Raw genomic sequence first — 55,883 nt, 5'->3', positions numbered from 1 at the left:
ACTCCAGGTCAGCGTCCAGCGCCATGGTGGCCTTCAGCGTGAGCTGGATGTCCAGGAACTGCGACAGTGCGATGTTGTGGGTGCGGATGTCGAGGTAGTCCACCTGGCCGGTGTAGCGCTCGCTCACGCGCTCCAGCGCATGCAGCACGTAGGGCTTGAGCTGGCGCGCCTGCGGCAGGCGCTCGGCGCCGCCGCTGCCGCTCTGGGCCAGCATGCGCGCCGAGAAGTCCTCGAAGGTGGCCACGTCCACGCGCGAGGCGGTGGCGTAGGGGATGCCGATGTCCAGCAGGCGCTGGCGCATCACGTCGCGCGCTTCGGGCGTGAACACCAGCGCCAGGACCTGCTCGGGCGGCAGCTTGCGCGCCAGCGCCTCGCCGATGCGCAGGGCCAGCGTGGTGGTCTTGGCCGCGCCGGCGTTGGCGTCGATCAACACCACCTTGTTCTGGGCCAGCTGGATGGCGGTCTGTTCCGGGGTGCGTATCAGGCCTTGCGGAGTGAAGCGGGGCGTATTGGATTCGGTCATCCTGCCAGTATACCTTGCGGCGCAGGCGGGCTCGCTAGCGCACCGTCTCGACCTCCGCCGTGAAGCGGTAGCCGGCGCCGCGTTCAGTGAGGATGAAGGCGTCGCCGTCCGGCTCGAGCTTCTTGCGCAGCCGGCCGACCTGCACGTCGATGGCGCGGTCGTACACCTCGTCATTGTGCAGGCGCGACATGTCCAGCAGCTGTTCGCGCGACAGAACGCGCTGCGGGGCGGCCAGGAAGGCGGCCAGCAGGTTGAACTCGTTGTTGGTCAGCGCCACCTCGGCGCCGGCGGGGGAGGTGAGGCGGCGCAGGCGCACGTTCAGCACCCAGCCGGCGAAACGGTAGGCGCGCAGCCGCGCCAGGCCGTCGGCCACCGACTGCTGGGCGCGCGCGCGGCGCAGCAGGGCGCGGATGCGGGCCAGCAGCTCGCGCGGCGAAAAAGGCTTGGTCAGGTAGTCGTCGGCGCCCAGTTCCAGGCCCATGACGCGGTCGGCCTCGTCGCGGCGCCCGGTGAGCATGATGATGGGCAGGTTGGAATGGTCGCGCAGGCGGCGCGCGATGTGCATGCCGTCCTCGCCGGGCAGTTTCAGGTCCAGGATCAGCAGGTCGATCAGCTCATCGGCCATCACGCGGTCCACTTCGCGGCCGTCGGGCAGGGCGGTGGCGCGGATGTCGTTATCGCCCAGATAGTCGACGATCATCTGGCGCACGCCTGCGTCGTCGTCCACCACCAGCACGTGCGTTTCGCCTGCCATCGAAGGTCCGCCCCGTTGGGATAGCGGCATGCCGCCGCCAGAAGATTGTAACAGGATAGTTACCGCTCCCATTGATGTCAATTGACACATTGCGGCCCCGGCGCAGCATACTGTTGCTTTCACCGCAGTGCATAACTGTGGCACGAACTGCGATCCAAACTGTGACACAATTAGCCACCCATTCCGCCCACGCCATGGACCGTCCGACCGCCACCGAGCCAGCCATGCAGTCCGCCGCCAGTCTTGTTGCCGCCGCAGCAGCGGCGGAGCAGGATGTGCCGGCGCGCCTGCTGGCAGGCGAAAAGCGGCTGCTTGAAATGATCGCGCGCGCCGAACCGCTGGACGGCATCCTGGCAGCCTGCTGCCGCCTGTTCGACGAGGTGGCCGAGGACGCGGTGAGCTCGGTGCTGCTGATGGACGAGGGCGGTACCCTGCTGCGTCCCGGCTCGGCGCCCAATATGCCGCCCGACTTCATGGTGGCGCTGGAAGGCTCGGCGCTGATCGGCCCCGGCGAAGGCTCCTGCGGCACCGCGGCCTGGCGCCGCGAGCCGGTGTTCGTATCCGACATCGCCAGCGACCCTTTATGGGACAAGTACCGCCGCCTGCCGCTGGAATACGGCTTGCGGGCCTGCTGGTCCATGCCCATCCTGTCCAGCGCCGGCAAGGTGCTGGGCACCTTCGGCGTGTATGCGCGCCACATTGCGCTGCCCACGGCCGTGCAGCGCAACGTCATGGCGCGCTTTTCGGACCTGGCCAGCATCGCCATTGAGCGCTGCACGTCGATGGCGGCCTTGCGCCGCTCCGAGGAACGCTATGAGCTGGCGGTGAACGCGGCAGGCGACGGCCACACCGACTGGGTGGTGGCCACCGATACCTTCTACGCCTCGCCGCGCTTTCTGGAATTGTGCGGCATGCCGCCGGACACCGTGTTCGCCGGCCGCGCCGATTTCACGGCGCGCTTTCCCTACCATCCGGAAGACCGCCAGCGCGTGATCGACCAGCTGGCCGAACATTTCGCCGGCAGCACCATCCGCCTGCAGCTGGAGCTGCGCATCATCGTGCGCGGCGAGGTGCGCTGGCTCAAGCTGACCGGATTGTGTTCGCGCGACGCGCAGGGCCGGCTGGTGCGCTGGAACGCCGCCACCACCGACGTCACCGACCGGGTGCGCAGCGAGACCGCGCTGCGCGCTTCCGAGCAGCGCTACGCGCTGGCCATGAGCGCGGCAGGCGAGGGGCACTGGGACTGGGACATCCAGAAGGACGAGTTCTACGGCTCGCCGCGCATGCTGGAACTGTACGGCTTCCCGCCCGACACGGTGTTTGCCGGGCGCGCCGATTTCCTGGCGCGGTTTCCCTTCCACCCGGAGGACAAGCCGAAGTGGGAGAAGGCGGCGGCCGAGCATTTCGCCGGCCGCAGCGCGCGCTTCGACCTGGAAATCCGCATGCTGCCGCGCGGCGAATTGCGCTGGATACACCTGACCGGCATGTGCCAGCGCGACGCCTCCGGCACGCCGGTGCGCTGGACCGGCGCCGTCAGCGACGTGACCGGGCGGCGCCGGCTGGAAGAGCAGCTGCGCCTGGCGCAGCGGCTGGAGGCCATGGGCACGCTGGCGGGCGGCATCGCGCACGATTTCAACAACATCCTGGCCTCGATACTCGGCTACGGCGAAATGGCGCTGCGCGACGCGCCCGAGGGCAGCCGCCTGCGGCGCGACGTGGGCCACATCGTGGCGGCCGGCGAGCGCGGGCGGGCGCTGGTGGACCGCATCCTGGCCTTCAGCCGCTGCGGCATGGGCGAGCGGGTGGCGGTGCAGGTGGAGGCGGTGATGCGCGAGGCGCTGGACCAGCTGGCGCCCAAGCTGCCGGACGGGGTGCAAGTGAGCGCCAGCCTGCAGGCCGGCAGCGCCGCCTTGCTGGGCGACTCCACCCAGGTGCACCAGGTGCTGAGCAACCTGATGCTGAACGGCGTCCAGGCGATGGAAGGCGGCGGCCTGCTGCGGGTGGCGCTGGAGACGCGCAGCGTCGGCGAGCATGCGCTGGCCACCATCGGCAGCATTGCGGCGGCGGACTACATCGTGCTCACCGTGAGCGACACCGGCGCCGGCATACCGCCCGCCATCCTGGGACGCATCTTCGATCCCTTTTTCACCACCAAGGAAGTCGGCGTGGGCACCGGGCTGGGACTGTCGATGGTGCACGCCATCGTCACGGAGCTGGGCGGTGCGGTCAGCGTGGCCAGCACCGTAGGCGAGGGCAGCACTTTCACGGTCTTCCTGCCGCGCTGCGGCGACGTGGCGGCCGGCGGCGGCGCCGCGCTGCCGGCCCCGCCGCGCGGCCAGGGCCAGCGCGTGCTGGTGGTGGACGACGAGGAAGCGCTGGCGCGCCTGGCCGGGACCATGCTGGACGACCTGGGCTACCGGCATGCCGCCTACACTTCGCCGGCGCAGGCGCTGGCCGCGTTCTCGGCGGCGCCGCAGCAGTACGACGCGGTGATCACTGACGAACGCATGCCCGGCATGACGGGGTCGGAGCTGATACGGGGGCTGCGCGCCATCCGCGCCGGCATCCCCATTGTGCTGGCCAGCGGCTATGCGGGCGCGGCGCTGGCCCGGCAGGGCGGCGCGGGCGGGGTGCTGCGCAAGCCGTATTCCATGACGGAGCTGGCGCAAGCGCTGGCGCAGATTTTCGGGCCGCATGTCAGTTGACACAATTGGCCGCTTCCGCGTCATGCCTGAGACACGCACAGCTGGCATACTGCAGGTTTGAACACGTACCGCGTCTAAGAGGACCGCATGTTTTACGACGCCACAGAGGCAAGCGAGCCGGTGCTGGCTTTCAATTCGTTCCGTTTTTTTCCGGCGCGCCGCCTGCTTTATGAAGATGACCGCCCGCTGCGCCTGGGCAGCCGCGCCATCGACATCCTGCACGTGCTGCTGGAGCGCGCGGGGGAAACCGTGACCAAGGACCAGCTGATTGCGCGCGCCTGGCCCAATACCGTGGTCGAGGAAGGCAACTTGCGCGTGCACGTTGCCGCGCTGCGCAGGACGCTGGGCGAGCGCCACATCGAAAACGTGGTGGGGCGCGGCTATTGCTTCATCACGCCGGTGGTGCGCAGCGAGGCCGGACAGGTGGCGCACACCGCGCACGCCGCGCAGGCGCTGCCGCTTTCTGGCGAGCAATCAACCATGGCGCAGGCCAAGACGGTCTATCTGCCGCAGAGCGACGGCCTGCCGCCCTGCGCCACGCGCATTTTCGGCCGCGAGCAAACGGTGGCGACGCTGCAGCAGCAATTGTCCGAGCGCCGTTTCGTCACCATCGTCGGCACCGGCGGCATGGGCAAGACCACGGCGGCGCTGGCGGCGGCCGAGCGCATGCAAACCCACTGGCGGCAAGGCACGGTGTTCGTCGACCTGGCTCCGCTGACGCGCGCCGAGCAGGTACCGCAGGCGCTGGCCGCCGCGCTGGTGATGGAACGCCCGGCGGCGATGGACACGGCAGCCATCGTGGCTGCGCTGCGCAGTCACCACTTGCTGCTGATCCTGGACAGCTGCGAGCATGTGCTGGAAGCGGTGTCGCTGCTGGCCGAGCAGATCCTGCACGGCGCGCCCGGCGTGCGCCTGCTGGCCACCAGCCGCGAGCCGCTGCGCGCCGAAGGCGAGTGGGTGCACCGCCTGCCGGCGCTGGAACTGCCGCCCGAGCCGGCGCCGGGCGCCGGCGCGCCGCCGCTGACGATGGCGCAAGCCATGGCGTATGCGGCGGTGCAGCTGTTCGCCGAGCGGGTGCAGGCCAGCGCGGCCGGACTGGCGCTGGGCGACCCGGAGGCGCCGCAGATCGCCGACATCTGCCGCCGCCTGGACGGCATACCGCTGGCCATCGAGCTGGCCGCCGCGCGGGTGGAACTGCTGGGCATACGCGGCCTGGTGGCGCGCCTGGACGACTGCTGCTACCTGCTCAAGGGCGGCCGGCGCACGGCCAAGGTGAGGCACCGCACCCTGGAGGCGACGCTGGACTGGAGCTATGACCTGCTGGGCGAAAGCGAGCGCAAACTGCTGCACCGGCTGTCGGTGTTCCGGCGCCGTTTTTCGCTGGAGGAGGCGCTGTCCATCGGCGCGGATAACCGGGAAGGGCTGGAACAGGCGATGGACGCGCTATCCAGCCTGGTCAGCAAGTCGATGCTGGCCACGGTGTCCGATACCGGCGCGGCGCGCTACCGCATGCTGGAAACCACGCGCAGCTACGCGGCGGCCAAGCTGGCTGAAAGCGGCGAGCATGACGTGATCCTGACGCATTACGTAGCGCTTGGCGGCGCGCCGCTCTGAGTTGCCGACGTTGCGCCGCTACTGCGCGCCACCGCGCCGCCTGCGCACGCTCTGTTCAGGCCCTGCGCATCTCCAGCAGGCGCGCCCAGGCCGGCACCGCGCCGCGCCAGAACTGCTCCACGCTGTCCGCCTGCACATCCAGCCCGAGAAAGCGCGCCGCCGGCAGTAGCGCCGACTCCAGCAGTTGCGCCACCGGCGCGCCGTTGTCGAAAGCCCGCGCGCCGGTCTGCTTGGACAGTTTCTCGCCGTCCGCGTTCGCCACCACCGGCACGTGCAGATACCTCGGCTGGGGCAGTCCCAGCAGCGCTTGCAGGTAAATCTGGCGCGGGGTGGAGTCCAGCAGGTCCGCGCCGCGCACGATGTCGGTGACGCCTTGCGCACCGTCGTCCACCACCACCGCCAGCTGATAGGCCCAGAAGCCGTCGGCGCGGCGTACCACAAAGTCGCCCACCTCGGCGGTCAGGTCCTGGCACACCCGGCCGTGCCAGCGGTCTTCGAAGCAGAGCACGCGGTGCGGCGCCTGCGGCGTGCGCAGGCGCACCGCGCGCGCGGTCTTGCCCGCGGCCAGCCCATTGCGGCAGGTGCCCGGATACACCAGCGCCGAGGACGCATGCCCCAGGCGGATTTGAGAGTCCTGGATCTCCTTGCGCGAGCAGGCGCAGGGATACACCGCGCCGGCCGCCTCCAGTTGCGCCAGCGCAGCCTGGTACAGATCCGTGCGCAAGGTCTGCCGCGTCACTTCGCCGTCCCACTGCATGCCGCAGCGCTGCAGCGACGCCAGGATGTGCTGGTCCACACCGGCCACGTTGCGGTCGCGGTCCAGGTCCTCGATGCGCACCAGCCACTGGCCGTGGTGCACTTTGGCGTCCAGATAGCTGGCCATGGCCGCCACCAGCGAACCGAGGTGCAGGGGGCCGGTGGGCGAGGGCGCGAAACGGCCGATGTAGGGAGGGCGGGCTGACGTCATGTGAAAAGTATCCCCGACCGGCGCGGTGCGCGTCAACCTGCGCTTGCTGCAGCGCGCAATGGACATGCGGGAAACTTCGCATACAATGCTCGCGCGGCGATGTGGCCGCTTTCATCGACTCCATATCAGACAAGATCAGACACTATGCAGAAACTGTTCCCATCCGCGCTGGCATGCGCCATTGCCGCCAGCCTGGCGCTGTCCTTCCCGGCGCACGCCGCCGCACCGAAGGCGGTCAAGGCCGCCGGGCAACAGCAGCCCAAGGTGCAGGAAGCGCCGCTGCGCGCCCACCTGGCTTTCCTGTCCAGCGACCTGCTGGAAGGACGAGGCACCGGCCAGCGCGGAGGCGACCTGACGGTGGCTTACCTGGAAACCCAGGCGCTGGCTGCCGGCCTCAAGCCGCTGTCCGGCAAGAGCTTCCGCCAGGCGGTGCAGATCGCGGGCGTGAAGTCGCTGCCGGCCGAAAGCTCGCTGCGCCTGGAAGCCAACGGCGCCGCGCTGCCGGCTTCCTTCGGCAAGGACTGGGTATGGGCGCCCGGCGATGCGCAAGCTGCGCACAGCCTGGATGCCGAACTGGTCTTCGTCGGCTACGGCACCAGCGCCTCCGAAGAAGGGTGGAACGATTTCAAGGGCCAGAACCTGAAAGGCAAAGTGCTGGTCATGATGGTGAACGACCCGCAGCCGACCGCCGAACAGCCGAACCGCTTCGGTGGCAAGGCGCTGACCTATTACGGCCGCTGGACTTATAAATTCGAGGAAGCCGCGCGCCAGGGCGCCGCCGGCGTGCTGCTGATCCACACCACGCCGAGCGCATCGTACGGCTGGAGCGTGATCCAGAACAGCTGGGACAACGTGGAACGCTTCCAGCTGGCGCAAGGCGACGTTGGCACCGGCCTGCAAGGCTGGATGACCGACGACACCGCGCGCGCCCTGTTCAGGGCCGCCGGCCAGGACCTGGACGCGCTGCGCGCCGCCGCTGAAAGCAAGGACTTCCAGCCGGTGCCGCTGAAAGCCAGAGTGTCCGGCGAGATGAAGGCCGCCGTGCGCCGCCTGGAGCAGTTCAACGTGGCCGGCGTGGTGCCGGGCACCGATCCCAAGCTGAAGGACGAAGTGGTGATCTACAGTGCGCATTGGGACCACCTGGGCAAGCAGGGCACCGAAGGCGACACAATTTTCAACGGCGCCGTCGACAACGCCTCCGGTACTGCCGCGCTGCTGGCCATGGCCAGGGCCGCGTCGCTCAATCCGGCCAAGCGCAGCCAGATGTTCCTGTGGGTGGCGGCCGAAGAGCAGGGCCTGCTGGGCAGCGAGGCCTACGCCACCGCGCCGCTGTGGCCACTGGCCAAGACGGCCGCCAACCTGAACCTGGACAGCCTGAACTTCATCGGCGTCACGCGCGATATCGGCGCGGCGGGCAGCGAGCGCACCGAGTTGGGCAAGATGGCCGAAGCGACCGCCAAGGCCATGAACATGGTCATCGCCGAAGCCAAGCCGGACCTGTCGGGCGGCTACTTCCGCAGCGACCACTTCAGCTTCGCCAAGGTGGGCGTGCCGGCCTTTTCGATTACCTCGGGCCGGGACTACCTGGGTGACAAGGCGGCTGCGAAAACCAAGACGGAGGCCTACAGCAAGCGCTATCACCAGGTGTCGGATGAATATGATCCGGCCTGGGACCTGGCGGGCATGACGCAGCACGCGCAGTTCGCGCTTAATCTGGGCCGCATGGTGGCCGACGCGCCCAAGATGCCCGAGTGGAAAGCCGGCGACGCCTTCGGCAAGGCCCGCGCCAAGTAACGGTTTGCAAACCCCAGCCGCCTCCGGGCGGTTTTTGTTTTTTAGACGACTGCCCCATGACAGCCACGCGCCTGACTTCCCTTGACGCCTTTCGCGGCTTCACCATCGCCAGCATGCTGCTGGTGAACAATCCCGGCGACTGGAGCCATCTGTACTCGCAGCTGGCGCACGCGCACTGGAACGGCTGGACCTTCACCGACTGGATCTTCCCTTTCTTCCTGTTCATCGGCGGCATCTCGATGGCGTTTTCGCTAGGGCGCGCGGCGGATGCCGGCGCGGACAAGGGCGCCTTGCTGCGCAAGCTGTTCAAGCGCGCGTTGCTGATTTTCCTGATCGGCTTCCTGCTCAACTACATCCCGCGCTTCGACCTGTCCAGTGTGCGCATCCCCGGCGTGCTGCAGCGCATTGCGCTGTGCACCGTGCTGGCGGCGCCGCTGGTGGTGTATTTCAACTGGCGCCAGGTCACCTGGTGGATTGCCGGCCTGCTGGCGTGCTACAGCGCGGTGATGCTGCTGGTGCCGGTGCCGGATGTGAACGGCGTGGTGGGCGCCGGCGTGCTGGAACCTGGCCGTGACTTCGGCGCCTGGCTGGACCGCCAGTTCCTCAGCGGCCATATGTGGGCGCAATCGAAGACGTGGGACCCGGAAGGCCTGTTCACCACCATTCCGGCGCTGTGCAGCCAGTTGATCGGCGTGCTGGCCGGGCGCTGGCTGATGGCGCAGCGCGCGCGGCCCGAACAAACCGTGTGGATGATGCTGGCCGGCCTGGCGCTGCTGCTTGCCGGCGCCATGCTGGACGTGGTGCTAATGCCGATCAACAAGAGCTTGTGGAGCACGTCCTACTGCCTGTTCATCAGCGGCTGGGCGCTGCTGATGTTCTCGGTCTTCTACTGGCTGCTGGACGCCAATCCGTCGCCATGGCTGCGCGCCAAGGCGCAAGGCGGGGCGAAGTTCTTCATCATCTACGGCATGAACGCGCTGTTCATTTTCGCCTTCTCCGGCCTGGTGGCCAAGATGCTGGGCTTCATCAGGTTCGCGCAGGAGGACGGCACGCAGCGCCCGCTCGGCGCCATGCTGTACGCGCCCATCAAGGCGCTGCCCCTGCAGCCGGAGGCCGCCTCGCTGCTGCACGCGCTGTTGTTCAACGCCGCCATGTTTGCGGTGGCCTGGTTCATGTGGCGCCGGCGCTGGTACGTTAAGGTGTAATGCGGGACGAACGGCGAGTGCTACCTGGACTCCAGATAAAGGGGCTCGGGCGCCATGTCGATGCCATTCCGCCATACGACCGTTCCGCCTTCGATACAGGCTTTGGCGGACCGTTGCGGGTCACGCAGCGGTCGCTACACCGGGTGGCCGGCACGGTGAAGCAGGCCAGGGCCGACGCTTAGCCTTTGCCCTTGGTTTCCCTTGCAGGCGCGTGGTTGACGAGGTCGGACGGCGTCATGCCGAACCAGCGCTTGCAGGCGCGGTAGAACGCGCTGGGCTCCGAGAAGCCGAGCTGGAAGCTGAGCACCTTCAGTGACAGCTCGCCGGCAGCCAGCGACTGGCGTGCCAGTTCGCGCCGCGTGTCGTCCACCAGCGCGGTGAAGCTGGTGCCTTCCTCCGCCAGCCGCCGCTGCAAGGTGCGTTCGCTCATCATCATGTGCGCGGCCATGTCTTCGCGCTGCGGCGGGCCTTTCGGCAGCATGGCCGCCACCATCGCTTGCACGCGCGCGCCGATGGTCGGCGGCTGCGCCTGCGCCAGGCTGGCCAGCACTCCGCTGCCGCCCCGGTAGCCGGGCAGCGCGGACACCAGGTCGGCGTCGGCAAATTCCATCACGTTGTGGGGACGGTTGAAATGGACCGGGCAGCCGAAAGTCTGCGCGTACATGTCCGCGTTGGCCGGTTCCGGGAAGGCGTACTCCACTTGCACCGGCCTGGCCTCGTCATTGCCGGCCGCGCTGCGCAGGCTGCGCAGCAGCACGCACCAGACGAAGTCATAGCGCTGTTGCGGCACCACGCGCTGCGCGCCGGGCAGCACCAGTCCCACGCGCGTGTGGCCGTGGCAGCGCTCGATGCTGCTTTGCACGGTGGGCGAGACCAGCATGATGTGACCCATCACGCCCAGCCAGCCGAGGCGGTGCGGCGTCGATATCTTCAGGCCGATCAGCGGGTCCCGCGAGTGCTCAACCAGCAGCGACCAGAGATGGCTCAGTTTATCGGACAGCGCGAGCGCGTCGCACGCGAGGCCGTCGCCTTCGTCCAGGCCGGCCTGCTGGAACAGCGCTTCGGCTTGCACGCCCGAATGCGCCAGGCGCGACTTGACGCCGCGCACCAGGTGCAGGGCGGACGAGTAGCCCGTGCCGGGTCCCAAGAGTGCTTCGTTCATGTCCCATGTCTCCATTGCGAACGACCGTGCTTATTTTTGACGGTTCGCGCTGCGTCTTTTTTGTAAATTATTAACGCATGAAATTTACCGGCGCCAGCAGCAAAAAATTAGACGCGGGACTCTATCGCGCAGGACGCGGTTTCGTGCTAAGGGGGGGGGCAGGATAGGAAGCAGGGCAGGGGCGGCGGGCGCCGCCCCTTGGGGAGATTACTTACCGCCTTCGTTGGCGTGTTCGCCCAGGATCTGCTTGGCGTAGCGGATGCCGATGCCATAGGCCGAGTGAGCCTTGAAGATGTCCATGCAGCCGTCGTAGGTCTCGCCGCGCGCCCAGTCGCGCTGCAGTTCGCACATCCACTGCAGCGAGTTGGTCGGCGTGGCGCCGGCCTGGATCATGCGCTGGATGGCGCGGTCGTGCGCCTCCATGGTGGTGTCGCCGCAGGCGTCGGTCGGCACGAAGATCTCGTAGCCTTCAGCCAGCATCTGCAGGGTCGGGAAGGTCACGCACACTTCGGTCCACAGGCCGGCGATGATCACGCGCTTGCGGCCGGTGGCCTTGATGGCGTCCTTGAAGTTCTGGTCCTCCCACGAGTTCATCGAGGTGCGGTCGATCGGCTTCTGGTCCGGGAACACGGACTGGATTTCCGGGATCAGGTGGCCGCTGAAGGTTTCCGACGCGATGGTGGTCAGGATGGTCGGCACGCCGAACAGCTTGGCGGTCTTGGCCAGGATTTGCGCGTTGTGCAGGATGGCGGTGCGCTCGTGAGACATGGTGCCGAACAGCATTTGCGGCTGGTGGTCGATCAGGGCCAGCACGCAGTCTTGCGGGTTGAGCAGGGTGTTGTAGGACATGGTTCTCTCCGTGAAAAGTAGGGGTGGCAAAGCACGTTCGCACTTTGCCAGCTTTGCCTGATTTGCACGTCTGCTATAAGGACTGCCCCTGCTCTTGCTTACGGGAGAGCGTTACTCCTTGCCGATAAATTCGCTGGCATATACCAGCGCGGCGATCAGCGGGAACGCGAGCCCGGTCAGCAGCACGCCGTGCCAGCCGTGGTGGGCGTACATCCACGCGCCCAGCGAGGAGCCGATGGCGCCGCCGCAGAAGAAGATCGCCATGTACAAGCCGTTCAGCCGGCTGCGCACGTCTTCGCCCAGCGCGAAGATGGCGCGCTGGCCGGTGACCAGGCTGGCCGACACGCCGGCGTCGAGCACGATGGAGGCGGCCACCAGCAAACCCAGGTCGAACATGCGCCCGCCCTGCAGCAGCAGCGGCGTGCCGAAGGCCAGCAGCGCGGCGGCCAGCGCCATGCCGGTGGTGGCGCGGCTCTTGCCTTGGTCGGCGCGCCGGCCGGCATACGGCGAGGCGATGGCGCCGGCCACGCCGGCCAGCGCGAAGATGGCGATGCCGGTTTGCGACAGGCCGAAATACGGCGCCGCCAGCACCAGCGGCACCGTGGTCCAGAACAGGCTGAAGGCGCCGAACATGCAGGCCTGGTAGGCGGCGCGGCGGCGCAGCACGGGTGTGCTCTTCAGCAACTGCCACAGCGAGGCCAGCAGTGCGCCGTAAGGCATGGTCGATACCGGCTGGCGCTTGGGCAACTTACGGTGCAGCAGCAAGGCCAGCAGCGCCGTGCCGATAGCCGACAGCACGAAGATGGCGTGCCAGTTGAGCGCGTCGGTGACCAGGCTGGACACCGGGCGCGCCAGCATGATGCCCATCAGCAGGCCCGACACCACTTTGCCGACGATCTGCCCGCGCATGTGGGGCGGCGCCAGGTGGGCGGCGAACGGCACCACCACCTGGGCCGCTACCGAGCCCAGGCCGATGCACAGCGCGGCGGCCAGGAACAGGCCGGCGTTGCTGGTGCTGGCGGCCACCAGCAGCGCGGCCGAGGTGGCCGCCAGGCAGGTGACGATGAGGCGGCGGTTTTCCTGCAGGTCGCCCAGCGGGACGATGAAAATCATGCCCAGGCAATAGCCGATCTGTGTCAGCGTGACGATCAGCCCCGCAGCGCCGGGCGACAGGCCGGTGGCCAGGCTGATGGGGCCGACCAGCGGCTGCGCGTAATACAGATTGGCGACGATAAGGCCGGTGGCGGTCGCCAGCAGCAGTACCATGCCGGAGGAAATCCCCGGCACGGCGATGGTTGGATTGGTGGTCAACGGAACTCCTGGATGCAGAACTACGAGTGCCAGGCCCTGCTTGGAAAATGGCGGGCTTAGCCGGACAAACATTGTAGTGGGGAATCCAGATCCCTGCTGGCGGCGGCCGGATATGACGGGTATATCCGGCCGGGCATGGCGGCGCCGCTACAGCGTGCGCAGGAAGGCGGTGAGGTCGGCTTTTTCTTTTTCGCTGAGCCTGGTTTCCAGGATCAGGTTGAAAAATTCCACCGTGTCTTCCAAGGTCAGCAGGCGGCCGTCGTGCAGATAGGGCGGGGATTCCTTGATGCCGCGCAGGGGAAAGGTCTTGATGGGGCCGTCTGACGCGGCCATCATGCCGTTGACGATGCGCGGCTTGTAGAAGCGTTCGGTTTTCAGGTTGTGCATCAGGTTGTCGGTGTAGTAGGGCGCGGCGTGGCAGGTGGAACATTGGGCCTTGCCGAAGAACAGTGCCTGGCCGCGCAGCTCGCTGTCATTGGCCTTGTTCGGGTCGAGCTTGCCGTTGATGCCCAGCTTGGGCGCGGGCGGGAAGTCCAGCAGCGCCTGGAACTCGGCCATGAAATGCACCTGGCTGCCGCGCTCGAGCGGGTTGATGCCTTTCTTGGTGGCGATCACCGGATCGCCGTCGAAGTAGGCGGCGCGCTGCTCGAACTCGGTGAAGTCCTCCACCGTCTTGAGCGCGCGCTGCGAGCCGAACAGGCGCTGGATGTTCAAGCCGCGCAAGGTTGGCGTGTCGATGCGGTGGCGGAAGATCTGCGGGCGGATGTCGCCCACCAGGTGCGTGGCGCCGTTGCTGTGGCCGTTGGCATGGCAGTCCAGGCAGGCCACGCCGCGGCTGGGACGCTCGGCGCGGCGGTCTTCGGTCTGGTTGAACTGCTGCTGCGGGAAGGGCGTGAGCAGCAGGCGCAGGCCTTCGAGCTGCTTGGGATTGAGCAGGCCATTGAACATGCCGTGAAAGTTGTCGATGGTGAGCAGCTTGCCGCCGGACACGTCGCCCAGGTCGGGCCGCGTGGTGAGGAAGATCGGCGCGGGGAACTCGGGCAGGAAGTGGTCGGGCAAGTCGAAGTCGAGGTCGAAGCGGGTCAGGTCGCGCTGCTCCTGGCGCTTCAGTTCGTCGATCTGGAATTGCGGGAACAGCATGCCGCCCTCGGCGTGATTGGGATGCGGCAGCGGCAGGAAGCCGGCCGGGAACAGGTCGCGCGCGCGGATGTCGTCGGCGCCCAGGTCGGCCAGGCGCTGCCAGCTCATGCCCGCTGGCAGCTTGACGCGCACCCCACCTTGCACAGGCTTGCCCCGGAACATGGTGGCGCCGCTGGGACGGTTGGCCAGGTCATAGCGCTGGGCCAGCAGCTCGCGCTGGCGCTGCATCAGGGCGGCGCGCGCGGCGCGCATGCGCGCCAGCGTTGCGCCGAAGTCTTCGGTGATGTCCACCTTCATGTAGCTGGTGGGACGCTCCGGCGGCGCAGGCGGATGGGACTGGACGGGCTGCGCGGCGAAAACGGCGGCCGCAATGGCAGCGGCGGCGGCAAGCGTGGCGATGCGGATGGCAAAGGCGGCGACGGCGCTGCCCGTGGCGGTCGGGGTTTTCATTGCACTCTCCTGCTGCGTGGCCGGGCAAGCTGCCCTGTTCCAGTTAAGCAGGCAGGAGAGGTATGGCTATGCTTAAGGCGTGCGCATTTGCGCTGGCTCAAGCCGCTCGCGGAGACCGGCCGTGATCTGGTAGGAATGCAGGCGCTTGCTGTGCTCGAAGATCTGCGAGGTGATCATCAGTTCGTCCGGCTGGGTGCTGTCGATAAAGCCTTGCAGCTGTTTTTTCACCGTCTGCGGCGAGCCGATCGCCGAGCAGGACAGCACCGAATCGAGCATGGCGTTTTCCTGCGGGCCCAGGCTCTGGCGGTAGTTGGCCAGCGGCGGCGGCAACTGCGACGGCCGGCCGGTGCGCAGGTTGACGAAGGCCTGCTGCATCGAGGTGGCCAGCAGTTGCGCTTCTTCGTCGGTGTCGGCCGCGAACACATTGAAGCCCAGCATCACATACGGCTTGTCCAGCTGCGCCGACGGCTTGAAGTTGGCACGGTACAGCGCCACCGCCTGCATCATCTGCGCCGGCGCGAAATGCGAGGCGAACGCATAGGGCAGGCCCAGGTGCGCGGCCAGCTGCGCACCGAACAGGCTGGAGCCGAGTATCCACAGCGGCACCTTGGCGCCTTTGCCGGGCACCGCCAGCACTTGCTGGCGCGGCGCGTCGGACAGGTAGTCCTGCAGCTCCAGCACGTCCTGCGGGAACTCGTCCGCGTCGGATGCCAGGCTGCGGCGCAGGGCGCGCGCGGTGGTCTGGTCCGAACCGGGTGCGCGGCCCAGGCCGAGGTCGATGCGGCCCGGGTGCAGCGCTTCCAGCGTGCCGAACTGCTCGGCGATCACCAGCGGCGAGTGGTTCGGCAGCATGATGCCGCCCGCACCGACCCGGATGGTCTTGGTGCCGGCCGCCACGTGCGCCATCACCACCGACGTGGCGGCACTGGCGATGCCCGGCATGCCGTGGTGTTCCGCCAGCCAGTAGCGCTGGTAGCCCCAGCGTTCACCGTGCTGGGCCAGATCGAGCGTGTTGCGCAGCGAGGCGGCGGCATCGCTGCCAAGCGCGATGGGGGAGAGGTCGAGTATGGAAAATGGCGTCATGGCTGTGATATGGCGGCGGCAAGCCGGGTTTCAATGAAGGCCCTGACGCGCTCATGGCCTTTCCGTTACACTTGTTTGGCTTTTTTGAAATTTTGTCCAGAACACTAACACTAACCCAAGAGACGAGACGTGAAGCTGAAAAAAATTGCATTGATAACCATGCTGGCGCAGGCCGTGCTCTACCCGGGCGCCCAGGCCGCCGCGCTGAGCGAGGCGGCCACCGCCACCGCCCGTTACGCAGTTGAAACCTATCCGCAACAGATGACCGCCGCGCTGGCCGCCATGGTCAGCTACAACACCGTGGCGGATCCGGCTTACACGGCCGACAAGAACCCGCAGCACATCGCCTTCAAGCAGATGCTGAAAGAGGAGGCCGCGCGCCTGGGCCTGGACTACAAAGACCATGGCTACGTCGTGGTAATCGGCCTGGGGGAGAGTGCTGACCGGGTCGGCATCATCACGCACGGCGACGTGCAGCCGGTGAATCCGGCCAAGTGGGCCAAGTCACCCTTCGAGCTGGACAGCACCAGCGAGCCGGGCCGCCTGATCGCGCGCGGCTCGGAAGACGACAAGGGTCCGATCGCCACTGCCATGTATGCGATGAAGGCCATCCAGGACCAGAAGGTGGCATTGAAAAAGCGCCTGGAACTGTACGTGTACATGGCCGAGGAATCGGACTGGGCGCCGCTCGAGGCTTTCCTGAAAGACCACACGCCGCCTCAGATGAACATCACGCTGGACGCCGAGTATCCGGTGGTGACGGCCGAGAAAGGCTGGGGCGCGGTGAAAGTGACCATGCCCGCCCAGCCTGTCCCGGCCGCGGCGGACAGCAAAGGCCCGCTGCTGAGCGAGTTTGCGGGCGGCTTCTTCGGCAGCCAGATTCCGGAAGACGCCAGCGCCGTGATCGCCAACGCGACGCCGGCGCTGGAAAAACGGATACGCGCGCGCGCCGCCGCGCAGAAGGGCATGCGCTACCAGTACGCCTGGCAGGGGCGCGCGCTGAAAATCACCGCGCTCGGGCTGTCGGCGCACTCGTCCAAGCCGGAAGACGGCGTCAACGCCATCAGCATGCTGGCCGACGCACTCAAGGTGCAGCCATGGAAAGCCACCGCCGCCGCCGGCATGGTGACCATGCTCAACGACCTGGTCGGCACCGGCATCCACGGCGAGCGCTTCGGCAAGGTGGCCTACCGCGACGACTTCATGGGACCGATGACGGTGGCGCCCACCGTGCTCAAGCAAAAGGATGGCGGTATCGAGCTGAACATCAATATCCGCCGCCCGAAAGGCAAGCCCGGCCCCCAGCTGCAAGCGGAGTTCCAGCAGGCCTTCGACCAGTGGAAGCGCACCCATGCGCCGCAGGCCGCCATCGCCATGCAGATCGGCGAGCCGTGGGTGCAGGCGGATGCGCCGCAGTTGCCGGTGCTGCTGGACGTGTTCTCGCACTACACCGGCATCCAGAACGCCAAGCCGATCTCGATCGGCGGCGGCACCAACTCGCGCCTGTTCCCGAAAGCCGTGGCCTTCGGTCCGGCCATGCCGGGCACGGCCTATACCGGCCACTCCGAGCATGAGTTCATTACCACCAAACAGTTGCTGTTGAACCTGCAGATGTACACCGCTGTGCTGGTCGAACTGGCACGTTGATGCAAGCTTGATATCGGCGCGGCGCACTTTTGTTGGTGCGCCGCGTTTTTTTTGCTCAGTCCGCCCCATTGTGTATTCCCACGCGGAAAAATAAGCCTTACTATCAATCGCAACAAGGCCTACTTTCACGCCGCTTCTTAGCTAAATCTCATCCTTTTCACTCACCATTTGGGATGCCGGATCGTCAACGATCCCGGCAGGGGACTCTGCATGCCACGTATATCATTGTCAGTTTGTGCATTGCTGTTTGCTGTTTGCCAGCTTGTTTGCCAGCCAGCCGTTAGCGCCGAGATGGAAATGAGCGCGCACGCGCAGCCGGCCGGCGCCATTGCCGCTGCCATGGAAGCGGCGGCGCCGCGCCGCGGCGCGCTGTTCAAGGTGCAGCACGACGGCCGCACCAGCTATCTGTTCGGCACGGTACACGCAGGCAAGCAGGCCTTCTTCCCGCTGGAACCGCAAGTGACGCGTGCGCTGGCCGATTCGAATGCGCTGGTGCTGGAACTGGACGTGCGTGCCAGCGAACCGTTCCAGGAGGCCCTGGCCGCGCACGGCCGCTATCCGAAGGGCGATTCCATCCGCAATCACCTGTCGCGTGAAACGCTGGCCCTGCTGCAGCAGGCGCTGGCCCGTGCCGGCATGTCGCTGGACAACCTGGAACAATACCGGCCGTGGCTGTTGGCGAACCTGCTGATCGGCGCCGAGATGGAACGGCACGGCTATATGCGTAGCCAGGGCGTGGAGCAGTTCCTGCTCAAGGAAGCCGCGCAGCACAGCAAGCCGCTGCGCGAACTGGAAAGTGCGGATTATCAATTGGGCCTGTTCGCCTCCATGAATGACGCGCAGCAGGAAACCTATCTGCGTGAGAACCTGGCTGAACTGGCCAGCGGCGTTGCGCTGAAAAAGACCGCCAGCCTGATCGATGCCTGGAGCAAGGCGGATGCGCCAGGCATGAACGAGGCCTTGCAATCCATGATACGCGGCGACAGCGTGTCCGCCGCCTTCATGGACCGTACGCTGCTGGGCAAGCGCAATCCCGAGATGGCGGCCTCGATCGAAAACATCATGAAGGCCGACCAGACGGCGTTCGTCGGTGTCGGCTTGCTGCACCTGCTGGGCGCGCAGGGCGTGCCCGAACTGCTGCGCCAGCGCGGCTACCAAGTGGAACAGATTTACTGATCCACTTACTGCGAGTCGCGCGAGATCATGCCGTTGGCATAGCGCACGCGGTCACCGCTCTTGTAGCTGGGCATGCTTTCTGCCAGCACGGTCTGGGTGGTGCCGTCGTCCATGCGCACGGTAACGCGGTAGATCTTGTCGCTGGGGGAGCCCATGCTGCCGCCGGCCGCCGCCGCACCGGCGGACAGTCCCATTGACGCGGCATCCTGCCGCGTGATCTGGTCTATGGTCTGGACCACGCCGCTGCCTGGAGTGCCGGCCTGCGCCATGCTGGCGGCGCTGCGCGCGTCGGGCGACGCCGTGGCAGGAGCCGCCTGGCCCACAGTGCTGGCGGTACTCCCGGTACCGGCGTCCATGCTGCTGGTGCTGCTGCCCCTGCTGGCTGTGCTGCCGCCATTGTCCATCGAGGTGCTGCGGTCCGAGGCGCAGCCGGCCAGCGCAAGCAGTGCGCAGGGCAGTAAAGTGTTTTTTATCTTCATGATGATCTCCGTTATGCGAGCATCCGCTCGAATAGTTTGGAGTTCCGATGATGCCATTCGTTTCCCCTGAAGCGTGCACCCTTGACGCATATCAAACGATTACCTGAAATGCTTGGCCATAATTGCGTGTCAGAAATCTATAGGGGGGGCTATGTTCCAGCGCAGGACCGACAAGGTAATTGAAGATTTGATCGCAGCTACCTGCGGGCTGCAGCCGGGGATGCGCCAGCGCCATGCGTATGCGCAGGCGCTGCTGGGACTGGTGCGCCTGGCGAAAGCCGAGCAGTTGCTGGAAATGCGGCTGGACGCGGAGCGGGCCAGCGGCAGCCTGGCCTGCGCCAGCCGCAAGCGGCAGACCCGCGCCATTCTGCGCAAGATAGGAATGGATGTGCGGCACCGCCAGCGCGAGCTGGAGTTCGGCCAGCACGGCCCGGAAGGCAAGAGCAGTCCGGGCTAGGCCGCCACCTTGTTGCGGTTCCACAGCAGCCACATGATGCTGGCCGTGACGAGGGCGGCGGCGGTGTCCACCGCCCAGTCCGCAACCGCGCCGTGACGGTAGGGCAGCAAGCTCTGTACCAGCTCATCGAGCGCGCCCATCGCCATGATGGTCAGCACCGATTTGATGGCGCGCCGCGCCGCGCTGCCGGTGCCGCCGGTAAACAGCAAAAAAGTCAGGCCGGCATAGGCGCAGGAATGCAGCACCACGCCGGGCGCGACCGAGCCGATGTCGCTGCGGGCGCCGGGAATGGAGCCGAGCACCAGTATCATCAGGTAGAGGACCAGTGCGGCGCGGTAGCGCAAGTTGGCGTGGGCGGATGTGAGGACGACTTGCTGAAGTAGGGAAAGCATGGTGCAAGGATAACATGCGGCAAAAAAAATGCCCGCTGGTTAAAGCGGGCCGTAAAACCCATATCCGGGTCAAGAGAGCAGAGAATTCGGGTGGTGCGCACTGGGCGCACCGTTCTGTTGCCACGCATATCGGTTGCATGTGCAGCAGATGAAACAAGTTTATACGCCCCATATGACGCCAGCGTGACATTTCTCAAGAGGGCGCAAACAAATTCCGGGCAAAAAAAAGCCCGCTGGTGAAAGCGGGCTTAAAACTATTATCTTGGAGGAGAATAGTGGAGACAGGTGCAATTATGCTGCGGCACAGCATATATGTCTAATTTTCGTTTTAGATATCAGGCATAAGTTTTTTATATAACTGTCCCGCTTATTCCTTGACCGGTACCGTGTAGTTCAGGGCCAGGCGGCCGCCGTCGACGAACAGCGTCTGGCCCGTCATGTAGGTGGCGTCGTCGCTGGCCAGGAAGGCGGCGATGGAAGCGACTTCCTCGGGTTCGCCGCAGCGGCCCATCGGCGTGCGCGACAGGATGGTGTGGCGCGCCTCCGGGCTGCCCAGTACGGCTTTCTTGGCCAGCTCGGTGAGGATGGTGCCGGGGCCGATGCCGTTTACGCGGATGCCGTGCTGGGCCAGGTTCAGCGCCATCACCTTGGTCAACTGGTTGATACCGCCCTTGGACACCACGTACGGCACCTGGTCCGGTATCGCCAGTTCGGAGTTGACGCTGGACATATTGATGATGCAGCCGCTGTGCTGCCTGACCATCTGGCGCGCCACGGCCTGGCTGCACAGGAACATGGATTTGAGGTTGATGCGCATCACCCGGTCGAAATCGTCCTCGGTCAGGTCGAGGAAGTCGGCCTTGTGGGTCACGCCGGCATTGTTGATCAGGATGTCGATGCGGCCGAACACGGCCATGGTTTCGGCCACCAGCGCATCGACGTCGGCTTTCTGGCTCACGTCGGCAGTGTAGAAACGGGCTTGGTCGCCCAGCGCCTCGGCCGCTTGCGCGCCTTCCGGCTTGATGTCCACCAGCATCACTTTGGCGCCCTCGGCGATCAGCCGCTGGGCGCAGGCGAGACCGATGCCTTGTGTGGCGCCGGTGACAATGGCTACTTTTTGGGATAGTTTCATGGTGTGGTTCCTGGGGTTGATCGATGGGGCGAATTTTACTTCACGCTATAATGCCGGGTTTGCATTTCAATCGGAGGGGTGGTCGTGAATTTCATTAACAAGCTCAATGCCGCATGGACGGCCAACGACTCCCTGCTGTGCGTCGGCCTCGATCCAGACATGGGCAAGCTGCCGGCCCAGTTCCAGCAAGACCCGAACGGCATCTTCAACTTCTGCAAAGAGATCATCGACGCGACGGCCGACCTGGCCTGCTCGTTCAAGCCGCAGATCGCCTATTTCGCCGCGCTGAGCGCCGAGCGCCAGTTGGAAGCCATCTGTGCCTACGCGCGCCAGCACTACCCGCACATCCCGCTGATCCTCGATTCCAAGCGCGGCGACATCGGCGCCACCGCGCGCCAGTATGCGCGCGAAGCCTACGACCGCTACGGTGCGGACGCGGTGACGGTCAGCCCCTACATGGGGTCGGATTCGGTGGAGCCGTACATGGAATGGGCCGACCGCGGCGTCATCGTCCTGTGCCGCACCTCGAACGCGGGCGGTTCGGACCTGCAGTTCTTGAACGTGGACGGCAAACCGCTGTACCAGCACGTGGCGCGCCTGGTGGCGGAGAAGTGGAACGCCAACGGCCAGTGCGCGCTGGTGGTGGGCGCCACCTTCCCAGAGGAGCTGGCGCAGGTGCGCGCCATCATCGGCGACATGCCGCTGCTGGTGCCGGGCGTTGGCGCGCAGGGCGGCGACGTGGCCGCGACCGTGACGGCCGGCCGCACCGCGAACGGCACCGGCATGATGATCAATTCCTCGCGCGCCATCCTGTACGCCGCGCAGCAGCCCGGCGAGGACTTCGCCATGGCCGCGCGCCGCGTGGCGCAGGAAACCCGCGACGCGATCAACGCCCACCGCGCGGGCTGAGCACCGGCGGCTTACGGCGCCAGCCGCCTGGCCCGCCGGCGCCGCCAGCGCCCCTAGTAGCGCTGCGGCGCCACCATCTCCGCGTAGTCGTACAGCGCGCCGAGAATCTGCTCGCCGCGCTCGTCGGCGGTTTCGGACAGCTGGTCGATCTCGCCGAACAACTGCTCCACCGTCCTGGCCCCGGCGGCGCCGTCGAACAGGCGCGCGGCGCGGTGCGCTTCCCAGTGCTCGGCTTCCTGCTCGCTCAAGGTCTGCGGGAAGTTGCGCGCGCGGTAGCGGAACACCAGTTCGCCCAGGCGTGCGTCGTCGAACGGCGGCGTCATCATGGCCAGCTTGGCCGGCGTTTCCTTGCGCATTGCATCGAGCAGGCGGCGGTCGTCCTTGCCGACGAAGCCACCGTACAAATCCTCGTCCACATCGGTTTCCTCGGCCGCGCCGGGACGGTGGTAGACCTGGGCCCACAGCGCAGCCAGGTCGGGCCCGGCCGCGGCCGTCTGCGCGTGGCGCCTGGCTTGTTCCACGTCGATGCCCCAGCGCGCCGCCATCGCCGGCGACAGCGTCTTCAGGTTGGACACCAGCATGGGCGACTTGTTCAGGTGCACGCTCTTGATCGGCAGCCGCGTCACGCCTTCCGGCAGTTCGCTGCTGCGCGTAAACATGCGCATGCGCACCGTGTCCGCGTCCAGGCCATACAGCTCGCTCGGGTCGTAAGCGCAGTCCCAGACGATGACTTCGTTCTTGTTGGTGGGATGCGTGCCCAGTGGCCATACCAGCCCGATACAGCCGCGCTCAGCCGGGAACATGCCGGACACATGCAGGAAAGGCTGGCGCAGGTGCGGCAGCAAATGCATGCCGATCTCGTCGGCCACGCGGTCCTTCTTGTGCAGGGCGAAACAGAAGTCCCACAGTTTGGGCTGCTTTTGCTTGATCAGGCGTGCCAGGCCGATGGTGGCGCGCACGTCGGACAGCGCGTCGTGCGCGGACTCGTGCAGCAGGCCGTTGGCTGCCGCCAGGTGCTCCAGGCGGAAGCTGGGCTTGCCGTCTTCGCGCAGCGGCCATTCTATGCCTTCCGGGCGCAGCGCGTACGTCATGCGCACCACGTCCAGCAAGTCCCAGCGGCCGCACTGGTTCTGCCATTCGCGGGCATAGGGATCGATCAGGTTGCGCCAGAACAGGAAGCGCGTCACCTCGTCATCGAAGCGGATGGTGTTGTAGCCCACGCCCACCGTGCCGGGCTGGGAAAACGCCTGCTCGACGGTGGCGGCGAACTTGTGCTCGGGCACACCCCATTCCAGGCATTGCTGCGGGGTAATGCCGGTGATCAGGCAGGACTGCGGATCGGGCAGGAAGTCGGGCGCCGGCTGGCAGTACAGCATGATAGGCTCGCCTATCTCGTTCAGGTCGGCATCGGTGCGGATCGCGGCAAACTGGGCCGGCCGGTCGCGGCGCGGCTGCGCGCCGAAGGTTTCATAGTCATGCCAAAGGAAAGTTTGCTGGCTCATGGATTCGTTCTATCGGTGGGAGGTATGGCTGCAGTTGGGCTACAGTTCGCCGTTTTCTGGCCGATATGATAAAGGGGAATGGCGTAAACAAGGAGAGCGATTATGGTAAATCCGACTTCACTGAAGCCCGGCGGGGCGGTTGCCGCGCCGCTGGCCAGGGCAGACGCCACCGATTCCGCGCCGCCGGCCCGGGTGCAGGCGCGGCAGCAGCTCAACACTTCCATCATGGAAGCGTCGATGTCGGTGGCCATCAAGTCCGGCAACGAACCGCTGGCGCTGCTCTACAAATCGGCGCTGACCGGCATCAACGAGGCGCTGGCGCCGGACTTCGGCCCGGACGCAATCCAGAAGGCGGCCGGACAGGACAATACGCCGGAAGGGACGGCGGGCCGCATCGTATCGCTCAGCACGGCGTTCTTCGACGCCTTCAAGGCGCAGAACAAGGGACTGGACGACGAAGCGGTCCTGCAGAAGTTCATGGACACCATCCAGGGCGGCGTCGACCAGGGTTTCAAGGAGGCGCGCGGGATACTGGAAGGGCTGCAGGTGCTGCAGGGCGATATCGCCGGCAATATCGACAAGACCTACGAGCTGGTGAAGCAGGGCTTGCAGCAGTTTGCCGACAGCAAGCGGGCGCCGGCCCCGGCGGACGACGGCGCGAACGCCTAGGAGAACAGCGTTTCCTGCACCGCCACCTGGTTGCGGCCGCCGTCCTTGGCGCGGTACAGCGCGGCGTCGGCGGTGGCGATCAGGCCATGGTCGTCCTGGCCCGGCAGCAGGCTGGCCACGCCCAGCGATGCGGTCAGGTGCGGCAGCGGCAAGCGCATGTCGCGGAACACCACAGCCTGGCGAATGCGCTCGCACAGGCGCTCGGCCACCACCACGGCCACCTTGTCGCTGGTGTCCGGCAGCAGCACCATCATTTCCTCACCGCCATAGCGCACCGCGCAATCGGACGGCCGCAAGGCGCCGCTCAGCACTTGCGCCGCCGCGCGCAGCGCCTGGTCGCCGGCCAGGTGGCCATGGCTGTCGTTGAACAGCTTGAAATGGTCCAGGTCGATCATGATCAGCGACAGCGGTTTGCCGGCGCCGTGCGCGCTGGCCACCATTTCCGGCAGCAGGTCATTCAGCCAGGCCCGGTTGTACAGGCCGGTGAGCCCGTCTATCATCGACATCTGGCGGTAGAACTCGCCCAGTTTCTGGCGCCGGCGCAACTGCGCGTTGGCGGCGCGGATGCGGAAGGACAGCAGGCGCAGCAGGTTGCGCGCCACGCCGTTCGATTCGTCGATCAGCCGCCACACGATTTCGGCCTCCACCACCAGCAGCTCGCTGGTCTCCAGCGCCGTCATGGCCGACAGGTTGGCTTCCTCGTCCAGCACCGACTGCTCACCCACGCTCTCGCCCGGCAGCACCTTGCTGACGGTGCCGTCGGCCATGCCGGTGCGGGTGTCGGCGCTTACGGACAGGGCGCCGCTGAGCACGATATACAGCCGCGCGCGGCTGCTGTCGGTGACCGATTCGCCTTGCTGCAGTTGCACCACGGGGCAGTGCGCCAGCGAGCGCGCCGCCAGCGCGGCGTCGGAATCGCGGAACAGCTGCAAGTCGTCGATCCGGTAGCCGGACTCGCTAAAGGTGGTGATCTGCTTCAAGATAAGTTCCGAAAAAAAGAATGAATACTGTGAGGCAATCATAGCGCAAACCGCGCGCGTGGCTACACTGCGCGGCCGCCTTGTGTTTCAATACTGCGACGAACCACAACACGATAAAGCAATGATGTATACCGACGCCCTGGGACAGCCGCATCCCGCCGATCCCGACGCCCGCATCGTTTCGCTGGTGCCCTCCATCACCGAACTGCTGTGCGAGCTGGGACTGGCCGGACAGCTGGTGGGCCGTACCGGATTCTGCATCCACCCGGCGGAAACGGTGCGCGCGATTGCCAAGGTGGGCGGCACCAAGGACGTCAACCTGGGCAAGATCCGCGCGCTGGCGCCGACCCATGTGATAGTCAATATTGACGAAAACGAAAAGCCCACCGCCGACGCGCTGGCCGAATTCGTGCCGCACGTGGTGGTGACCCATCCGCTGGCGCCGCGCGACAACCTGGCGCTGGCGCGCCTGATGGGCGGCATCTTCTGCGCGCAGGCAAAAGCGGAAGCCTGGTGCGCCGCCTTCGAGGCCGAGTATGCGGCGCTGCAGGCCATGCGGCAAGCCGGCCCGGCGCCCGCGCAGACCGTGCTGTACTGCATCTGGCAAGATCCCTGGATGAGTATTTCCAGCGACACCTATATCGCGCGCATGCTGGCAGAGATGGGCTGGCAGGTGCCGCAATTGGACAGCGGGCGCTATCCGCGTTTCGACTGGACGCCGCAGCTGCTGGCGCAGATCGACCAGGTGCTGCTGTCGTCCGAGCCCTACCGTTTCACGGAGGCGCACGTGGACGCGCTGGAACGCCAGATCGGCAAACCGGTGCAATTGGTGGATGGGGAAATGCTGTCCTGGTATGGCAGCCGCGCGTTGCAGGGGCTGGCCTACCTGCGCCGGCTGGCGCAGCGCTAGTGCCTGGTACAGGCGGCTAGCTGCTGGCGGGCCGGCGGCCTATGGTGGATTTATTCGGTGGTTTCTTCGTCGGCTGCTTCCGACACCGCTTTCGACAGCGGCACGTTGCGCTTGTCGTACAGGCGGCCCAGGGCGCTGTCGATGGCGCGCTTCAGCTTGTCGGCCGCGCCGTTGATGGCCTGGTGCAGGGTGGCGGCGTGGTCGCTGACGGCAATCGGCTGATAGCCGGTGATGCGCGCTTCCATAAGGCAACGATTGTCGCCGTCAGCCGATTTCTGGCTGTTGTTGTCGCTCAGGTGGACTTCGACTCGGGTGATGTGTTCGGCAAAGCGGCTGATGGCTGCGGTGACGACGGTTTGGACATGGTCATTCAGGCCAGCATGACGTTCGATGGTCTTATCGGTGTTGACATTGATTTGCATACACTGCTCCCGTTTGTTCATCAAAGCGTACCCGGTTCAGGGGGGACGCGATTCCATCTTACTCCTTTTGTTGCGGCTTGCCAGTTATTGAAGCTTAGCGTTTGCTTAAGCTGCCTTCGACCGCACTGCGCGCTCGGCGTGCGGAAAGCGGTCCATGCGCGACAGCACCGGGAACAGCACGCTCCACAGCCCGGTGACGGCCAGCGTGGCCATGCCGCCGAACACCACCGCGCGCGTCAGGCCGAACCAGCCGGCGGTGACGCCGGATTCGAACTCGCCCAGCTCGTTGGAGGCGCCGATGAACACCGAGTTGACGGCGCTGACGCGGCCGCGGATCTCGTCCGGCGTTTCGTACTGCACCAGCAGGTGCCGCACGTAGACGCTGATCATGTCGCCGGCGCCCATCAGGAGCAGCGCCAGCAGTGCCAGGATGAAACTGGTGGTCGAGCCCAGCAGCACGGTGCAGGCGCCGAACAGCGCCACGCCGCCGAACATCCACAGGCCGACGCGGCGCGTGATGGGGAAGAAGGCCAGCGCCACCGAGCACAGCGCGGCGCCCACGCCGGGCGCGGTGCGCAGCAAGCCCAGGCCGCTCGGCCCCACGTGCAGCACGTCCGCAGCCAGCGCCGGCAGCAGCGCGGTGGCGCCGCCGAACAGCACCGCGAACAGGTCCAGCGACATGGCGCCCAGCACGACCGGGCGCGACATCACGAAGCGCAAGCCCTCCAGCACGCTGTGCCAGCTGGCCGGTTCCTTGCTCACGGCCTGCGGCGCGGTCTTGGTCATGCACATCAGCGCCACCGACACCACCAGCAGCGCGGACGCGGCCAGGAAGACCGTCGTGGCGCCGTAGAAATACAGCAGGCCGCCCAGCGTGGGGCCGAGGATGACGGCGATGTGGAAGGTGGAGGAGCTGAGCGCCACTGCCTTGCTGAAATCCTCCGGCGGCACCATGTTGACCAGCACCGCCTGGGTGGCCGGCATCATGAAGGCGCGCGCGCTGCCGAACAGGGTCAGGATCAGGAACACCGGCCAGACGATGCCCAGGCCGGTCAAGGTAAAGCCCAGCAGCAGCAGGCCGCACAGCAGCTGTGCAGCCAGGCAGAAGGCAATGATGTTGCGGCGGTTGTAGCGGTCGGCCACGTGGCCGGCAGGCAGGATCAGCAGCAGGAAGGGGGCGAACTGCGCCAGGCCGATCAGGCCCAGGTCGTACAGGTTGCCGGTCAGGGCATAGACGTGCCAGCCGATGGCCACATGCTGCATCTGCACCGCCAGGGTGCCGAGCACGCGGGCCGACAGGTAAAAAGCGAAATTGCGGTGCTTGAGGACGGCGAAACCGTTGCTGGAAGAGGACATGGGGACAATGACAGGCTGGCTTAGCCCGTCATTGTGCCTGATGTCAGACAACTGCGCTTGCGGCGGGCCGGACCTTTACTTGGCCAGGTCGGCTTCGCTGGTGAAGGCGTCGGCGTAGAACTCGGTGTCCGGCAGGCCGCACTGCGCCACGAAGTCCCGCTTGGCGCTCTCGACCATGATGGGCGCGCCGCAGGAGTACACCTGGTAGCCGGACAGGTCGGGCAGGTCGGCCATCACGGCCTGGTGCACGAAGCCGGTGCGGCCGCTCCAGTTGTCCTGCGCTTCGGCGTTCGACACCACCGGCACGTAGCTGAAATTGGGCAGCTTGGCGGCCCACTCGCGGCACAGCGCGTCCATGTACAAGTCCTGCGGGCGGCGGCCGCCCCAGTACAAGGTCATGGCGCGCGTGGAGCCGGTGTGCACCAGGTGCTCGACGATGGCCTTGATCGGCGCGAAGCCGGTGCCCGAAGCCAGCAGCACCATTGGCTTGTCGCTGTCGTCGCGCACGAAGAAGGTGCCCAGCGGGCCTTCGAAGCGCAGGATGTCGCGTTCCTTCATGGTGGAGAACACCTGGTCGGTAAACAGGCCGCCCGGCATGTGGCGGATGTGCAGCGTGAGCGGGCCGTTGTCCGGCGCGGTGGCGATGCTGTAGCTGCGGCGCTTGCCGTCGCGCAGCAGGAATTCGATGTACTGGCCGGCGCGGTACTGCAGCGTTTCATTGGCCGGCAGCTGCAGCGAAATCACCACCACGTCCGGCGCCGCTTTCTCGATGGCGGACACGCGCGACGGCATTTTCTTGATCGGGAAGTCGCCGCTGCCGGCCACTTCGCGCGCCTCGATCACCAGATCGGCGTGCGGCATGGCGCAGCAGAACAGCGACATGCCGGCCGCTTCCTCTTCCGGCGTCAGCGCGCGGGCCTGGTGCGGCTTATGCGTTACGCTGCCGGAAACGACCTTGCCCTTGCACGAGCTGCAGGCGCCGTTCTTGCAGCCGTACGGCAGCCCGACGCCGGCGCGCATGGCCGCCGCCAGGACGGTTTCGTCCTCGTCGCAGGAGAATTGGTGGCCGCTGGGCTGAACAGTAATCTGGAAAGTCATACAATCCTTCAAATGAATATCTTGGAAACTAATATCTTGCACACTAAAAAACTCTCCCGCCCGCGCTTGCTGGTGCTGGGCTGCGGCGACGTCGGCATGCGGCTGCTGCCGCTGCTGCGCGCGCAATTCCGCGTGTTCGCCGTCACCAGCCAGCCGGAGCGCCGCGCCGAACTGCGCGCCGCCGGCGCCGTGCCGCTGGTGGCGAACCTGGACGATCCGGCCAGTTTGCGCCGCCTGAAGGGGCTGGCGCAGTATGTGGTGCACCTGGCGCCGCCGCCCGCCGAAGGCATGCTGGACCGGCGCACCCGCCATGTGGCCGCCATTTTACCCGACGCCGCGCGCGTGGTTTACATTAGCACCACCGGCGTTTACGGGGATTGCGGCGGCGCGTGGTTCGATGAAAGCCGGCCGGTGGCGCCGCACAATCCGCGCGCCCGGCGCCGCGTCGACGCGGAACAGGTGCTGCGGCGCTGGGCTGTGCGCGGCGGCGGCCGGCTGTCCATTCTGCGCGTGCCCGGCATCTATGCGTCCGACCGGCTGCCGCTCAAGCGGCTGGAGCTGGGCACGCCCGCGCTGCTGCAACAGGACGACGTCTACACCAACCATATCCACGCCGACGACCTGGCCCGCATCATTGCGCGCGCGCTGTTCAAGGGTAGGGCCAACCGGGTCTACCACGCTGTGGACGACAGCGACATGAAAATGGCCGAGTACTTCGATGCGGTGGCGGATGCGTTCAGGCTGCCGCGCCCGCCACGCCTGCCGCGCGCCGAACTGGCTGCGGCGGTCACGCCGGCTTTGCTGTCGTTCATGTCCGAATCGCGCCGCATGCGCAACACGCGCCTGAAAAGCGAGCTGGGCGTTCGTTTGCGCTATGCGCGCGTTGTGGATTGTCTACAACAGCTGCGCACAACTGGCGCAAGTGAAAGGCAAGCGTAAGAAAAAAGGGACATAATAAATAGATAAGTTTTTGGCAGGAGACGCCATGCATGCCATCCCGCAGCCCAGCAAGGAACAAGTTCGCGCTTATATGATGCAGCGTTGCCGGACGCAGTTGCCCCCGCCGGCGCCGGATGAAATCCGCCGGCAGCTGGGCTGGTGTTGGCAATGCGACAATGGCCGGCCTTGCCTTGTTTTCCCCTCTCCGCAGTTCACCTTCGTCCTCCCCGGCAACCTGGCCCAGCTCAGCGCCCTGTTGACCATGGAATGGCTGTTCCTGGCCGCCGGCTACAGCGTTGCACATTAACTATGTCTTTACCGGAAACGCGTTTTAACATTTCCTAGCACATCATGCAGCAGGGAAATCTATCTAATTCTCACTTTTTTCGTGTGAGATTGGCCTTTGGGCAATTAAAACGTGTATCATACGGCTTAGATGCTATAAAACATAGCAAATGCCCTATGTACGCTAGTGTCATTCTTGTACTTTTCCGGTAAATATTTTGTCAATGTGTCGTTTTTTTTCCAAGAAGACGACCCGAACCTGAACGAATCCGATGACGTCTCTTAAAGAAATTACTGCTTCGGCAACTTACAATCCGAACCGAGTCCTCGACGCAATTATTGAAAAATTGCAACTCAAGAACGATGCGGCCCTGTCGCGCGCGCTTGAGGTGGCTCCACCCGTGATCAGCAAGATCCGCCACAATACCCTGCCGATCGGCGCCACCATCCTGATCCGCATGCATGAGATCAGCGACTTCAGCATTCGCGAACTGCGCGAAATGATGGCAGCCTGATAACACGGCATGCAAAAAACAATGGCCCCCGCCTGTTGCCAGGAGGGGGCCATTTTTATTTGCGTTCCGGTTGTTACGCTTCAGGCGTGATGCGCGGGCGGACCGTGTACATTGCCGCGGGCTGCGGTGCCTGCTGCAGCTGCTGTTGGGTGGCGCCCGAGTAGGCTAGCGTGGCGCCGGAGTAGGCAGTCTTGCCGGTGGCCGCACCCGAATAGGCGGTTTTCGCCTGCACCGTGGCGCCCGAGTAGGCCACCGTGGCGCCGGAGTAGGCGGTCTTGCCGGCGGTGGCGCCCGAGTAGGCGGTTTTCGCCTGCACCGTGGCGCCGGAATCGGCCACCGTGGCGCCGGAATAGGCCACCGTGGCGCCGGAGTAGGCGGTCTTGCCGGTGGTGGCGCCGGAATAGGCAGTTTTCGCCTGTTGCGCGGTGGCGCCCGAATACGCTACCGTGGCGCCCGAGTAAGCGGTCTGGCCGGCGGTGGCGCCGGAGTAGGCCGTTTGCGCCTGCACGGTGGCGCCGGAGTAAGCGGTGTCTGCGCGCACATAATCTTCGCCGAACGTGGCTTCATACAGTTCCTTCATGCGCTCGCCCACCCGGTGGTGCGCTTCCACGTCATCCTCGCCGCGCAGGCCGATGTAGGGGAAATGGTGCAGGAAGTAGCCAAACACGGCCTGGCAATCCACCGCGTATTTCATGGTGTCGAGGATGTGGTAGTGCCAGAAGGTGTCCACGTCCATCAGCGGCGCGGTCTGCTCCTGCGGGAAGGTCTTCATCAAGTACAGGAAGCGGCGATATTCGAATTCCACGGCGTTGGCTTTTTGCAGCGACCAGCCCTCCCCGGATTCTTCGTGCATCAGCTTGACTTTGATGGGCTCCAGATCGAGGTCGGCAATGGCTTGGAAGCTTTCAGCAGAAATCATGAGTGACATCCTTTACTGAGTGGCATAGTTAGAGGTACGCGGTTTGTCTGGGCCGTGGCGGCGAGCGCATGGTCGTTCGGAGTTGGGAACGAGTGTTGATATGGGTCAACGAACCAAGTATATGCAAGTCAGTGCTGAATGCAAGTGCTGATTTTCTATCGTGCTCGGCAATTCCTATACAAGGAAGCGGAGGCCGGGCCGGCCCCCGCTTCACTAGCAAACTGCAAGTAAATCAAGTACTTGCGGCCAGGCGCGGCCGCTCGGTGTAGAACCTGGCGCTTGCCGCCGAGGCCACGCCGGAGTAGGCGGTTTGGGCGGCGACACCCGAGAAAGCGGCCTGCGCCGCCACACCGGAAAAGGCCGTTTCAGCGGCCACGCCGGAAAATGCCGCCTGGGCTGCGGCGCCCGAGAACGCCGTCTTTGCGGCCACGCCCGAGAATGCAGCCTGCGCGGCCACGCCCGAGAAGGCCGCCTGCTTGGCCGCGCCGCGTGCGTAGTCTTCGCCAAAAGTGGTTTCGTACAGTTCCTTCATGCGCTCGCCTACCCGGTGGTGCGCTTGCACGTCGTCCTCCCCGCGCAGGCCGATGTAGGGGAAGTGATGCAGGAAGTAGCCGAACACCGTGTCGCAGTCGGCCGCATATTTCATGGTGTCCAGGATGTGGTAGTGCCAGAAGGTATCGACGTCCACCAGCGGCGCGGTCTGTTCATGAGGAAACTTTTTCATCAGGATCAGGAAGCGGCGGTATTCAAACTCGATGGCGTTGGCACGGTCCAGCGTCCAGCCCTCGCCGGATTGCTCGTGCATCAGCTTGACCTTGATCGGTTCCAGGTCCAGGTCCGCAATAGCCTTGAAGTCGTCGTTCGAATTCATGTGGTCGTTCCTTTTCAAAGGTGGAGGGGTGTTGCAGGAACGATTCTGACCACTTGTGCCGGCTTGCTATTGAGAATTCTCAACCTTTTCTCGGGAAATTCCTATTCGCAACAGGAATGTCCTAGACGAATGTTCAGACGGTTCCGAGACGGTGCGGGAAGGCGGCGGCGCCATGGCTGACCGGCACGGTGACCAGCACGGTGGTGCCGGCGTTGGGCGCGCCGGTGATGGTGCAGGTGCCGCCCAGGATGCTGACGCGCTCCTCGATACCGACCAGGCCGAAGGAGCCGAACTTGTTGCGGCTGCGGTCGTGCAGTCCGACGCCATTGTCGCTGATGCTCATGCTGAGCACGCCGTCCTGGCGCCGCAGTTCCACCCGCACCAGGCTGGCGTGCGCGTGCTGCAGGATGTTGCTCAGGGATTCCTGCAGGATGCGGAAGTAGGCGATGGCGCACTTGTCGTCGATGCCCAGGTCGATGTCGGCGTTGTGTTCGATCAGCTCGCACACCAGGCCGCTGCGCTGGCGGAACTGGCCGATCTGCCATTCCACCGCCGCGCTCAGGCCCAGGTCCAGCACGTTCGGCCGCAAGTCATTGATGATCTGGCGCACGCTCTTGATGGTGTTGTCGATCTGCGCCAGCGTGCAGCGCGCGCGCTCGTGCAGGCGCGCGTGGCGGTGGCTGGTGCGGGTGGTCAGCACATCGGCCTCGATGCGCAGCGCCAGCAGATTTTGTCCCAGGTCGTCGTGGATTTCGCGCGCGATGCGCTTGCGCTCCTCTTCCTTGATTTGTTCGGCGTGCGCGGCCAGGCGGCGCAGCTTGTGGTGCGACAGCTGCAGCTTGGCCTGGCTCTCGCGCAGTTCGCGTGTCATGGCCTTGGCCATGCGGATGGCGCGCAGGCGCGACGAGGACAAGGTATGGAACAGCGCGTAGATCAGCATGGTGCCGGCAAAGCCGGTCAGCAGCGCCAGCCAGGGCAGGAATACGTCGACCCGCGAATACAGTGAGCTCATCGGCGCGGTGAATCGGGCCTGCCATTGGCGGCCGTTGAAGTCGATCGGCAGCACGCAGGTGATCAGGCGTTCGGTTGTGGCGCTGGCGCCGTCGGTGTCGGCACTGTCGTACAGCAGCGCGCCGCCGCTGGCCGGGCTGCCTTCGCTCACGTCCTGCAGTGTCAGGCGCGCGTTGCGCACCGGGATTTCGGCCAGCGCCTCGGACACCAGCCGGTGCACGCTGAAGCCTATGCCGACCGAGCCGACATAGGCGGCGCGCCGCTCGGATACGGTGTTGACCGGCATGTCCGGACGGTACACCGGCAGGCGCATGGCCAGCGCCTGGCGGTTGGGCAGGGTATCGAAGCCGATCGGCAGGCCGGAGGCGCTGAGCATGCCGGTGTCGCGCGACAGCGCCAGCGATTCCGCCACCGCTGGCCGTGCCGCGATATCGACGCCGAATTTCGCCTCCAGGCCGGCCATCGGTTCCATCAGCGACAGGATGGCCGCATCGCCCTGGCCGGCGTCGGGTTTCAGCACCAGTTCCGGGTAGCCGTCCACGCCGGGCCGTGCGCTGTCGCGCACGTGCTGCTCGAAGGCGGCGCGCTGGCCGGCCGGCACATGTTGAGCGAAATTAATACTGACGATGGCGGGAAAATTGCGGGGCAGGTCCAGCCCCCGCACGTAGCGGTGGAAATTTTCGCGCGTGATCGCGTCCGCCGACTGGAAGAAGCTGGCCGTGCCGCGCAGCACGTCGGTGTAGGCTTTGATGCCGGTGGCGATGTTGAATTGGCTGCTGCGTGCCTGAGTGCGGAAGCGTTCGCTCGCCTCGGCCTGCAGCGAGTTGGAGGTGAACGCATGCAGCGCCACGCCCACACCGAGCGAGAGCAGCAGTCCTGTCCACCACAATGGCTGGGTCGGGGAGAACAGTTTTTTTCTTGCGATCAAGGCGCGCATTTCCCCAGGCAGCTACATGAAAAAGTTGATTGAATATATAGACGGCCAATTGATTCCGTCAAGTACGTTCTATTGTATTTTCGGCCATCTGTTGCGCCGCCACGCAAAAAAGAACCGCCCGGAGGCGGTTCTCTAAACAGGTATGCAGTTGGTATTTATTTGGCGGACCAACCGTCTTTCAGGGTGACTATGCGGTTGAACACCGGCTTGCCCGGCTGGCTGTCGACCCGGTCGGCGACGAAATAACCGTGCCTTTCAAACTGGAAGCGCTGGTCGGGCGCGGTATCTTTCATGCCCGGCTCCAGGTAGGCGGTCACGGTTTCCAGGGCGTTCGGATTCAGCGCGGCCAGGAAATCCTTGCCGCCGGCGTCAGGCTGCGGGTCGGTGAACAGGCGGTCGTACAGGCGGACTTCGGCCTCCAGCGCGGTGGCCGCCGAGACCCAGTGGATGTTGCCCTTGACCTTGTAGGTGTCGGAACCCGGGGTGCCGGACTTGCTGTCCTCGAAGTACTTCACGCGCACGGCGGTGACCTTGCCGTTCTCGTCCTTGTCGTAGCCGGTGCATTCGGTCACGAAACCGTGGCGCAGGCGCACGCGGCTGCCGGGCTGGTCGCCGATCGGCGGGTAGTAGCGGAAATAGCCCTTGCTCGGCGCTTCCATGAAGTCCTCTTCCTCGATCCACAGCTCGCGCGTGAAGGGGAAGGTGCGCACGCCCATCTCCGGGTGGTGCGGATGGACCGGCGAAGTGCAGGCTTCGCTTTGGCCGTCAGGATAGTTTTCCACGATCAGCTTGAGCGGGCGCAGCACGGCGGTGGCGCGCGGCGCTTTCGGGTCCAGGTCTTCGCGCAGGCAGCCTTCCAGCGTGCTCATGTCGATCCAGCCGTCCGACTTGGTCACGCCGATGCGCTCGCAGAACAGCTGGATCGCTTCCGGCGTGTAGCCGCGGCGGCGCAGGCCGACGATGGTGGGCATGCGCGGATCGTCCCAGCCGGTCACCACTTTTTCGTCCACCAGCTGGCGCAGCTTGCGCTTGGAAGTGATCACGTAGGTCAGGTTCAGGCGCGAGAATTCATACTGCTTCGGCACCGGCAGCTTGAAGAAGCCGCCCGCCGACAGGGTTTCCAGCAGCCAGTCGTAGAACGGGCGGTGGTCCTGGAATTCCAGCGTGCAGACCGAATGGGTGATGTTTTCCAGCGCGTCCGAAATCGGGTGCGTGTAGTCGTACATCGGGTAGATGCACCAGGCGTCGCCGGTGCGCACGTGATGCTCGTGGCGGATGCGGTAGATCGCCGGATCGCGCATATTCATGTTCGGCGAGGACATCGCGTCTTCGCTGATCTTGGCGCGCAGGATGTGCTCGCCATTCGCGTACTTGCCGGCCTTCATGTCGCGGAACATCTGCAGCGATTCGGCGCGCGGGCGGTCGCGGAACGGCGAGTTCTTGCCGGGGGTGTTGAAATTGCCCCGGTTGGCCGCCATGTCGTCGGCGCTCTGGCTGTCCACGTAGGCGTAGCCTTGCTCGATCAGGTATTCGGCCATGGCATACAGCTGGTCGAAGTAGTCCGACGCGTGGTGCAAATGGTGCTCGACGCCGGACGGGCCTTGCCAGTCCCAGCTGAAGCCCAGCCATTGCACGCTGTCCTTGATGGTGTCGACGTATTCCTGTTCTTCTTTTTCCGGATTGGTGTCGTCGAAGCGCAGGTGGCAGCGGCCGTTGTAGTCGCGCGCCAGGCCGAAATTCAGGCAGATCGATTTGGCGTGGCCGACGTGCAGGTAGCCGTTCGGCTCCGGCGGGAAGCGCGTGATGACGCCCGGCAGGCCGTCACGGGCGTGCGCGCCGGAAGCCAGGTCGGCTTCGATGATGGCGCGCAGGAAGTTGGACGGCAATGCCGGTGCGGCAGGGGCGGTATTTTTTTTGTCGTTGCTCATGTAAGCGGCAGGGAAAAGGGGGCTAATTCCAGGCATTTTACCGTACCGAAGCGGCCCGGCGGGACGGCGGATGCTTTTCTATAGGATAATTCGTCTTTGCATCACGGCATACAACCCTACGGAGTTTCCCAAATGGAAAATTTATATAACGTGCTGGGTGTGGCGCCTAACGCCTCTGACGAGGAAATCAAGAAGGTTTACCGGTCGCTGGCCATGCGCTACCACCCGGACCGCAATCCCGCCCCCGGGGCCGAAGTGCGCTTCAAGGCCATCACCAAGGCCTACGAAATCCTGTCGGACCCGGTCAAGCGCGAGGAATACAACCAAAGCGTGAACCACCGCATCATTATCGACCCGGAAGCCGAAGCTTACCAGCTATGGCGTTCCGTGTTCGGCCTGCACGGCGTGAACCTGCCGGCAGCGTAGTCTAGAAAAGAGAACAACATGAGCAGAAGAGTACATCCCGAATTCGCCTACCAGTCGCGTGAGCTGGAAGGCCAGATCGAAGGCATCCTGGGCGACCCGCCCGACCACAAGAACTACAAGATGATGCTGAACGCGCTGATGTCGGAGTACGCCGGCGGCGGCGGCATCGAGGACGTCAACATGATGGCGTTCGCGCTGGTGGACGTGATCAAGTTCGACAACCCGAAAGCGCTGCTGGCCGAAGCGCAGGACTATGAAGAGGGCGACCCGGCGCGCGTGTTCGCGCTGGTGTCGGCCGCCGACGGCGAACCGGCCAGGATGCTGGCCGCCATCGAACAGAATTTCCCGGACATCGGCCGCCAGGCCATTATCACGGCCTGCCTGCACAAGCACCCGCGCCTGTGGGACGACGACGATACCTCGCTCGAGCAGCTGGCGGCCGGCGATGACGGCGACGACCAGGACGATTACGACGAAGCAGGCGAAGCCACCGACGACTTCGCCCAGATGTTCGACCAGGAAGGAGACCGCTGATGACTGACAACGCATCCAACAGCAACCTGCCCGCGCTGAGCAAGCAGGTGACCGAACTGGTGCTGGCCGGCTCGCTGGGCCACGCCGAGCAAGCCTTTGCCGAAGCGGCCGACCAGTTCGGCGACTACGCGGTGACCGAGGTGCTCAACGCCATCCCGCCGCAAGTGACCGCGCTGCACCTGGCCGGCTTCGACGGTGGCAAGATGTCGCTGGCAACCCTGCTGGTGCCGCCCAAGGCCTGGGCCGACAGCCTGGCCTTCTTCGCCGCCACCTTTCCCGACGACCTGATCGAAGACGACCCGGAGCGCCTGGCCGAGCAGCTGTTCGCCCACATCCACGGTGTGGTGTTCTCCACCGAGGACGAAGCGCGCCGCGAAGAGCTGCTGCAGGCGGCATCGGCCACCGACCATGGCTGCACCGCATTCGCCGTGCTGTTCTCGATGGCGCCCAAGGAAATCCTGGAAGTGGCCGGCGAGATTATCTCGAAAGGTCCCTACGTGAGCGGCCTGACCTCGGCCGACAATGACGTGGTGCCGCTGGCCGTGGCGCTGGCGCAAGCCAGCGAAGACGGCTGGGACCGCGCGCTGTTCGAGCTGTTCCCGGACTTCCGCCACAGCGCCGACCTGGCCGACGCCGAGTTCAGCGATGACCCGGACGACGAGCCGAAGTTCCTGCAGCGCAGCACCAAGGAACTGCTGTACCGCCTGCGCAAGCAAGTGCCGAGCACCCGCAGCGCACCGAAAGCGGCCAGCACGCGCCGTTCCATCGGCACGGGGATCTTCTCCTGATGCTGCCGGCTTTAGTCAAGGAAAGCCTGCCGCGCCTGGTGCGCGCCATCAAGCTGCTGCCGGGCGACGGCCGCCCGGACGCGGCGGTCATCCTGGCCGACGAGTTGACCGGCATCACCGCCATGGTGGCCGAGAAATTCACCAACGACCGCACCGCCGACGGCATCGCGCGCGCGCTGCAGCTGGCGGTGGGCGGCGTGTCGCTGGGGCTGGAGCAGGTGCTGAGCGTGGACAGCGACGCGGCGGCGCTGGATTTCCTGGTCGATAACGGCGCCGAGGCGGCCTTCCAGGCCGGTTTCCGCCTGATCAAGGACCTGGCCGCCATGCCGGAGGACTCGCTGGTGGGCGAATACGACCAGGACCCGGTGTATGCCCAAAGGCGCTTGCGCGACTTGTTTGTCGATATCTGCCTGGCCGACCCGAACCAGAACTGGAACGGGCATGAGCGCTACCAGGTGCTGCTCAAGCAGCGCAAGGAAGTGCAGGCCATCGTACGCCTGGCGGGCTGGCTGCGCCGCCACCACGACAACGGCCCGGTGACGGACACCGACCTGAACGCCGAAGGCGTGATCGCACTGGCCATCATCTTTGCGGTGGAAGGCGGCGGGCGCATCGTGGCGCGCACCGGGCAGAAGGAGTTCGAACGCTTCGTCAAGGCGGTGCGCAAGGCCAAGCCGGACTTCGAGGCGGGCTGGGCCGCACTGGTGGCCAAGGTGCCGGTGCAGCACCACGCGGTGCTGCTGGACCGCATTGCCGTCTACCGCAGCAATTGCACGGTGCTGCAGCATATCCCGGGCCGCACCGCCATGAAGACCCTGTTCGCCGAGCTGGAGAATTACGCCGGCTCCGAACTCGAAGCCGACTACGGCTAGGCCATGAGCTTGCGCCTGCACCGCCGCAGTGCCGGCTGCCGTCCTGCGGTGGCTAGGCGGACGCGGGCGCAGGCAAGCGCGCTGGCCCTGGCGCGGTTGCTTGCCGTGATGCTGGCGCTGGCGCCCGCGGCCACGCCCGCGCAGGCAGCTCCCGTCCCTGCCGCGCCCGCCCCAGCGGTGCAAACCGTGCGCCACCAGACCCCGCAGAACAACTTCGACGCCAGCCTGTTGCGCATGCTGGCACTGGCGCTCGACAAGGCGCCCGGCGCCTATGCGCTGGAGCAGTGGGGCGGCCGGATGGAGCGCGGCCGCTCGGTGCAGGAAGTCATGCTCGGGCGCAATCTCGACGTGCTGTGGGCGGTGACCACGCGCGAGCGCGAGCGGCAGATGCGGCCGGTGCGCATACCGCTGGACAAGGGATTGTCCGGCTGGCGCCTCGCCCTGATCATGCAGCAGCACAGCGCCCGTTTCTCCGCCGTGCGCCGGCTGGACGACTTGGCCGACTTCACGGCGGGACAGGGCTACGGCTGGGCAGAGGGCCAGATCTGGCGCGCCAACGGATTGCCGGTGGTGACCGGCAACAGCAGCGAAAGCCTGCACGCCATGCTGGCCGCCGGCCGCTTCGACTATTTCCCGCGCGCGCTGGGCGAAGCGGTGCGCGAGTCCGACCAGTTCGCCGCCCGCGGCATCGTGGCCGCGCCGGGCTTCGTGCTGCACATGCAGTCGGCGGTCTATTTCTTCGTCAACAACAACAACCACGCACTGGCCGCCGCGATCGAGCAGGGCTTGCGCAGCGCGATGCAGGACGGCTCCTTCGACAAGCTGTTCCGCGAGCTGAACGACAGCGCCATCGAGCGCGCCAGGCTGGCGCAGCGGCACGTGATCGAGCTGGCCAATCCCGAACTTCCGCCGGAAACCCCGCTGGCCGACAAAAGCCTGTGGTTTGTGCCGGAGCGCGTCCGCAGCGAGGCCGCTAACGAGGTTCGGCCTCCTCGGCAGCGGCCCGCGCCAGTGCAATGAAGCCCTGCACCAGCGCGCCGTGCGCGTCCTTGCGCTGTGCCAGCGAGAGCACGGTGCTGGCGTCCGGGCCGGCCAGCGGCCGGTAGCAGGCCCCTTCCATGTGGATGCTGTCGAATGAACCCGGCAGCACCGTGATGCCGCAGCCGGCCGCCACCAGTCCGATCATGGTGGAGGCTTCGCCCGCTTCCATCGCGATGTCCGGCGTGAATCCCGCCTCCTTGCACAGCCGGTGAATCTGCGGGTAAATGCCGGTGCCGGCCGTTTTCGGGTACATGATGAACGGCTGGCCCTGCAGGTCGCGGATCGCCACCTTCTCCTTGAGCGCCAGCGGCGAGCCCTCCGGCAACACGGCGATCAGCGGGTCGTGCCGCAGCACCGTGAGGCTGACCGCGTCCGGCAGCGCCGTTTCCGGCGGACGCACGAAACCCAGGTCCAGTTCGCGGTTTTCCAGCATGGCAATCTGCGGCAGCGTGGCCAGTTCGCGCAGGGTCAGCAGCACGTCCGGGTAACGCGCCCGGTAGCGGTTGATGACAGTGGCGAACAGCGGCGTGAAGGGCGTGGAGAAGGTGAAGCCGATGCGCAGCTCGCCCGCCTCGCCGCGCTGGGCCCGGCGCGCCGTCAGCTTGGCTTGCTCGGACAGCGCCAGCACGCGGCGCGCGTCATCCAGGAACAATTTTCCGGCCTCTGTCAGCCGCACCCAGCGCTTGGAGCGCTCCAGCAGCTGCGCGCCCACCTCGGCTTCCAGGGCCTGGATCTGCTGGCTCAGCGGTGGCTGGCCGATGTGCAGCCGCTCGGCCGCACGCGTAAAACTCAGCTCTTCGGCGACGGCGATGAAGTAGCGCAGGTGGCGTAATTCCATGATTGTTATCTGTTTTAAGTATTACTAACGTCTTAAATATATATTGGACAGTAATACAGCGCAATCCTAAGATGATGCCATCATTCATCAGCCAGGCCATCATCATGGGCATCGCAGCAGGCTCTCCCACGTTTAAACGCACCAACCGCGCGCTGTTCTTCAGCGGCTTCTCCTGTTTCGCCCTGCTGTACAGCGTGCAGCCGCTGATGCCCCTGCTGGGGCGCGAGTTCGCGCTGACAGCGGCGCAAAGCAGCCTGGCCTTGTCGGTCTCGACCGCCGCGCTGGCGGTGTCGCTTCTGCTGTCGAGCCTGCTGTCCGACCGCATCGGCCGCAAGCCGCTGATGGGCGCGGCGCTCACCATCGCCGCGCTGATGACGGTGTTGTGCGCGGTGGCGCAGAACTATGGCCAGTTCCTGGTCATGCGCGCGCTGCTCGGCTTCGCGCTGGGCGGCATGCCGGCCGTGGCCATGACGTACCTGAGCGAGGAAATCGAACCCGGCTCGCTGGGCCTGTCGATGGGCTTGCTCATTGGCGGCAACGCCTTTGGCGGCATGGCCGGGCGCATCCTGGTGTCGGTGATGAGCGACTTCTTTTCCTGGCGCGTGGCGATGGCGGCCATGGGGGTGGCCGGCCTGCTGGCGGCGGCCGAGTTCTACCGCAGCCTGCCGCGCTCGCGCAACTTCCGCCCCGCCGAGGGCGGCCTGGCCGAGCTGGGCAACGGCCTGCGCCGCCAGTTCACCGACGACGGCATGTCTTGGCTGTTCGGCATGGGTTTCCTGCTGATGGGCTGCATGGTCAGCGCCTACAACTTCATCGGCTTCCGCCTGCTGGGCGAGCCGTTCGGCCTGCGCCAGAGCGTGGTCGGGGCAATTTCCCTGTTCTACCTGTTGGGCATGTTCAGCTCGGTGTGGGCCGGCCGCCTGGCCGACAAGCTGGGCCGCCGCCGGGTGCTGTGGTGGCTGCTGCTGGCCATGCTGGGCGGCATGCTGGCCACGCTGAGCGGCCAGCTGGTGCTGATGTTCGCGGGCCTGGCGCTGTTCACCTTCTGCTTTTTCGCCTCGCATTCGGTGACCAGCAGCTGGGTGGGGCGCCGCGCGCAGTCGGCCTCAGCGATGGCCTCGGCGCTGTATCTGTTCTTCTACTACCTCGGCTCGGCCGTGATCGGCTGGCTGGCGGGTGTCGCCTGGGGCCTGGCGGGCTGGGCCGGCGTGATCGGCCTGCTGGGCAGCGCCCTGGCGGGGGCCTTGCTGATCGCCCTGCGCCTGCGCAATTTGGCGCCGGCCGCGCCCGCAGGACCGGCCCAGCTGGCGGCGGCCTGATGGCGGCTTGAAGGCGGCTTGATGGCTGCAGATGGCGGCCGGGGGCAGGCCGGCGCCGTCAGGGGCAGTTGCTGTAGCGCGGCCCGCTGTTGCCGCCCACGCCCCCACCGCTGCTGGGGTCTGCCATGCTGATGCAATAAGTGCCCTGCGCAGTGCGGATCTGGTAGACACGGGTGCGCGCGCCGGGCGCCGAAATCTCCGACACCTTGGCCGCCTCGTACCACTTCGGCTTGACGGCCTGGTGCGCGGCCTCGAAGGCGGCGTCGATTTTCCCTCTTATCGTATCCTTGGCAGGCGGCAGCGGCGCCAGCTTGCCCTGGCGCAGTTCGTTGTCCACTTTCCCCGCGTTGTACAAGGTCAGCCGCAGCAATTCGGCTGCGGGCATGGGCGGCGCTGCCGGCTGAGCCGACAGGTCGCCGATAACCGGTTCGCTGCCCGCAGCCGGGGCGGACGGCAAGGCCGCCGGCACGGTGTCGGCCGTGACGGTGACCGGCTGCGCCGCCGTGCTTGCCTCGCTGCTGGCGGCAGCGCTGGCTGGCACTGGCCGGAGCGGCACGGCGATGGCGCCCGGCGCCCGGCTGCTTGCCGCATGCGCCGGCACGGTGCCGGGGACATGCCTGGCCTTGGGCGCGGCGGGCAGTATCCACGTGATGGCCTCACGGTCCGCGCTGCGTACCGGACTGACGGCATGCTGGCGCGCGAGCAGGGCGGCCAGCAGCGCCACGTGCAAAAGCGTGGTCAGCAGCAGGGCGGGGCGGGAGCGCGTCATGCGGCGTGCGCCACGCTGCTATTTTTCACGCGGGCATTCCTTGATGCGGTATGGCGACCCGTCCGCCGGATGGTAGACGCAGTAGCGGCCGCCGGCGTTCTTCACTTCATACACGCGGTCGCCACCCATGCTGGTCATGGGCACGGCCAGTTCGCGGATTTGCGGCGCGTGGTACCACTTGCGGGAGGCGATGCTGGCCTTGTCGAAGGTTTGATCCAGCTTCTCCTGGCGCAGGCTGTCCGCGCGCAGCGGGAGGGGCTGGCCGTTGCGCAGTTGCTTGTCGATGCTGCCGGCCTGCTGGCGCGCCATGCGCAGCAGCTCGTCGGCTGCGGGCGCAGCTTCAGCGGCAAGTGCGGCGGCACGCGGGGCGGCAGCCTCGGCCTGGAGCGCTGGCGTCGCGCTACCGGCGGCAGGCGTGGCGGACACGATGGCGGCGGGGGCGGATTCGGCGCCTGCCGCATGGCCGCGCGGCGCGGCAGCGGGCTGCCTGGGCGGCGCCTCGGCCGGCGGCAAGGCGGCGGGCAGGGTGGGCAGCGCAGGCAGTGCGCGCAGCCACACCAACGCTGGCCGGTCCTGGTCCGGCGTACCGGGGACGTGCGGCGCAGGGCGCGCCAGCGCCGCCCAGAGCAGCGCCAGATGCAGCGCCGCCGTCAGCAGCAGGCCGGACTTGTCGCGAGGTAATCTTGTCATTTTTAAAATGTAACGCGGCCAGCGCCGAGCTTACCATAAATGTAACAAGTGCTTACACCTTCGGTGGGGCGGCGGCTTGAGGCCGCTCAAGCGCAGGACGGCAACTTTAGGCTGAGTTCGCTGTCCAAAGCGGACAGGCACCGTGCCTGCTCACCGCAAGGAGGAGACCATGCTGCAAGAGTATGAAATACGGCAACGATTCATTCGGGTGGGACGCGCCATCGGCGAGGCGGCGCAAGCGTGTTCGGCGGAACGCAACCTGCCCGGCGAGCTGCGCGACTGCATCCACAAGCTGGACCGGCAAGCCGACGCCGCCCACCAGGTGCTGGAACCGTACGACGTGACGCGCTTGCGCAAGATGGTTGATGCGCTGGAAGTGCTGGGCGAGCGCGCACAGCGCGTGTGCCGCAATATGCCGGCGCTGACGGCGCAGATGCGCAGCGCGGTCCAGCATGTGCATGACGAGCTGGCTGAGCTCAAGCACGATCTGCGCTGAGCTCGGGCGCGGCGCTGCGGCGCTTCGTGCTGGCGGCGGGCACTGGGCGCGCCCGCTGACCCGCCCAGCGGCCGGCCGGCGAGGGCGCCGCCCCGCGTTACAGCACGCCTTTGCCTTTGAGCGAGCCGATCTCTTCGGCGCTGCGTCCCAGCAGTTCGCGCAGCACCTCGTCGGTGTGCTGGCCCAGCAGCGGCGGGGCGCTGCCGCCGTCGGTGGGCGTGGCGGACAGCCGCATCGGGCTGCGCACCAGCTTCACCTTGCCGGCGGTCGGATGCGGCGCTTCCGTCACCATGCCGCGCGCCTGCACCTGGGGATTCCGGTACACGTCGCCGATGTCGTTGATCGGACCGCAGGGCACGCCCACCGCCTCCAGCTGTTCTATCCACTCGGCGCGCGACCTGGTTTTCACCATCTCGGCCAGGATGGGCACCAGCTCGTCGCGGTTTTGCACGCGCAGCGGGTTGGTGGCGTAGCGTTCGTGAAGCGCCAGCTCGGGGCGCCCGCCCGCTTCGACGAACTTCTGGTACTGGCCGTCGTTGCCGGTGGCGACGATGATGTAGCCGTCGCTGCAGGCGAAGGTCTGGTAGGGCACGATGTTGGGATGCGCGTTGCCCCAGCGCTTGGGCGCCTTGCCGCTGTTTAGGTAGTTGCTGCCCATATTGGCCAGCATGGCCACTTGCACGTCCAGCAGCGCCATGTCGATGTACTGGCCTTCGCCGCTGCGGTCGCGGTGCATCAGCGCGGCCTGGATGGCGATGGTGGCATACATGCCGGTCATCAGGTCCACCAGCGCCACGCCGGCCTTCTGCGGGCCGCCGCCGGGCAGGTCGTCGCGCTCGCCGGTCACCGACATCAGCCCGCCCATGCCCTGGATCAGGAAGTCGTAGCCGGCGCGGTGCGCGTAGGGGCCGTCCTGGCCGAAGCCGGTCACCGAGCAGTACACCAGGTCCGGCTTGACCGCCTTTAGCGACTCGTAGTCCAGGCCGTAGCGTTTCAGCTGGCCCACCTTGTAGTTTTCCAGCACCACGTCCGACTGCGCCGCCAGTTCGCGGATCAGCCGCTGGCCTTCGGCGCTGGCGATGTCCACGGTCACCGAGCGCTTGCCGCGGTTGGCGGCCAGGTAGTAGGCCGCTTCGGTGGTGTCGCGGCCGTCCGCGTCGCGCGCGTAGGGCGGGCCCCAGGCGCGGGTGTCGTCGCCGCTGCCGGGACGCTCGATCTTGATCACGTCCGCGCCCAGGTCGGCCAGGTTCTGCGAGCACCAGGGGCCGGCCAGTACGCGGCTCAGGTCCAGTACGCGGATGTGGCCCAGGGCCTTGTTCACGGTCATCACTTCCACCTCGTCGCAGTTAGCAAGAGCGCCAGCTTAACGTCTTGTGGTATGTTTTGAATACAAGAGAAGCGACATGCGTTTTCAACATCAACCAGGGCATGCAAAGAGGAATCCATGTGGCCTTACCCTAAAGTTCTCGCCCACCGGGGCGGCGGCACGCTGGCGCCGGAAAACACCATCGCGGCGCTGCGCTGCGGCCTGGCCTATGGCTACAAGGCGGTGGAGTTCGACGTGATGCTGTCCAAGGACGGCATCGGCGTAGTCATGCACGACCCGGATTTCGGCCGCACCGTGGCCGGGGAGGGCAACGTGGCGCGCACCGCGGCGTCCGACCTGGTGCGCAAGGACGCCGGCGCCTGGTTCGGGCCGCAGTTCGCCGGCGAGACCGTGCCGCTGTTTACCGAATACATCGACTACTGCCGCTCGCAGGGCATCTGGATGAATATCGAGATCAAGCCGGTGCCGGGCTTCGAGCCAGAGACCGGGCGCTGGGTGGCGCAAAAAACCCGCGCCCGCTTCAGCCAGGAGCTGCGTGCCGGCGAGCTGAAGAGCGTGCCGCTGCTGTCCTCCTTCAGCATGGCCGCGCTGGCCGCCGCGCGCCAGGCCGCGCCGGAGGTGCCGCGCGCCTGCCTGTTCGACACCATTCCAGGCGACTGGCGCGAACAGGCCGCCGCACTGGAGGCGGTGGCCATCCATACCAACCACACGCACCTCACGCCCGAACTGGCGCAGGCCGTGAAGGCGGCCGGCTACGGCTTGTTCTGCTATACCGTCAACACGCCCGGGCGCGCCAGCGAGATCCTGGGCTGGGGCGTGGACGGCTTTTGCACCGACCGCGTCGACCTGATCGGCGCGGGCTTTGCCTGAAGCCGGTTTCATATAAAAATCCAATCCCCGTTTGTGAGTATTGGTGAGTTTCCTGCGCACCACAGCCACTAAGCTGATTGCATGTGGCAGGAGGCTGGCATGGGCACTGTGGAAGAAAGTCAGCAAGCCGAGCTGGTATGCCGGCTGTTCGAAGCGGCCGTCGAGCCGCAGCGCTGGCAGGGCGTCAGCGCGCAGATCGCGCAGGCCTTCGATGCCGGCAGCGGCGCCCTGATGGTGCTGCGGCCGCGCGCCGCCGCCACGCTGCTCGACGCCACCGGCAACTTCGCCGGTGCGCCGGCGCTGGCCTACCAGCAGCATTACCGACGGTGCGACGTGTGGACCGAGTCGGCCTGCCTGGCGGCGCACCGCGGCGCGCGCATCGGCGCCGAACTGGTGCCGGAGCGCGCTTTCCAGCGCACCGAGTTTTACGCCGATTTTTGCCGCCCGGCCGGCATCTACCACGCGCTCGGTTGCGTGGTGCAGTTGCCGGATGACGAACTCGGCCTGCTGGCCGTACACCGTGCGCGCGCGCAGCGCGCCTTCACGCAGCAGGACAAGCAGCGCCTGGCCCGGCTGGTGCCCTATTTCGAACGGGCGCTGGCCTTGCGCGCCACGGTGCGCCAGGCCGGCCTGCCGGAACAGTGCAGCATGGCCGCGCTCGACTGCATCGGCGCCGCCGTGTTCCTGCTCGACGCGCAAATGCGTCTGCTGCACGCCAACGCCGCCGCCGCCGCGCTGCTGGGGCGCGACAGCGCCTTGCGCCTGTGCGGTGGCATCTTGCTGCAGGACGGGGCCGCCGGCGCGCAGTCGCTGGCGCGCGCAGTGCAGGCCGCCTTCGATCCGCTGCGCTGCGCCGGCCCGGTGTCGCTGCAGGTGGCGCGGCGCCGCGGCCCACCGCTGCTGCTGGCCGTGGCGCCCTATCTGCCGCCGGCCGGCCTGCCGTGGCGCCAGCCCTGCGCCATCGTCATGGCCTGCGAGCCGGGCGCGCAGCGCCTGTCGCGGACGGTGCTGGGCCAGCTGTTCGGCCTGACGCCGGCCGAGGCCGGCGTGGCGCAGGCGCTGGCGCACGGCGAAGCGCTGGACGGCATCGCCGGCGCGCTGGAAATCAGCCCCCACACCGTGAAAACCCATTTGCAGCACCTGTTCCGCAAGACCGGCACCCGGCGCCAGGGCGAGCTGGTGGCGGTCCTGCACGGCTCGCCCGCCGGGCTGCTGCGCAACGCCGCCGTGCCGGATGCGCTCTCATCCGTTTAGCCGATGCCGGGCGGCGGGGCGCGGCCTAGACTGGGTTGGCAGTCTGGTCCACAACAGGGGAATAATATGAACAAGATGACGAACCACAAGATGTTGAACCGCATGGCGGGGCTGCTGCTGGCCGCTGCCGCGTGGGGCGCGGGGGCGCAGGCGCTGCCCGGCGGCGAGCGCGTAACGGTGCCTGGTCCGCTGCTCAAAATCGAACTGCCCGCCAAGCCTTACCGGATGGACCGCGACCGCTTCGAGGAACTGCGCGGCGCCTATCAGCTGTCCAACGGCCAGACCTTGTACCTGACCCGCAGCGGCTACACCATGTACGCCGAAATCGACCGGCAGGGCCAACATCCGGTGATCGCCTCCGGCCGCAGCGCCTTCGTGGCCACCGACCTCAAGCTCAAGGTGCGGATCGACTGGAAGGACGACGGTTCGGTGGGCGGGGAAGTGGTGATGGTGGTGCCGCACCGCGACCTGGCCAGCGGCGCGGTGACGGACGTGCTGGTGGCGCTGGCCATGGACTAGCGCCATTAGAAGCGCTCGAAGCTGCCCTGGTCCGGTTCCCAGTCGGCCGCCTGCAGCGGCGCGCCCTGCACTGCGCGCAGGCGCGGGCCGTGCCCTGCCGCCGGCGACTGGCGCGCATGGCGGGCCGGCTTGCGCGCGGCGGGCTTGCCGTGGCCGGTGTTGAAAAAACCCATGGTGCTTTGCAAGTCCTCGGCCTGGGCGCTCATTTCCTCGGCGGTGGCGGCCAGCTGTTCCGAACCGGCGGCGTTTTGCTGGGTGGCCTGGCTGAGCTGGCTGACCGCCGAATTGATCTGTGCCAGCCCGGTCGACTGCTCTTCGGAGGCGGCGGCAATCTCCTGCACCAGCCCCGAAGTGCGCTGGATGTTGGGCACCATCTGGTTCAGCAGCTTGCCGGCCCGCTCGGCCAGGTCCACGCTGCTGCCGGCCACCTCGCCGATTTCCTGCGCCGCGATTTGCGAGCGCTCGGCCAGCTTGCGCACCTCGGCCGCCACCACGGCGAAGCCCTTGCCGTGCTCGCCCGCGCGCGCCGCCTCGATGGCCGCGTTCAGCGCCAGCAGATTGGTCTGGTAGGCGATGTCGTCGATGATGACGATCTTGCGGGCAATCTGGCGCATGGCGTCGACCGTGCCGCCCACCGCGTTGCCGCCTTCCACCGCTTCGGCGGCCGCCTGGCTGGCCATGCCGTCGGTGACGCGGGCGTTTTCCGTGTTCTGCGCCACCGAGGCCGTCATCTGCTCGACCGAGGCGCTGGTTTCCTCCACGCTGGCGGCCTGCTCGGTGGCCGCCTGCGACAGCGATTGCGCGGTGCCGCTGACCTGTTCCGAGGCGCTGGCCAGCGCGTCGGCGCTGCTGTTGACCCGGCCGACCACGTCGGCCAGGCGTTCGACCATGTTTTTCATGCTGTAAAGCAGGCTGCCCTGGTCGCCGGCCCGGGTTTCGATCTGCACCGTCAGGTCGCCCTCGGCCACCCGGTTGACCACGCCGGCCGCGTAGCCGGGGTCGCCGCCCAGCTGCTTCAGCGTGTTGCGCAGGATGAGAATGCCCAGCGCCGCCACCAGCAGCGCCGCCCCTCCGAAGATGATGGCCATATTGCGCTGCGAGGCGGCGATCGCCTGCGCGGTCTCGGCGTTGGCCTGCTCGGCCACCTTGACGTTGAGATTGACCAGCTTGTCCAGCGCGGCCTGCACGGCGGCCACGTGCGGCGCCACGTCGTTGGCGGCCTGGGTGAATTCGTCCGTTGCCAGCTTGATGCCGGCCGGGTCGCCGCCACGGGCCAGCCGGTCGGCCGCGGCGATCACGCGCTCGCCGCCCTTCAGGCGCAAGTCCCAGGCCGCCAGGAATTCCTTGTACAGCACCGCTTCCTCGGCGGTCTGCGGCAGCGGGTCGTAGATCTTGCGGCCGGCCGCCACCTCGGCGAAGCCGGCCCGCATCACGTCGGCCTGGGCGGCGATTTTCGGCATGGTGGCGGGGTTTTCCAGCAGGCGGAACACCGTCAGCGCGCCGATGCGCACTTCCCGGTTGCCCAGCTTCATCTGGTACAGGCCGGCGATGGACGGCATGCGCACGTCGGCCACCTCGGCGAATCCGGCGCGGGCGCTGTTCAGGCCGGCCAGTCCGGCCGCGCCCACCAGCGCCACGGCCAGGATGGCCAGCAGCAGCAGCAAAATCAACTTAGTCCGAAGCAAGAGATTATTCAGCATGACAGCCTTTCGCAGGAGGTGGGGCGTACTGGGTGGATTTCAGTATAAGGAATATCGGGCCATGGGAGCGGGCGCTTTGTTGCCCTTGTCGCAAGACGGCAACGCCCGGCGGCCCGCCCCGGCGCCGCGCTCTGATTTCCCGGCCGCTACATCACGTATAATCAACCCTTTGCACCAGCCAGCAACTTAACCAATACGACATGAAATCATCTGAAATCCGCGAGAAGTTCCTTAAATTCTTCGAGTCCAAGGGTCACACGATCGTCCGTTCCAGCCCGCTGGTGCCAGGCAATGACCCCACCATGCTGCTGACCAACTCCGGCATGGTCCAGTTCAAGGACGTGTTCCTGGGCCTGGACAGCCGCCCGTATTCGCGCGCCACCACCGTGCAGCGCTGCGTGCGCGCCGGCGGCAAGCACAACGACCTGGAAAACGTCGGCTACACCGCGCGCCACCATACGTTCTTCGAAATGCTGGGTAACTTCAGCTTCGGCGACTACTTCAAGCGCGACGCCATCCAGTACGCCTGGGAACTGCTGACCAAGGTCTACCTGCTGCCGGCCGACAAGCTGACCGTCACCGTCTACATCGAGGACGACGAAGCCTACGACATCTGGGCCAACGAGATCGGCGTGCCGAAAGAGCGCATCATCCGCATCGGCGACAACAAGGGCGCGCGCTACGCCTCGGACAACTTCTGGCAGATGGCCGACGTTGGCCCGTGCGGCCCGTGCACCGAGATCTTCTACGACCACGGCGCCGACATCTGGGGCGGCCCGCCCGGCTCGCCCGACGAAGACGGCGACCGTTTCATCGAAATCTGGAACCTGGTGTTCATGCAGTTCAACCGCGACGAAGCGGGCGTGATGCACAAGCTGCCGAAGCCGTGCGTCGACACCGGCATGGGCATGGAGCGCCTGGCCGCCGTGCTGCAGCACGTGCACAGCAACTATGAAATCGACCTGTTCCAGGCCCTGATCAAGGCCGCCGCGCGCGAAACCGGCGCCACCGACCTGGAAAACAAATCGCTGCGCGTGATCGCCGACCACATCCGCGCCGCGTCCTTCCTGATCGTCGACGGCGTGATCCCGAGCTCGGAAGGCCACGGCTACGTGCTGCGCCGCATCATCCGCCGCGCGCTGCGCCACGGCCACAAGCTGGGCCAGACCAAGCCGTTCTTCTACAAGCTGGTGGCCGACCTGAACGCCGAGATGGGCACCGCCTATCCGGAGCTGAACGAAGCCGCCGCCCGCGTGGCCCAGGTGCTCAAGGCCGAGGAAGAGCGTTTCGGCGAAACGCTGGAACACGGCATGAAGATCCTGGAAGCGCAGCTGGCCAAGGACGGCAAGAAGCTGGACGGCGCCACCGCCTTCACGCTGTATGACACCTACGGCTTCCCGCTGGACCTGACCGCCGACATCTGCCGCGAACGCGAAGTGACGCTGGACGAGGCCGGCTTCCACGCCGCCATGGAGCAGCAGAAGAAGACCGCCAAGGCGGCCGGCAAGTTCAAGATGGCCGCCAACGTGGAATACACCGGCGCGAAGAACAAATTCGTCGGCTACGACCAGCTCAGCTTCGACTCGACAGTGGTGGCCCTGTACGCCAACGGCGCGCCGGTGCAGGAACTGAAGGCGGGCGAGCAGGGCATCGTGGTGCTGGACACCACGCCGTTCTACGCCGAATCGGGCGGCCAGGTGGGCGACCAGGGCGTGATCCTGAGCGCCGGCGCCAAGTTCGAGGTGGAAGACACGCTGAAGATCCAGGCCGACGTGTTCGGCCAGCACGGCGTGCTGGCCAGCGGCGCCCTGAAAGTGGGCGACGCCGTGTCGGCCCTGGTGGACGAAGAGAAGCGCGGCCGCACCATCCGCAACCACTCGGCCACCCACCTGATGCACAAGGCCCTGCGCGAAGTGCTGGGCGCGCACGTGGCGCAGAAGGGCTCGCTGGTCGATCCGGACAAGACCCGTTTCGACTTCAGCCACAACGCGCCGCTGACGGCGGAAGAGATCGCCAAGATCGAAACCATCGTCAACAAGGAAATCCTGGCCAACCACGCCACCCAGGCGCAGCACATGTCGTTTGACGACGCCGTCAAGCATGGCGCCATGGCGCTGTTCGGCGAGAAGTATGGCGACGAAGTGCGGGTGCTGGACATCGGCTCGTCGAAAGAGCTGTGTGGCGGCGTGCACGTACACAGCACCGGCGACATCGGCCTGTTCAAGATCATCGGCGAAGGCGGCGTTGCGGCCGGCATCCGCCGCGTGGAAGCGGTGACGGGCGAGGGCGCGCTGGCACTGGTGCAAGGCATGGCGCGCAAGCTGAACGAAGCGGCCGCCGCGCTGAAGGCCAACCCGGAAGAGCTGACCGCCAAGATTGTTGCGGTGCAGGACCACGTCAAGTCGCTGGAAAAGGAACTGGCCGCGCTGAAGTCGAAGCTGGCTTCCGGCCAGGGCGACGAACTGGCCACCCAGGCTGTGGAAGTCAAGGGCATCAAGGTGCTGGCGGCAACGCTGGAAGGGGCCGACGTGGCCACCCTGCGCGAGACCATGGACAAGCTGAAGGACAAGCTGAAGACCGCCGCCATCGTGCTGGCCAGCGTGGTTGACGGCAAGGTTTCCCTGATCGCCGGCGTGACCGCGGACGCCACCTCCAAGGTCAAGGCCGGTGAACTGGTGAACTTTGTTGCACAGCAAGTGGGCGGAAAAGGCGGCGGACGCCCCGATATGGCGCAGGCCGGCGGCACTGATGCTGCGGCGTTGCCGGGCGCTTTGGCGGGCGTTGCAGCATGGGTGGAACAGCGCGCCTGAGAGTGAAAAGCAAGTAAATTGGCGGCCCGCGCGCGAGTGCGGGCCGTTAACTTAATGACTTCTCTCGTTGTGAACTTGCAACGAGAGAGGAACTATTTTGGTGCACCGCGTCACAACTGCAGAATTGGAGTAGACTGTGCAGGACTGGTCAACCAATTTTGCGGGATTTTGATGAGCGCTACCCTAGTTGATACCGAAATCATGGAATTTCAAAAAGAACTCGACGCGCGGGGCTTGAACTGCCCGCTGCCGATTCTGAAGGCCAAGAAGGCCCTGGCCGAACTGCAGAGCGGCGAAGTGCTGCGCATCATGGCAACCGATCCCGGTTCCGTGCGCGACTTCCAGGCCTTTGCCAAACAGACCGGCAATGCGCTGCTGTCGCACGCGCAATACGGCACGGAATTCGTCTTTCTGATGCAACGCAAGTAAAAGTCCAGTAAGCTGTATTCTTTGAGCGGGGAGCCGGGCTGGCTTCCCCCGTCCGCAGGCTCTCCACGATCATGGGTGCAAGATGAAAATTAGACGTTTTCCACTACCAAAAAAACGCACGATCGTGCTTTAATTCAGCCTGGTGATTGAATTTCTCATATAATCTAGCCCACCTATCAGTTCACACTTTATTAATTTTCCCAAAGGCAGAGCTATGAAAGTCTTGGTACCCGTCAAACGCGTGGTCGACTACAACGTCAAGGTGCGCGTCAAATCCGACGGCACTGGCGTAGATATCGCCAATGTCAAAATGTCGATGAACCCGTTCGATGAGATCGCACTGGAAGAAGCGACCCGCCTGAAAGAAGCCGGCAAAGTCACCGAAGTGGTGGCCGTGTCCTGCGGCGTGGCCCAGTGCCAGGAAACCCTGCGCACCGGCATGGCCATCGGCGCCGACCGCGGCATCCTGGTGGAGACCGCGACCGAACTGGAACCGCTGGCGGTGGCCAAGCTGCTCAAAGCGCTGGTCGACAAGGAACAGCCGCAGCTGGTGATCCTGGGCAAACAGGCGATCGACGACGACTCCAACCAGACCGGCCAGATGCTGGCGGCCCTGCTGGGCTGGCCGCAAGCGACCTTCGCCTCGAAAGTGGTGCTGGAAGACGGCAAAGCGACCGTGACGCGCGAAGTGGACGGCGGCCTGGAAACCCTGGCGCTGACGCTGCCTGCCATCATCACCACCGACCTGCGCCTGAACGAGCCGCGCTACGTGACGCTGCCGAACATCATGAAGGCCAAGAAGAAGCCGCTGGACACGGTCAAGCCGGAAGCGCTGGGCGTCGACGTGACCCCGCGCCTGAAGACCCTGAAAGTGGCCGAGCCGGCCAAGCGCTCGGCCGGCATCAAGGTTCCGGACGTCGCCACCCTGGTCGCAAAACTGCGCACCGAAGCTAAAGTAATCTAAAGGATAAATCATGGTCGCATTAGTTATCGCAGAACACGACAACGCCAGCCTGAAGGGCAGCACCCACCACACCGTCACCGCAGCCGCCCAGTGCGGCGGCGACGTGCACGTGCTGGTGGCCGGTTCCAACGCCGCCGCCGCCGCTGCGCAAGCGGCGCAGATCGCCGGCGTAGCGAAAGTGCTGCTGGCCGACGCCGCCCACTTCGCCGACGGCCTGGCCGAGAACGTGGCCGAGCAGGTGCTGGCGGTTGCCGGGGCTTATTCGCACATCCTGGCGCCAGCCACCGCCTACGGCAAGAACATCCTGCCGCGCGTGGCCGCCAAGCTGGATGTGGCCCAGATCTCGGAAATCACCAAGGTCGATGCGCCCGACACCTTCGAGCGCCCCATCTACGCCGGCAACGCCATCGCCACCGTGCAGTCGTCCGATAAAGTCAAAGTCATCACCGTGCGCACCACCGGTTTCGACTCGGCCGCCTCGACCGGCGGCTCGGCCGCCACCGAGACCATCGCCGCCGTGGGCGACAACGGCAAGTCGGCCTTCGTCGGCCGCGAGCTGGCCAAGTCCGACCGTCCGGAACTGACCGCCGCCAAGATCATCGTTTCCGGTGGCCGCGGCATGGGCTCGGGCGAAGCGTTCAAGATCCTGGAACCGCTGGCCGACAAGCTGGGCGCGGCCATGGGCGCATCGCGCGCCGCGGTGGACGCGGGTTACGTGCCGAACGACTGGCAAGTGGGCCAGACCGGCAAGATCGTGGCGCCGTCGCTGTACATCGCGGTCGGTATCTCCGGCGCCATCCAGCACCTGGCCGGCATGAAGGACTCGAAGACCATCGTCGCCATCAACAAAGATCCTGAAGCGCCGATCTTCTCCGTGGCCGACTACGGCATCGTGGGCGATCTGTTCGACATCGTGCCTGAACTGGTCAAAGAACTGGGTTAATCCACACGTTTAGTACCGAGGCCACGCGGGTAAGGCATTGCGCCGCCGCGTGGCCTTTTTCTTGGAGAGAAGAAGATGAGCTATCAAGCCCCCCTGAAAGACATGCTGTTCGTGATGAACGAACTGGCCAACCTGCAAGGCGTGAGCCAGCTGCCCGGCTGCGAGGACGCCAGCCCGGAAACGGCGGAAGCCGTGCTGGAAGAAAGCGCGAAATTCGTCGCGGGCGAAATCGCGCCGCTGAACCACGCCGGCGACAAGGAGCCGAGCTACTGGAAGGACGGCAACGTCTTCACCTCCAAGGGTTTCAAGGAAGCGTTCAAGCAGTTCGCCGAGGCGGGCTGGCAAGGCCTGCAGCATCCGGCCGACTTCGGCGGCCAGGGCCTGCCCAAGCTGGTCGGCACGCCATGCGTGGAGATGCTGCACGGCGCCAACCTGGCGTTCGCGCTGGTGGCGCTGCTGTCGGACGGCGCCATCGAAGCGCTGCTGACCGCAGGCAGCGACGAAATGAAGGCGACCTATCTGGAGCCGCTGGTGACCGGCAAATGGACCGGCACCATGAACCTGACCGAACCGCAAGCTGGTTCCGACCTGGCCGCGGTGCGCACCCGCGCCGTGCCGCAGGACGACGGCACCTACAAGATTTTCGGCACCAAGATTTTCATCACCTACGGCGAGCACGACATGGCCGAGAACATCATCCACCTGGTGCTGGCGCGCACGCCGAACGCGCCGGAAGGGGTGAAGGGCATCTCGCTGTTCATCGTGCCCAAGTTCATGGTCAACGCCGACGGCTCGCTGGGCGCGCGCAACGACGCGCATTGCGTGTCGATCGAGCACAAGCTGGGCATCAAGGCCAGCCCCACCGCCGTGCTGCAGTTCGGCGACAACGGCGGCGCCATCGGCACCCTGGTGGGCGAGGAGAACCGCGGCCTGGAATACATGTTCATCATGATGAACGCGGCCCGCTTCGGCGTAGGCATGCAGGGCATCGGCCTGTCCGAGAACGCCTACCAGCAGGCCGTGGCCTTCGCCAAGGACCGCGTGCAGTCGCGCGACCTGGCCGGTTCGGCGGGCCCGGTGGCTATCATCCACCATCCGGACGTGCGCCGCCTGCTCATGAATATGCGCTCGCAGACCGAGGCGGCGCGCGCGCTGGCCTACGTCGGCGCCGCGCTGTACGACGCGGCGCCCCACCAAGACGAC

The 55,883-nt window shown here is 66.1% G+C and carries 53 protein-coding genes (1 of these 53 running past the window's edge); 28 read left to right on the top strand and 25 right to left on the bottom strand.

Features of this window, described 5'->3' with window-relative positions:
* Positions 1-523 carry the beginning of an ATP-dependent helicase gene (locus tag AC6H42_RS26110; RefSeq protein WP_497549298.1) on the bottom strand. Its footprint begins 1,655 nt before the window's first position, so 523 of the gene's 2,178 nt are visible here — the first part of the coding sequence; it begins with the start codon at positions 521-523; its stop codon lies beyond the left edge, outside the window.
* A 34-nt stretch (positions 524-557) separates the two neighbouring features.
* A complete protein-coding gene (locus AC6H42_RS26105; RefSeq protein ID WP_157200805.1) occupies positions 558-1,277 on the bottom strand; it encodes a response regulator in 720 nt (239 codons plus the stop codon).
* A gap of 161 nt (positions 1,278-1,438) precedes the next feature.
* Between AC6H42_RS26105 and AC6H42_RS26100 the strand changes: the two genes are divergently transcribed.
* Complete coding sequence (locus AC6H42_RS26100) at positions 1,439-3,982, top strand: ATP-binding protein (protein WP_162249876.1); 2,544 nt, start codon at positions 1,439-1,441, stop codon at positions 3,980-3,982.
* A gap of 87 nt (positions 3,983-4,069) precedes the next feature.
* Entirely contained in the window at positions 4,070-5,596 is a 1,527-nt protein-coding gene (locus AC6H42_RS26095; RefSeq protein WP_497549297.1) for an ATP-binding protein, read from the top strand.
* 55 nt (positions 5,597-5,651) lie between these two features.
* Here the strand turns inward: AC6H42_RS26095 and gluQRS are convergent, their stop codons facing one another.
* Positions 5,652-6,563: a tRNA glutamyl-Q(34) synthetase GluQRS gene (gene gluQRS, locus AC6H42_RS26090; protein ID WP_497549296.1), complete on the bottom strand. Its 912-nt coding sequence runs from the start codon at positions 6,561-6,563 to the stop codon at positions 5,652-5,654.
* A 144-nt stretch (positions 6,564-6,707) separates the two neighbouring features.
* Here gluQRS and AC6H42_RS26085 point away from each other — a divergent pair, with 144 nt between their 5' ends.
* On the top strand, positions 6,708-8,357 hold the full coding sequence (locus AC6H42_RS26085; protein ID WP_057153557.1) for a M28 family peptidase: 1,650 nt from the start codon (positions 6,708-6,710) through the stop codon (positions 8,355-8,357).
* Between the two features lie 56 nt (positions 8,358-8,413).
* Positions 8,414-9,562 carry an acyltransferase family protein gene (locus AC6H42_RS26080; RefSeq protein ID WP_057153558.1) on the top strand — a complete coding sequence of 383 codons (1,149 nt, stop codon included), beginning with the start codon at positions 8,414-8,416 and terminating at the stop codon, positions 9,560-9,562.
* Positions 9,563-9,740: 178 nt separating this feature from the next.
* Here the strand turns inward: AC6H42_RS26080 and AC6H42_RS26075 are convergent, their stop codons facing one another.
* From AC6H42_RS26075 to AC6H42_RS26055, 5 genes are all read right to left on the bottom strand, one after another.
* Complete coding sequence (locus tag AC6H42_RS26075) at positions 9,741-10,724, bottom strand: AraC family transcriptional regulator (RefSeq protein WP_057153559.1); 984 nt, start codon at positions 10,722-10,724, stop codon at positions 9,741-9,743.
* Between the two features lie 207 nt (positions 10,725-10,931).
* Entirely contained in the window at positions 10,932-11,573 is a 642-nt protein-coding gene (locus AC6H42_RS26070) for a hydrolase (RefSeq protein WP_057153560.1), read from the bottom strand.
* 111 nt (positions 11,574-11,684) lie between these two features.
* Entirely contained in the window at positions 11,685-12,839 is a 1,155-nt protein-coding gene (locus tag AC6H42_RS26065; protein WP_497549307.1) for an MFS transporter, read from the bottom strand.
* Between the two features lie 192 nt (positions 12,840-13,031).
* Positions 13,032-14,474, bottom strand: a complete 1,443-nt coding sequence (locus tag AC6H42_RS26060; RefSeq protein WP_497549295.1) for a hypothetical protein — start codon at positions 14,472-14,474, stop codon at positions 13,032-13,034.
* Between the two features lie 72 nt (positions 14,475-14,546).
* Positions 14,547-15,557 (bottom strand): LLM class flavin-dependent oxidoreductase, encoded by a 1,011-nt coding sequence (locus AC6H42_RS26055; RefSeq protein WP_057153561.1) that lies wholly within the window; start codon positions 15,555-15,557, stop codon positions 14,547-14,549.
* Between the two features lie 129 nt (positions 15,558-15,686).
* On the opposite strand from AC6H42_RS26055, the gene AC6H42_RS26050 reads away from it, so the two are divergent.
* Both AC6H42_RS26050 and AC6H42_RS26045 read left to right on the top strand, forming a co-directional pair.
* Complete coding sequence (locus tag AC6H42_RS26050) at positions 15,687-17,204, top strand: dipeptidase (protein ID WP_497549294.1); 1,518 nt, start codon at positions 15,687-15,689, stop codon at positions 17,202-17,204.
* A 297-nt stretch (positions 17,205-17,501) separates the two neighbouring features.
* Positions 17,502-18,380 carry a TraB/GumN family protein gene (locus AC6H42_RS26045; RefSeq protein WP_229418059.1) on the top strand — a complete coding sequence of 293 codons (879 nt, stop codon included), beginning with the start codon at positions 17,502-17,504 and terminating at the stop codon, positions 18,378-18,380.
* A 5-nt stretch (positions 18,381-18,385) separates the two neighbouring features.
* On the opposite strand, the gene AC6H42_RS26040 is transcribed toward AC6H42_RS26045, so the two are convergent.
* Positions 18,386-18,859, bottom strand: a complete 474-nt coding sequence (locus AC6H42_RS26040; protein ID WP_497549293.1) for a hypothetical protein — start codon at positions 18,857-18,859, stop codon at positions 18,386-18,388.
* Between the two features lie 151 nt (positions 18,860-19,010).
* Between AC6H42_RS26040 and AC6H42_RS26035 the strand changes: the two genes are divergently transcribed.
* On the top strand, positions 19,011-19,316 hold the full coding sequence (locus AC6H42_RS26035; RefSeq protein WP_057153564.1) for a hypothetical protein: 306 nt from the start codon (positions 19,011-19,013) through the stop codon (positions 19,314-19,316).
* Here AC6H42_RS26035 and AC6H42_RS26030 read toward each other — a convergent pair.
* Together AC6H42_RS26030 and AC6H42_RS26025 are read right to left on the bottom strand one after the other, a co-directional pair.
* Positions 19,313-19,708: a VanZ family protein gene (locus AC6H42_RS26030; protein ID WP_057153565.1), complete on the bottom strand. Its 396-nt coding sequence runs from the start codon at positions 19,706-19,708 to the stop codon at positions 19,313-19,315. The genes AC6H42_RS26035 and AC6H42_RS26030 overlap by 4 nt on opposite strands.
* Positions 19,709-20,075: 367 nt before the next feature.
* Entirely contained in the window at positions 20,076-20,840 is a 765-nt protein-coding gene (locus tag AC6H42_RS26025) for an SDR family NAD(P)-dependent oxidoreductase (protein WP_057153566.1), read from the bottom strand.
* Between the two features lie 84 nt (positions 20,841-20,924).
* Here AC6H42_RS26025 and pyrF point away from each other — a divergent pair, with 84 nt between their 5' ends.
* A complete protein-coding gene (pyrF, locus tag AC6H42_RS26020; protein ID WP_057153742.1) occupies positions 20,925-21,749 on the top strand; it encodes an orotidine-5'-phosphate decarboxylase in 825 nt (274 codons plus the stop codon).
* 53 nt (positions 21,750-21,802) lie between these two features.
* On the opposite strand, the gene sbcB is transcribed toward pyrF, so the two are convergent.
* Complete coding sequence (gene sbcB, locus AC6H42_RS26015) at positions 21,803-23,251, bottom strand: exodeoxyribonuclease I (RefSeq protein ID WP_497549292.1); 1,449 nt, start codon at positions 23,249-23,251, stop codon at positions 21,803-21,805.
* Between the two features lie 102 nt (positions 23,252-23,353).
* Between sbcB and AC6H42_RS26010 the strand changes: the two genes are divergently transcribed.
* Positions 23,354-23,920 carry a DUF5610 domain-containing protein gene (locus AC6H42_RS26010; RefSeq protein WP_057153568.1) on the top strand — a complete coding sequence of 189 codons (567 nt, stop codon included), beginning with the start codon at positions 23,354-23,356 and terminating at the stop codon, positions 23,918-23,920.
* Here the strand turns inward: AC6H42_RS26010 and AC6H42_RS26005 are convergent.
* On the bottom strand, positions 23,917-24,900 hold the full coding sequence (locus AC6H42_RS26005) for a GGDEF domain-containing protein (RefSeq protein ID WP_057153569.1): 984 nt from the start codon (positions 24,898-24,900) through the stop codon (positions 23,917-23,919). The two genes, AC6H42_RS26010 and AC6H42_RS26005, sit on opposite strands and share 4 nt — an antisense overlap.
* 121 nt (positions 24,901-25,021) lie before the next feature.
* Here AC6H42_RS26005 and AC6H42_RS26000 point away from each other — a divergent pair, with 121 nt between their 5' ends.
* A complete protein-coding gene (locus tag AC6H42_RS26000) occupies positions 25,022-25,810 on the top strand; it encodes a helical backbone metal receptor (RefSeq protein ID WP_497549291.1) in 789 nt (262 codons plus the stop codon).
* Positions 25,811-25,860: 50 nt separating this feature from the next.
* On the opposite strand, the gene AC6H42_RS25995 is transcribed toward AC6H42_RS26000, so the two are convergent.
* From AC6H42_RS25995 to AC6H42_RS25985, 3 genes are all read right to left on the bottom strand, one after another.
* Positions 25,861-26,232, bottom strand: a complete 372-nt coding sequence (locus tag AC6H42_RS25995; RefSeq protein WP_057153571.1) for an HPF/RaiA family ribosome-associated protein — start codon at positions 26,230-26,232, stop codon at positions 25,861-25,863.
* 105 nt (positions 26,233-26,337) lie between these two features.
* Positions 26,338-27,588: an MFS transporter gene (locus tag AC6H42_RS25990; RefSeq protein WP_057153572.1), complete on the bottom strand. Its 1,251-nt coding sequence runs from the start codon at positions 27,586-27,588 to the stop codon at positions 26,338-26,340.
* Positions 27,589-27,663: 75 nt separating this feature from the next.
* On the bottom strand, positions 27,664-28,686 hold the full coding sequence (locus tag AC6H42_RS25985) for a CDP-6-deoxy-delta-3,4-glucoseen reductase (RefSeq protein WP_057153573.1): 1,023 nt from the start codon (positions 28,684-28,686) through the stop codon (positions 27,664-27,666).
* Positions 28,687-28,698: 12 nt separating this feature from the next.
* On the opposite strand from AC6H42_RS25985, the gene AC6H42_RS25980 reads away from it, so the two are divergent.
* The 3 genes from AC6H42_RS25980 to AC6H42_RS25970 all read left to right on the top strand — a co-directional run bounded on the left by AC6H42_RS25980 (position 28,699) and on the right by AC6H42_RS25970 (position 30,425).
* Positions 28,699-29,625 (top strand): SDR family oxidoreductase, encoded by a 927-nt coding sequence (locus AC6H42_RS25980; RefSeq protein ID WP_057153574.1) that lies wholly within the window; start codon positions 28,699-28,701, stop codon positions 29,623-29,625.
* Between the two features lie 46 nt (positions 29,626-29,671).
* On the top strand, positions 29,672-29,932 hold the full coding sequence (locus AC6H42_RS25975; protein ID WP_057153575.1) for a hypothetical protein: 261 nt from the start codon (positions 29,672-29,674) through the stop codon (positions 29,930-29,932).
* Positions 29,933-30,182: 250 nt separating this feature from the next.
* On the top strand, positions 30,183-30,425 hold the full coding sequence (locus AC6H42_RS25970) for a hypothetical protein (protein ID WP_056403290.1): 243 nt from the start codon (positions 30,183-30,185) through the stop codon (positions 30,423-30,425).
* A 73-nt stretch (positions 30,426-30,498) separates the two neighbouring features.
* Here the strand turns inward: AC6H42_RS25970 and AC6H42_RS25965 are convergent, their stop codons facing one another.
* The 4 genes from AC6H42_RS25965 to AC6H42_RS25950 form a co-directional block, all read right to left on the bottom strand.
* Complete coding sequence (locus AC6H42_RS25965; protein ID WP_497549290.1) at positions 30,499-31,344, bottom strand: glycine-rich domain-containing protein; 846 nt, start codon at positions 31,342-31,344, stop codon at positions 30,499-30,501.
* 232 nt (positions 31,345-31,576) lie between these two features.
* Positions 31,577-32,215, bottom strand: a complete 639-nt coding sequence (locus AC6H42_RS25960) for a glycine-rich domain-containing protein (protein WP_057153577.1) — start codon at positions 32,213-32,215, stop codon at positions 31,577-31,579.
* A gap of 133 nt (positions 32,216-32,348) precedes the next feature.
* Entirely contained in the window at positions 32,349-34,163 is a 1,815-nt protein-coding gene (locus AC6H42_RS25955) for a CHASE domain-containing protein (RefSeq protein WP_082551541.1), read from the bottom strand.
* Between the two features lie 155 nt (positions 34,164-34,318).
* A complete protein-coding gene (locus AC6H42_RS25950; RefSeq protein WP_057153579.1) occupies positions 34,319-36,091 on the bottom strand; it encodes a glutamine--tRNA ligase/YqeY domain fusion protein in 1,773 nt (590 codons plus the stop codon).
* A gap of 132 nt (positions 36,092-36,223) precedes the next feature.
* Here AC6H42_RS25950 and AC6H42_RS25945 point away from each other — a divergent pair, with 132 nt between their 5' ends.
* The 5 genes from AC6H42_RS25945 to AC6H42_RS25925 are packed head-to-tail and all read left to right on the top strand — an operon-like array spanning position 36,224 to position 39,731.
* Positions 36,224-36,517: a DnaJ domain-containing protein gene (locus AC6H42_RS25945; protein ID WP_057153580.1), complete on the top strand. Its 294-nt coding sequence runs from the start codon at positions 36,224-36,226 to the stop codon at positions 36,515-36,517.
* A gap of 18 nt (positions 36,518-36,535) precedes the next feature.
* On the top strand, positions 36,536-37,051 hold the full coding sequence (locus AC6H42_RS25940) for a hypothetical protein (protein WP_497549289.1): 516 nt from the start codon (positions 36,536-36,538) through the stop codon (positions 37,049-37,051).
* Positions 37,051-37,839: a hypothetical protein gene (locus tag AC6H42_RS25935; protein WP_497549288.1), complete on the top strand. Its 789-nt coding sequence runs from the start codon at positions 37,051-37,053 to the stop codon at positions 37,837-37,839. The genes AC6H42_RS25940 and AC6H42_RS25935 overlap by 1 nt, the downstream gene beginning before the upstream one ends.
* Positions 37,839-38,711, top strand: coding sequence for a hypothetical protein (locus AC6H42_RS25930; RefSeq protein ID WP_057153583.1), 873 nt, complete (start codon positions 37,839-37,841; stop codon positions 38,709-38,711). The genes AC6H42_RS25935 and AC6H42_RS25930 overlap by 1 nt, the downstream gene beginning before the upstream one ends.
* Positions 38,712-38,714: 3 nt before the next feature.
* On the top strand, positions 38,715-39,731 hold the full coding sequence (locus AC6H42_RS25925; RefSeq protein ID WP_497549287.1) for a transporter substrate-binding domain-containing protein: 1,017 nt from the start codon (positions 38,715-38,717) through the stop codon (positions 39,729-39,731).
* Here AC6H42_RS25925 and AC6H42_RS25920 read toward each other — a convergent pair.
* A complete protein-coding gene (locus AC6H42_RS25920) occupies positions 39,685-40,590 on the bottom strand; it encodes a LysR substrate-binding domain-containing protein (protein ID WP_057153585.1) in 906 nt (301 codons plus the stop codon). The genes AC6H42_RS25925 and AC6H42_RS25920 overlap by 47 nt on opposite strands.
* A gap of 71 nt (positions 40,591-40,661) precedes the next feature.
* On the opposite strand from AC6H42_RS25920, the gene AC6H42_RS25915 reads away from it, so the two are divergent.
* Positions 40,662-41,909 carry an MFS transporter gene (locus AC6H42_RS25915; RefSeq protein ID WP_497549286.1) on the top strand — a complete coding sequence of 416 codons (1,248 nt, stop codon included), beginning with the start codon at positions 40,662-40,664 and terminating at the stop codon, positions 41,907-41,909.
* A 58-nt stretch (positions 41,910-41,967) separates the two neighbouring features.
* On the opposite strand, the gene AC6H42_RS25910 is transcribed toward AC6H42_RS25915, so the two are convergent.
* Both AC6H42_RS25910 and AC6H42_RS25905 read right to left on the bottom strand, forming a co-directional pair.
* Entirely contained in the window at positions 41,968-42,678 is a 711-nt protein-coding gene (locus AC6H42_RS25910) for a hypothetical protein (RefSeq protein ID WP_497549285.1), read from the bottom strand.
* Between the two features lie 18 nt (positions 42,679-42,696).
* Positions 42,697-43,368, bottom strand: coding sequence for a hypothetical protein (locus AC6H42_RS25905; RefSeq protein WP_497549284.1), 672 nt, complete (start codon positions 43,366-43,368; stop codon positions 42,697-42,699).
* Positions 43,369-43,537: 169 nt separating this feature from the next.
* Between AC6H42_RS25905 and AC6H42_RS25900 the strand changes: the two genes are divergently transcribed.
* Complete coding sequence (locus AC6H42_RS25900; protein ID WP_057153588.1) at positions 43,538-43,864, top strand: hypothetical protein; 327 nt, start codon at positions 43,538-43,540, stop codon at positions 43,862-43,864.
* A 97-nt stretch (positions 43,865-43,961) separates the two neighbouring features.
* Here the strand turns inward: AC6H42_RS25900 and AC6H42_RS25895 are convergent, their stop codons facing one another.
* On the bottom strand, positions 43,962-45,191 hold the full coding sequence (locus tag AC6H42_RS25895; protein ID WP_057153744.1) for a CaiB/BaiF CoA transferase family protein: 1,230 nt from the start codon (positions 45,189-45,191) through the stop codon (positions 43,962-43,964).
* A gap of 117 nt (positions 45,192-45,308) precedes the next feature.
* Here AC6H42_RS25895 and ugpQ point away from each other — a divergent pair, with 117 nt between their 5' ends.
* The 3 genes from ugpQ to AC6H42_RS25880 all read left to right on the top strand — a co-directional run bounded on the left by ugpQ (position 45,309) and on the right by AC6H42_RS25880 (position 47,834).
* Positions 45,309-46,061, top strand: coding sequence for a glycerophosphodiester phosphodiesterase (ugpQ, locus tag AC6H42_RS25890; RefSeq protein WP_497549283.1), 753 nt, complete (start codon positions 45,309-45,311; stop codon positions 46,059-46,061).
* A gap of 99 nt (positions 46,062-46,160) precedes the next feature.
* Positions 46,161-47,315, top strand: a complete 1,155-nt coding sequence (locus AC6H42_RS25885) for a helix-turn-helix transcriptional regulator (RefSeq protein ID WP_057153590.1) — start codon at positions 46,161-46,163, stop codon at positions 47,313-47,315.
* A 66-nt stretch (positions 47,316-47,381) separates the two neighbouring features.
* Entirely contained in the window at positions 47,382-47,834 is a 453-nt protein-coding gene (locus AC6H42_RS25880; RefSeq protein WP_057153591.1) for a hypothetical protein, read from the top strand.
* Between the two features lie 5 nt (positions 47,835-47,839).
* Here the strand turns inward: AC6H42_RS25880 and AC6H42_RS25875 are convergent, their stop codons facing one another.
* The gene (locus AC6H42_RS25875; RefSeq protein ID WP_057153592.1) at positions 47,840-49,534 is read right to left on the bottom strand and encodes a methyl-accepting chemotaxis protein; all 1,695 of its coding nucleotides are present in this window, start codon (positions 49,532-49,534) and stop codon (positions 47,840-47,842) included.
* A 200-nt stretch (positions 49,535-49,734) separates the two neighbouring features.
* Here AC6H42_RS25875 and alaS point away from each other — a divergent pair, with 200 nt between their 5' ends.
* The 5 genes from alaS to AC6H42_RS25850 all read left to right on the top strand — a co-directional run.
* Complete coding sequence (gene alaS / locus AC6H42_RS25870) at positions 49,735-52,344, top strand: alanine--tRNA ligase (RefSeq protein ID WP_057153593.1); 2,610 nt, start codon at positions 49,735-49,737, stop codon at positions 52,342-52,344.
* A 201-nt stretch (positions 52,345-52,545) separates the two neighbouring features.
* Entirely contained in the window at positions 52,546-52,773 is a 228-nt protein-coding gene (locus AC6H42_RS25865) for a sulfurtransferase TusA family protein (protein ID WP_056403241.1), read from the top strand.
* 214 nt (positions 52,774-52,987) lie between these two features.
* Positions 52,988-53,737 (top strand): electron transfer flavoprotein subunit beta/FixA family protein, encoded by a 750-nt coding sequence (locus AC6H42_RS25860; RefSeq protein ID WP_497549282.1) that lies wholly within the window; start codon positions 52,988-52,990, stop codon positions 53,735-53,737.
* A 10-nt stretch (positions 53,738-53,747) separates the two neighbouring features.
* The gene (locus tag AC6H42_RS25855) at positions 53,748-54,680 is read left to right on the top strand and encodes an electron transfer flavoprotein subunit alpha/FixB family protein (protein WP_497549281.1); all 933 of its coding nucleotides are present in this window, start codon (positions 53,748-53,750) and stop codon (positions 54,678-54,680) included.
* A 75-nt stretch (positions 54,681-54,755) separates the two neighbouring features.
* Positions 54,756-55,883: acyl-CoA dehydrogenase family protein (locus AC6H42_RS25850; protein WP_497549280.1), on the top strand; the 1,128-nt coding region annotated here is incomplete at its 3' end.

The sequence above is a fragment of the Massilia sp. NBRC 108631 genome (genome assembly GCF_059704565.1).
Note: the sequence above shows the minus strand (reverse complement) of the source record. Positions and strands in the feature narration are given on the sequence as shown.

Bases quoted from the DNA above. Each gene is read 5' to 3' on its own strand.
- AC6H42_RS26105 (WP_157200805.1), bottom strand. From the start codon at position 1,277: ATGGCAGGCGAAACGCACGTGCTGGTGGTGGACGACGACGCAGGCGTG.
- AC6H42_RS26095 (WP_497549297.1), top strand. From the start codon at position 4,070: ATGTTTTACGACGCCACAGAGGCAAGCGAGCCGGTGCTGGCTTTCAAT.
- gluQRS (WP_497549296.1), bottom strand. From the start codon at position 6,563: ATGACGTCAGCCCGCCCTCCCTACATCGGCCGTTTCGCGCCCTCGCCC.
- AC6H42_RS26085 (WP_057153557.1), top strand. From the start codon at position 6,708: ATGCAGAAACTGTTCCCATCCGCGCTGGCATGCGCCATTGCCGCCAGC.
- AC6H42_RS26080 (WP_057153558.1), top strand. From the start codon at position 8,414: ATGACAGCCACGCGCCTGACTTCCCTTGACGCCTTTCGCGGCTTCACC.
- AC6H42_RS26075 (WP_057153559.1), bottom strand. From the start codon at position 10,724: ATGAACGAAGCACTCTTGGGACCCGGCACGGGCTACTCGTCCGCCCTG.
- AC6H42_RS26070 (WP_057153560.1), bottom strand. From the start codon at position 11,573: ATGTCCTACAACACCCTGCTCAACCCGCAAGACTGCGTGCTGGCCCTG.
- AC6H42_RS26065 (WP_497549307.1), bottom strand. From the start codon at position 12,839: ATGGTACTGCTGCTGGCGACCGCCACCGGCCTTATCGTCGCCAATCTG.
- AC6H42_RS26060 (WP_497549295.1), bottom strand. From the start codon at position 14,474: ATGAAAACCCCGACCGCCACGGGCAGCGCCGTCGCCGCCTTTGCCATC.
- AC6H42_RS26055 (WP_057153561.1), bottom strand. From the start codon at position 15,557: ATGACGCCATTTTCCATACTCGACCTCTCCCCCATCGCGCTTGGCAGC.
- AC6H42_RS26045 (WP_229418059.1), top strand. From the start codon at position 17,502: ATGAGCGCGCACGCGCAGCCGGCCGGCGCCATTGCCGCTGCCATGGAA.
- AC6H42_RS26040 (WP_497549293.1), bottom strand. From the start codon at position 18,859: ATGAAGATAAAAAACACTTTACTGCCCTGCGCACTGCTTGCGCTGGCC.
- AC6H42_RS26035 (WP_057153564.1), top strand. From the start codon at position 19,011: ATGTTCCAGCGCAGGACCGACAAGGTAATTGAAGATTTGATCGCAGCT.
- AC6H42_RS26030 (WP_057153565.1), bottom strand. From the start codon at position 19,708: ATGCTTTCCCTACTTCAGCAAGTCGTCCTCACATCCGCCCACGCCAAC.
- AC6H42_RS26025 (WP_057153566.1), bottom strand. From the start codon at position 20,840: ATGAAACTATCCCAAAAAGTAGCCATTGTCACCGGCGCCACACAAGGC.
- sbcB (WP_497549292.1), bottom strand. From the start codon at position 23,251: ATGAGCCAGCAAACTTTCCTTTGGCATGACTATGAAACCTTCGGCGCG.
- AC6H42_RS26010 (WP_057153568.1), top strand. From the start codon at position 23,354: ATGGTAAATCCGACTTCACTGAAGCCCGGCGGGGCGGTTGCCGCGCCG.
- AC6H42_RS26000 (WP_497549291.1), top strand. From the start codon at position 25,022: ATGATGTATACCGACGCCCTGGGACAGCCGCATCCCGCCGATCCCGAC.
- AC6H42_RS25995 (WP_057153571.1), bottom strand. From the start codon at position 26,232: ATGCAAATCAATGTCAACACCGATAAGACCATCGAACGTCATGCTGGC.
- AC6H42_RS25990 (WP_057153572.1), bottom strand. From the start codon at position 27,588: ATGTCCTCTTCCAGCAACGGTTTCGCCGTCCTCAAGCACCGCAATTTC.
- AC6H42_RS25985 (WP_057153573.1), bottom strand. From the start codon at position 28,686: ATGACTTTCCAGATTACTGTTCAGCCCAGCGGCCACCAATTCTCCTGC.
- AC6H42_RS25980 (WP_057153574.1), top strand. From the start codon at position 28,699: ATGAATATCTTGGAAACTAATATCTTGCACACTAAAAAACTCTCCCGC.
- AC6H42_RS25975 (WP_057153575.1), top strand. From the start codon at position 29,672: ATGCATGCCATCCCGCAGCCCAGCAAGGAACAAGTTCGCGCTTATATG.
- AC6H42_RS25970 (WP_056403290.1), top strand. From the start codon at position 30,183: ATGACGTCTCTTAAAGAAATTACTGCTTCGGCAACTTACAATCCGAAC.
- AC6H42_RS25965 (WP_497549290.1), bottom strand. From the start codon at position 31,344: ATGATTTCTGCTGAAAGCTTCCAAGCCATTGCCGACCTCGATCTGGAG.
- AC6H42_RS25960 (WP_057153577.1), bottom strand. From the start codon at position 32,215: ATGAATTCGAACGACGACTTCAAGGCTATTGCGGACCTGGACCTGGAA.
- AC6H42_RS25955 (WP_082551541.1), bottom strand. From the start codon at position 34,163: ATGCGCGCCTTGATCGCAAGAAAAAAACTGTTCTCCCCGACCCAGCCA.
- AC6H42_RS25950 (WP_057153579.1), bottom strand. From the start codon at position 36,091: ATGAGCAACGACAAAAAAAATACCGCCCCTGCCGCACCGGCATTGCCG.
- AC6H42_RS25945 (WP_057153580.1), top strand. From the start codon at position 36,224: ATGGAAAATTTATATAACGTGCTGGGTGTGGCGCCTAACGCCTCTGAC.
- AC6H42_RS25940 (WP_497549289.1), top strand. From the start codon at position 36,536: ATGAGCAGAAGAGTACATCCCGAATTCGCCTACCAGTCGCGTGAGCTG.
- AC6H42_RS25935 (WP_497549288.1), top strand. From the start codon at position 37,051: ATGACTGACAACGCATCCAACAGCAACCTGCCCGCGCTGAGCAAGCAG.
- AC6H42_RS25930 (WP_057153583.1), top strand. From the start codon at position 37,839: ATGCTGCCGGCTTTAGTCAAGGAAAGCCTGCCGCGCCTGGTGCGCGCC.
- AC6H42_RS25925 (WP_497549287.1), top strand. From the start codon at position 38,715: ATGAGCTTGCGCCTGCACCGCCGCAGTGCCGGCTGCCGTCCTGCGGTG.
- AC6H42_RS25920 (WP_057153585.1), bottom strand. From the start codon at position 40,590: ATGGAATTACGCCACCTGCGCTACTTCATCGCCGTCGCCGAAGAGCTG.
- AC6H42_RS25915 (WP_497549286.1), top strand. From the start codon at position 40,662: ATGATGCCATCATTCATCAGCCAGGCCATCATCATGGGCATCGCAGCA.
- AC6H42_RS25910 (WP_497549285.1), bottom strand. From the start codon at position 42,678: ATGACGCGCTCCCGCCCCGCCCTGCTGCTGACCACGCTTTTGCACGTG.
- AC6H42_RS25905 (WP_497549284.1), bottom strand. From the start codon at position 43,368: ATGACAAGATTACCTCGCGACAAGTCCGGCCTGCTGCTGACGGCGGCG.
- AC6H42_RS25900 (WP_057153588.1), top strand. From the start codon at position 43,538: ATGCTGCAAGAGTATGAAATACGGCAACGATTCATTCGGGTGGGACGC.
- AC6H42_RS25895 (WP_057153744.1), bottom strand. From the start codon at position 45,191: ATGACCGTGAACAAGGCCCTGGGCCACATCCGCGTACTGGACCTGAGC.
- ugpQ (WP_497549283.1), top strand. From the start codon at position 45,309: ATGTGGCCTTACCCTAAAGTTCTCGCCCACCGGGGCGGCGGCACGCTG.
- AC6H42_RS25885 (WP_057153590.1), top strand. From the start codon at position 46,161: ATGGGCACTGTGGAAGAAAGTCAGCAAGCCGAGCTGGTATGCCGGCTG.
- AC6H42_RS25880 (WP_057153591.1), top strand. From the start codon at position 47,382: ATGAACAAGATGACGAACCACAAGATGTTGAACCGCATGGCGGGGCTG.
- AC6H42_RS25875 (WP_057153592.1), bottom strand. From the start codon at position 49,534: ATGCTGAATAATCTCTTGCTTCGGACTAAGTTGATTTTGCTGCTGCTG.
- alaS (WP_057153593.1), top strand. From the start codon at position 49,735: ATGAAATCATCTGAAATCCGCGAGAAGTTCCTTAAATTCTTCGAGTCC.
- AC6H42_RS25865 (WP_056403241.1), top strand. From the start codon at position 52,546: ATGGAATTTCAAAAAGAACTCGACGCGCGGGGCTTGAACTGCCCGCTG.
- AC6H42_RS25860 (WP_497549282.1), top strand. From the start codon at position 52,988: ATGAAAGTCTTGGTACCCGTCAAACGCGTGGTCGACTACAACGTCAAG.
- AC6H42_RS25855 (WP_497549281.1), top strand. From the start codon at position 53,748: ATGGTCGCATTAGTTATCGCAGAACACGACAACGCCAGCCTGAAGGGC.